Origin of the sequence: Herpetosiphon giganteus (assembly GCF_016907925.1) — a bacterium.
GTDB lineage: Bacteria > Chloroflexota > Chloroflexia > Chloroflexales > Herpetosiphonaceae > Herpetosiphon > Herpetosiphon giganteus.
The window spans coordinates 286,799-336,162 of record NZ_JAFBCZ010000002.1 but is presented as its reverse complement, the minus strand read 5'-3'; the positions used below and the strand labels follow the sequence as shown (position 1 = coordinate 336,162).

The 49,364-nt window shown below is 52.1% G+C and carries 44 protein-coding genes and 1 riboswitch (1 of these 45 cut by a window edge); of the genes, 24 read left to right on the top strand and 20 right to left on the bottom strand.

Annotated features, from left to right (window positions below; all coding sequences use genetic code 11):
* Positions 1 to 275 precede the first annotated feature (275 nt).
* Complete coding sequence (rfbC, locus tag JOD20_RS03030) at positions 276 to 842, bottom strand: dTDP-4-dehydrorhamnose 3,5-epimerase (protein ID WP_204753843.1); 567 nt, start codon at positions 840 to 842, stop codon at positions 276 to 278.
* 77 nt (positions 843 to 919) lie between these two features.
* Here rfbC and JOD20_RS03025 point away from each other — a divergent pair, with 77 nt between their 5' ends.
* Entirely contained in the window at positions 920 to 2,473 is a 1,554-nt protein-coding gene (locus JOD20_RS03025; RefSeq protein WP_204753842.1) for a tRNA nucleotidyltransferase/poly(A) polymerase-related protein, read from the top strand.
* Here JOD20_RS03025 and JOD20_RS03020 read toward each other — a convergent pair.
* The 3 genes from JOD20_RS03020 to ftcD all read right to left on the bottom strand — a co-directional run bounded on the left by JOD20_RS03020 (position 2,444) and on the right by ftcD (position 4,476).
* Positions 2,444 to 2,581 (bottom strand): hypothetical protein, encoded by a 138-nt coding sequence (locus JOD20_RS03020; protein ID WP_204753841.1) that lies wholly within the window; start codon positions 2,579 to 2,581, stop codon positions 2,444 to 2,446. The two genes, JOD20_RS03025 and JOD20_RS03020, sit on opposite strands and share 30 nt — an antisense overlap.
* A gap of 184 nt (positions 2,582 to 2,765) precedes the next feature.
* Positions 2,766 to 2,930, bottom strand: coding sequence for a hypothetical protein (locus JOD20_RS03015; RefSeq protein ID WP_164689801.1), 165 nt, complete (start codon positions 2,928 to 2,930; stop codon positions 2,766 to 2,768).
* A 61-nt stretch (positions 2,931 to 2,991) separates the two neighbouring features.
* Complete coding sequence (ftcD, locus tag JOD20_RS03010; RefSeq protein WP_204753840.1) at positions 2,992 to 4,476, bottom strand: glutamate formimidoyltransferase; 1,485 nt, start codon at positions 4,474 to 4,476, stop codon at positions 2,992 to 2,994.
* Positions 4,477 to 4,862: 386 nt separating this feature from the next.
* Between ftcD and JOD20_RS03005 the strand changes: the two genes are divergently transcribed.
* Positions 4,863 to 5,450, top strand: coding sequence for a hypothetical protein (locus tag JOD20_RS03005; protein WP_204753839.1), 588 nt, complete (start codon positions 4,863 to 4,865; stop codon positions 5,448 to 5,450).
* 65 nt (positions 5,451 to 5,515) lie between these two features.
* Here JOD20_RS03005 and JOD20_RS03000 read toward each other — a convergent pair whose 3' ends face one another.
* Positions 5,516 to 6,676, bottom strand: coding sequence for a thiamine ABC transporter substrate-binding protein (locus JOD20_RS03000; RefSeq protein WP_204753838.1), 1,161 nt, complete (start codon positions 6,674 to 6,676; stop codon positions 5,516 to 5,518).
* Between the two features lie 57 nt (positions 6,677 to 6,733).
* A riboswitch (TPP riboswitch) is annotated at positions 6,734 to 6,836 on the bottom strand.
* A 482-nt stretch (positions 6,837 to 7,318) separates the two neighbouring features.
* Here JOD20_RS03000 and JOD20_RS02995 point away from each other — a divergent pair.
* Genes JOD20_RS02995 through JOD20_RS02980 form a run of 4 tightly spaced genes read left to right on the top strand, consistent with a single transcriptional unit; the run spans position 7,319 to position 11,899 of the window.
* Positions 7,319 to 9,217, top strand: coding sequence for an ATP-binding cassette domain-containing protein (locus JOD20_RS02995; RefSeq protein WP_204753837.1), 1,899 nt, complete (start codon positions 7,319 to 7,321; stop codon positions 9,215 to 9,217).
* Positions 9,214 to 10,251 (top strand): sulfate ABC transporter substrate-binding protein, encoded by a 1,038-nt coding sequence (locus tag JOD20_RS02990; protein WP_204753836.1) that lies wholly within the window; start codon positions 9,214 to 9,216, stop codon positions 10,249 to 10,251. Before JOD20_RS02995 ends, JOD20_RS02990 begins: the two co-directional genes overlap by 4 nt.
* Positions 10,248 to 11,090 carry a sulfate ABC transporter permease subunit CysT gene (cysT, locus tag JOD20_RS02985; protein WP_204753835.1) on the top strand — a complete coding sequence of 281 codons (843 nt, stop codon included), beginning with the start codon at positions 10,248 to 10,250 and terminating at the stop codon, positions 11,088 to 11,090. Before JOD20_RS02990 ends, cysT begins: the two co-directional genes overlap by 4 nt.
* On the top strand, positions 11,087 to 11,899 hold the full coding sequence (locus JOD20_RS02980) for a sulfate ABC transporter permease (protein WP_204753834.1): 813 nt from the start codon (positions 11,087 to 11,089) through the stop codon (positions 11,897 to 11,899). Before cysT ends, JOD20_RS02980 begins: the two co-directional genes overlap by 4 nt.
* A gap of 445 nt (positions 11,900 to 12,344) precedes the next feature.
* Here the strand turns inward: JOD20_RS02980 and JOD20_RS02975 are convergent, their stop codons facing one another.
* Positions 12,345 to 12,845, bottom strand: coding sequence for an FKBP-type peptidyl-prolyl cis-trans isomerase (locus JOD20_RS02975; RefSeq protein WP_338034169.1), 501 nt, complete (start codon positions 12,843 to 12,845; stop codon positions 12,345 to 12,347).
* 340 nt (positions 12,846 to 13,185) lie between these two features.
* On the opposite strand from JOD20_RS02975, the gene JOD20_RS02970 reads away from it, so the two are divergent.
* The 10 genes from JOD20_RS02970 (at position 13,186) to JOD20_RS02925 (ending at position 24,035) form a co-directional block, all read left to right on the top strand.
* Positions 13,186 to 14,898: a coiled-coil domain-containing protein gene (locus JOD20_RS02970; RefSeq protein ID WP_204753833.1), complete on the top strand. Its 1,713-nt coding sequence runs from the start codon at positions 13,186 to 13,188 to the stop codon at positions 14,896 to 14,898.
* A gap of 9 nt (positions 14,899 to 14,907) precedes the next feature.
* The gene (locus JOD20_RS02965) at positions 14,908 to 15,102 is read left to right on the top strand and encodes a hypothetical protein (protein WP_054536849.1); all 195 of its coding nucleotides are present in this window, start codon (positions 14,908 to 14,910) and stop codon (positions 15,100 to 15,102) included.
* 94 nt (positions 15,103 to 15,196) lie between these two features.
* Positions 15,197 to 16,186, top strand: coding sequence for an AAA family ATPase (locus JOD20_RS02960; protein WP_054536848.1), 990 nt, complete (start codon positions 15,197 to 15,199; stop codon positions 16,184 to 16,186).
* On the top strand, positions 16,183 to 16,908 hold the full coding sequence (locus JOD20_RS02955) for a DsbA family protein (RefSeq protein WP_204753832.1): 726 nt from the start codon (positions 16,183 to 16,185) through the stop codon (positions 16,906 to 16,908). The genes JOD20_RS02960 and JOD20_RS02955 overlap by 4 nt, the downstream gene beginning before the upstream one ends.
* A 27-nt stretch (positions 16,909 to 16,935) precedes the next feature.
* Positions 16,936 to 17,820, top strand: coding sequence for a DUF58 domain-containing protein (locus JOD20_RS02950; protein WP_204753831.1), 885 nt, complete (start codon positions 16,936 to 16,938; stop codon positions 17,818 to 17,820).
* A 14-nt stretch (positions 17,821 to 17,834) separates the two neighbouring features.
* Positions 17,835 to 18,200: a hypothetical protein gene (locus JOD20_RS02945; RefSeq protein WP_204753830.1), complete on the top strand. Its 366-nt coding sequence runs from the start codon at positions 17,835 to 17,837 to the stop codon at positions 18,198 to 18,200.
* Position 18,201: 1 nt separating this feature from the next.
* On the top strand, positions 18,202 to 18,762 hold the full coding sequence (locus JOD20_RS02940; RefSeq protein WP_204753829.1) for a YcxB family protein: 561 nt from the start codon (positions 18,202 to 18,204) through the stop codon (positions 18,760 to 18,762).
* 10 nt (positions 18,763 to 18,772) lie between these two features.
* A complete protein-coding gene (locus JOD20_RS02935) occupies positions 18,773 to 20,677 on the top strand; it encodes a VWA domain-containing protein (RefSeq protein ID WP_204753828.1) in 1,905 nt (634 codons plus the stop codon).
* Positions 20,678 to 20,693: 16 nt separating this feature from the next.
* Positions 20,694 to 21,083, top strand: a complete 390-nt coding sequence (locus tag JOD20_RS02930) for a tautomerase family protein (protein ID WP_204753827.1) — start codon at positions 20,694 to 20,696, stop codon at positions 21,081 to 21,083.
* 99 nt (positions 21,084 to 21,182) lie between these two features.
* Complete coding sequence (locus JOD20_RS02925) at positions 21,183 to 24,035, top strand: VWA domain-containing protein (protein ID WP_204753826.1); 2,853 nt, start codon at positions 21,183 to 21,185, stop codon at positions 24,033 to 24,035.
* A 271-nt stretch (positions 24,036 to 24,306) separates the two neighbouring features.
* On the opposite strand, the gene JOD20_RS02920 is transcribed toward JOD20_RS02925, so the two are convergent.
* The 3 genes from JOD20_RS02920 to JOD20_RS02910 are packed head-to-tail and all read right to left on the bottom strand — an operon-like array spanning position 24,307 to position 25,721.
* The gene (locus JOD20_RS02920; RefSeq protein ID WP_204753825.1) at positions 24,307 to 24,480 is read right to left on the bottom strand and encodes a hypothetical protein; all 174 of its coding nucleotides are present in this window, start codon (positions 24,478 to 24,480) and stop codon (positions 24,307 to 24,309) included.
* A 3-nt stretch (positions 24,481 to 24,483) separates the two neighbouring features.
* Positions 24,484 to 24,960, bottom strand: coding sequence for a GNAT family N-acetyltransferase (locus JOD20_RS02915; protein ID WP_204753824.1), 477 nt, complete (start codon positions 24,958 to 24,960; stop codon positions 24,484 to 24,486).
* Positions 24,961 to 25,013: 53 nt separating this feature from the next.
* Positions 25,014 to 25,721, bottom strand: a complete 708-nt coding sequence (locus JOD20_RS02910; RefSeq protein ID WP_204753823.1) for a hypothetical protein — start codon at positions 25,719 to 25,721, stop codon at positions 25,014 to 25,016.
* A 105-nt stretch (positions 25,722 to 25,826) separates the two neighbouring features.
* On the opposite strand from JOD20_RS02910, the gene JOD20_RS02905 reads away from it, so the two are divergent.
* The 6 genes from JOD20_RS02905 to rpoC all read left to right on the top strand — a co-directional run bounded on the left by JOD20_RS02905 (position 25,827) and on the right by rpoC (position 38,293).
* A complete protein-coding gene (locus JOD20_RS02905; protein ID WP_204753822.1) occupies positions 25,827 to 26,678 on the top strand; it encodes a MerR family transcriptional regulator in 852 nt (283 codons plus the stop codon).
* 13 nt (positions 26,679 to 26,691) lie between these two features.
* The gene (locus tag JOD20_RS02900; protein ID WP_204753821.1) at positions 26,692 to 27,423 is read left to right on the top strand and encodes a DUF4386 domain-containing protein; all 732 of its coding nucleotides are present in this window, start codon (positions 26,692 to 26,694) and stop codon (positions 27,421 to 27,423) included.
* Positions 27,424 to 27,931: 508 nt separating this feature from the next.
* Complete coding sequence (locus JOD20_RS02895; RefSeq protein ID WP_204753820.1) at positions 27,932 to 28,858, top strand: bifunctional riboflavin kinase/FAD synthetase; 927 nt, start codon at positions 27,932 to 27,934, stop codon at positions 28,856 to 28,858.
* A 359-nt stretch (positions 28,859 to 29,217) separates the two neighbouring features.
* Positions 29,218 to 32,871 (top strand): DNA-directed RNA polymerase subunit beta, encoded by a 3,654-nt coding sequence (gene rpoB / locus JOD20_RS02890; protein WP_054536835.1) that lies wholly within the window; start codon positions 29,218 to 29,220, stop codon positions 32,869 to 32,871.
* Between the two features lie 77 nt (positions 32,872 to 32,948).
* Positions 32,949 to 33,644, top strand: a complete 696-nt coding sequence (locus tag JOD20_RS02885; protein WP_054536834.1) for an LAGLIDADG family homing endonuclease — start codon at positions 32,949 to 32,951, stop codon at positions 33,642 to 33,644.
* Between the two features lie 17 nt (positions 33,645 to 33,661).
* Positions 33,662 to 38,293 (top strand): DNA-directed RNA polymerase subunit beta', encoded by a 4,632-nt coding sequence (gene rpoC, locus JOD20_RS02880; RefSeq protein WP_204753819.1) that lies wholly within the window; start codon positions 33,662 to 33,664, stop codon positions 38,291 to 38,293.
* Between the two features lie 162 nt (positions 38,294 to 38,455).
* On the opposite strand, the gene JOD20_RS02875 is transcribed toward rpoC, so the two are convergent.
* From JOD20_RS02875 to JOD20_RS02845, 7 genes are all read right to left on the bottom strand, one after another.
* Positions 38,456 to 38,845 carry a YbjQ family protein gene (locus tag JOD20_RS02875; RefSeq protein ID WP_201783528.1) on the bottom strand — a complete coding sequence of 130 codons (390 nt, stop codon included), beginning with the start codon at positions 38,843 to 38,845 and terminating at the stop codon, positions 38,456 to 38,458.
* Positions 38,846 to 38,847: 2 nt separating this feature from the next.
* A complete protein-coding gene (gmhB, locus tag JOD20_RS02870) occupies positions 38,848 to 39,387 on the bottom strand; it encodes a D-glycero-beta-D-manno-heptose 1,7-bisphosphate 7-phosphatase (RefSeq protein WP_204753818.1) in 540 nt (179 codons plus the stop codon).
* 79 nt (positions 39,388 to 39,466) lie between these two features.
* The gene (locus JOD20_RS02865) at positions 39,467 to 39,997 is read right to left on the bottom strand and encodes a D-sedoheptulose-7-phosphate isomerase (RefSeq protein ID WP_239583699.1); all 531 of its coding nucleotides are present in this window, start codon (positions 39,995 to 39,997) and stop codon (positions 39,467 to 39,469) included.
* Between the two features lie 139 nt (positions 39,998 to 40,136).
* A complete protein-coding gene (locus JOD20_RS02860) occupies positions 40,137 to 41,207 on the bottom strand; it encodes a serine/threonine-protein kinase (protein WP_204753816.1) in 1,071 nt (356 codons plus the stop codon).
* A gap of 9 nt (positions 41,208 to 41,216) precedes the next feature.
* Positions 41,217 to 42,461, bottom strand: a complete 1,245-nt coding sequence (locus JOD20_RS02855; protein ID WP_204753815.1) for a serine/threonine protein kinase — start codon at positions 42,459 to 42,461, stop codon at positions 41,217 to 41,219.
* Between the two features lie 9 nt (positions 42,462 to 42,470).
* The gene (locus JOD20_RS02850) at positions 42,471 to 43,700 is read right to left on the bottom strand and encodes a serine/threonine protein kinase (RefSeq protein ID WP_204753814.1); all 1,230 of its coding nucleotides are present in this window, start codon (positions 43,698 to 43,700) and stop codon (positions 42,471 to 42,473) included.
* A 2-nt stretch (positions 43,701 to 43,702) separates the two neighbouring features.
* Positions 43,703 to 44,809 (bottom strand): glycosyltransferase, encoded by a 1,107-nt coding sequence (locus JOD20_RS02845; protein WP_204753813.1) that lies wholly within the window; start codon positions 44,807 to 44,809, stop codon positions 43,703 to 43,705.
* 84 nt (positions 44,810 to 44,893) lie between these two features.
* On the opposite strand from JOD20_RS02845, the gene JOD20_RS02840 reads away from it, so the two are divergent.
* Positions 44,894 to 45,052: a hypothetical protein gene (locus tag JOD20_RS02840; protein ID WP_204753812.1), complete on the top strand. Its 159-nt coding sequence runs from the start codon at positions 44,894 to 44,896 to the stop codon at positions 45,050 to 45,052.
* Positions 45,053 to 45,213: 161 nt separating this feature from the next.
* On the opposite strand, the gene JOD20_RS02835 is transcribed toward JOD20_RS02840, so the two are convergent.
* A complete protein-coding gene (locus JOD20_RS02835; protein WP_204753811.1) occupies positions 45,214 to 45,978 on the bottom strand; it encodes a LysM peptidoglycan-binding domain-containing protein in 765 nt (254 codons plus the stop codon).
* 175 nt (positions 45,979 to 46,153) lie between these two features.
* On the opposite strand from JOD20_RS02835, the gene JOD20_RS02830 reads away from it, so the two are divergent.
* Positions 46,154 to 46,813: a PspA/IM30 family protein gene (locus tag JOD20_RS02830; RefSeq protein WP_204753810.1), complete on the top strand. Its 660-nt coding sequence runs from the start codon at positions 46,154 to 46,156 to the stop codon at positions 46,811 to 46,813.
* 46 nt (positions 46,814 to 46,859) lie between these two features.
* Here JOD20_RS02830 and JOD20_RS26835 read toward each other — a convergent pair whose 3' ends face one another.
* From JOD20_RS26835 to JOD20_RS02815, 3 genes are all read right to left on the bottom strand, one after another.
* Positions 46,860 to 48,458, bottom strand: a complete 1,599-nt coding sequence (locus JOD20_RS26835) for an energy-coupling factor transporter ATPase (protein ID WP_204753809.1) — start codon at positions 48,456 to 48,458, stop codon at positions 46,860 to 46,862.
* A gap of 17 nt (positions 48,459 to 48,475) precedes the next feature.
* Positions 48,476 to 48,727: a hypothetical protein gene (locus JOD20_RS02820; protein ID WP_054536823.1), complete on the bottom strand. Its 252-nt coding sequence runs from the start codon at positions 48,725 to 48,727 to the stop codon at positions 48,476 to 48,478.
* A gap of 329 nt (positions 48,728 to 49,056) precedes the next feature.
* Positions 49,057 to 49,364: the end of an alpha-hydroxy acid oxidase gene (locus JOD20_RS02815; RefSeq protein ID WP_204753808.1), read on the bottom strand. It continues 787 nt past the right edge of the window; 308 of the gene's 1,095 nt are visible here — the last part of the coding sequence; the start codon falls outside the window, past its right edge; the stop codon is at positions 49,057 to 49,059.

The following is a 49,364-nucleotide window of genomic DNA, read 5'->3' as shown; positions in this document are numbered from 1 at the left end:
GGTGCTTGATTGGTTCTTGACACCCCGATCATACCGCAGGTTCGCTGATGCGTCATTCCTTAATGCTTAAAAACCTACCCCCGAAAGGGCTGAAACCCCCCTGCGTTTCCCGCCTTGAGGCGGGACGGAAGGGTGGTGATAACACATGATAGATAACAACATACCCTTAGTAAGGAGGCTTCCTTGCATTTTCCGCCTTGAGGCAGGATGGAAGGATGGTGATCAGACGGTATCTATATCTGATCACCACCAAATAGCTCGAGAAACAGGGAAAACTAACCGCGATAGCGAAACGCCGGATTCTCCAAATAGGCTTCGAGGCCCATTGCAGCTTGGTCGCGACCAGAGAGCGTTGGTTCGCTCATTGGCCACTCGATGCCAATGAGCGGATCGTTCCAGCGCACCGCGCCCTCGGTTTCGGGAGCATATAAGCCTGTACAGCGATATTGCACTTCGGCAAACTCCGAGAGCACCACAAAGCCATGGCCAAAGCCCGAAGGAATCAGAAATTGTAAAAAGTTATCGGCGCTGAGTTCCACCCCAACCCACTGGCCAAAGGTCGGCGAACCCACCCGCAAATCCACTGCCACATCGAAAATTTTGCCAACGCTACAACGCACCAATTTATCCATTGGCTGGCGCTCATCTTGATAATGTAAGCCGCGCAGCACGCCTTGCTTGGAACGTGAGTGATTATCCTGCACAAAATCAGTAGGCAGACCGAGTTCAGCAAACTTAGTCTGGTGGTATGTTTCAAGGAAGAAGCCGCGTTCATCGGCAAACACGCTTGGTTTAATAATGACAACGCCATCAAGCGCCGTTTGCGTTACGGTCAAACTCATTGCCTTTATTCCTTTCGCCATTCTGTGGTTCGATTATCCAACAATTATAGAGCATAGCTGCCTAAAGTGAGTTTTATATGCAGATCAGTCAGATTCAGTTTCCCCAAACTGCGGATTATTTAAGTTTACGCCAAGCCTTGAGCGTGCTCAAACAATTGCTCGGCGCGCGACCAGCCTGGGTCGTTGGCGGCACGCTGCGCGATCTGGTGATTGGGCGGGCCTTGCAGGATGTTGATTTAGTTGTCGATCAACCAGCAATTGCCTTAGCCCAAACCCTTGCCAACCAGCTCAACGCCAGTTTGGTGGTGCTTGATGCAGCGCGCGATATTGGCCGCGTCGTGTTGCACGATGGCAACTATCTCGATCTGGCGCATTTGCGGGCCGCCGATTTGGCTGGCGATTTGGCTGATCGTGATTTTACGATTAATGCCATGGCCGCACCGCTCTTCGAGCAGGCTCAACTTGGCCAGATGATCGATCCCCACGCTGGCTTAGCCGATATTCAAAGCGCAACCGTGCGCATGGTGCAAGCCAACGCCTTGGCCAACGACCCCTTGCGCATGCTGCGGGCCGTGCGCATCGCCGCCCAACTTGGCTGGCAGCTTGATCCAGCAACCGATCAGGCGATTCGGGCGCACGCCGAAACAATCACCCAAGTCGCCGTTGAACGAGTGCGCGTTGAACTATTGGCAATTTTGGCTACTCGCTGGAGCGCTAGTTGGCTACGCTATTTAGATCGAGCTAATCTTTTACCAAGCATTATTCCTGAGATTCGCCCGATGTACCACCACACCCAGCCCAATATTCACTTTTTGGATGTGTGGGAACATTCGCTCGAAACAATTACGGCAGGCGAATGGCTGCTCGCCCAGTTGGAGCACGATCAACAGCCAGCCCCACCAGCGCCGCCAGCCCTTGCCGATGATTGGCATCCACCAGCCTTTTTTCAACAGCCAGCAACTTTGCGCATGCTGCCAAATTTAAGCTTGCAACTGCAATGGGCCGCTCAGGTTGTGGCTCAAATTCAGCAGCCCATCGGCAACACCGCCAGTCATCGGGCACTCTGGAAAATGGCCATCCTCTTGCACGATTGTGCCAAGCCTGCAACCCGTGTCGATAAGCCCGATGGTAGCGTCTCGTTTCATGAACATCAAACAGTTGGGGCCGAAATTGCCCGCGGCGTGTATCAACGCTTGCGCTTTAGCAACCAAGAAATTGAATATATGGGTAAGGTGATTGCGGGGCATATGCGGCCAGGCCAGCTCTATTCGCAGCCAGAAACCAGCGCCAAAGCGGCCTATCGCTTCTTTCGCGATTTAAAGGAAAGCGCGGTTGATACCCTATTACACGCCTTGGCCGACCATATGGCCACGCGCGGGCCGTTACTACAAGAACATCATTGGGCCTACCAAGCCGCTTGGACAGACGCAATGCTTGGGTTTCACTGGGATGCCGAGGCCCAACAAAAACGTGCACCCTTGGTTGATGGGCACACGTTGATGCAAGAGCTAGGTTTGCCAGCTGGCCCGCAAATTGGAGCGTTGCTTGAGGCAATTCGTGAGGCTCAAGCAGCTGGCGAAGTGACCGATCGTGAAAGCGCCTTAGCGCTGGCGCGTCGGCTTCATGCGTAATTGTGGCTCATCGCTGTCGTCCTCGACCACAGGTGTTGAGCGCGAAACATAGGGCAATGCGGCTAATGCCACAAGCAGGAGCGCAACAAAAAATAATGTCGTCAGCATGGCGACCTCCATGGGCTTGTGTTTCCAGAGGCAGCGTACTCAATAACTTCATGCTACGCCAGTATGCCGATCTGATGAGCGCCTGATGGCCGACTGATACTCCGCCGCAAGACCGATTAAATGCCAAGCCGATCAATAACCATGCATTGGTTGATTGATCGGCTCGTTTAATTGCCTAAGAGTTTTAGGCTTTAGCTTGCTTTTGCAAGTCCGCCAATTGACGATCAAGGCGGGCTGAGATGTCGCGGTACATATCGCCACGGGATCGGGCGGCATCAAGTTTACGTTGTAAGTCGATGACGCGCACCAAAGCAGCCAAGCCAACGACAATCAGAAGCCAACGAGCCATTGAAAAATCTCCTCGCGATACGCAGAAGTTGATCTATGTGCTCATTGTAGCATAACCCTGCTTAGAGTGTCACCAATTGTTGCAAGCCTTGTTCAGCCTGTTGGCGCAAGGTGGCAACCTTAGCACTGAACACGTCGCGTTGTTGGCTATCGCTCAAATCGCCAAGATTAACCAGCACATTTAGGCAAGCACCATTCACCGCCGCATAGGCCAAATAGCCGCCAACTTGGGCATCGGTGCGTGCATTGACGTTGCCTTGGGTCGCCAAAAGCTGCAAATCAGCAAACAAACTAGCAGCTTGTTGGGCAACTTGCAAGGGAATTTCGCAGGCATGCACAATCGCGGCAGCCATTTGTTGCTCCCGATCAGCTTGATCGTCGGGCAATTTACGGGCAACGCTGATCGCATTAAATGCTGCGCTATCAGCCAAAGCCAATTTGCCCAAATTTGTTGTTGCTTCGCTCACGCGCTCCAAGGCGGCGGCGATAATTGGCTTAACGGCTGCATATTTTTTGCGACTAACCGTTAAATTGGCCACCATTTGGCCCAACGAGCCAGCCAAAGCCCCAGCCAACGCTGCCGCCGAGCCGCCACCAGGCGTTGGCGTACCAGCAGCAAAGGCTTGCAAGGTGCTATTTGGCAGCCAATTATCGCCACTTGGCGCGGCCAATTTGGCCTCAAGCACTTGGTCGCGGCGAAAATTGTTGAGTTGCAGATAGTGCTCGGCGGCATCAAACAGCGCATCTTGCGGCACCAGCCCAATCACTTCGCCCTCGGTAATCGTCACGCCATAGCGCATAGCCTCGGCCCGCACCAATTCTTGCACCCGATGAATTGGCGTGCCACGGAAATTCACCAAGTTCATCGAGATTTGAGCGCGGCCATCGACCAGCAAGCCCAAAGCTTTGACATAGCGCAAACCACCGCCAAGATAGCGAATCGATTTGGCGATTTTTTTGGCAATCTCAACATCGGTTGTATTTAAATAGATATTGTAGGCAATTAATGGTTGGCGTGCGCCGACGACGGTTGCTCCAGCGGGGGTGGCTACGGCTGGGCCAAAATCTGGCTCGCGAGCAGCATCAACCCCAACTGCTTTGCGCCAAGCTTCGTATTCGCCTTTGCGTACATCGGCCAAATTCTGGCGTTCGGGGCGGGTGGCAGCCTCTTCATAAAGATAGACCGCAATCCCCAGCTCTTCGCCAATCCGCTTGCCAACTTTGCGCGCCAAGGCTACACATTGCTTCATGCTGGTTTGGCCCAACGGCACAAACGGCACAACATCGGTCGCGCCGATGCGTGGATGCTCGCCGCGATGCGTATCCAGATCAATCAAGCCTTGGGCAGTGCGCGTGGCTTGGAAGGCAGCTTCGCCAACCGCCTCGGCTTCGCCTGCAAAGCTAATCACCGTGCGATTATGATCAGCGTCAGATTGAACATCGAGCAATTGCACTCCAGCAACTGCCGTAATTGCATCACGAATGGCGTGCACAACCTCCGTGCGACGGCCTTCGCTAAAATTCATAATACTTTCGACCAAGCCCATTGCTGTCTCCTTTGACGAACCACAACGGCCCAAGTATAGATCAGATGCTGAGAATTTGGTTAAGCAACCGGTCAAGAATCTTAATCGCCCATTGACATCATCCTCACCTAATACTCATCTGTTGGCGGCATACTACAGGTGCGTTTCCTCTCAATCCGAAAAGGTCAGCCGTGCTCTTGGGTGGAACGGCACGGCTGGCTCAACGGAACTGATTTTTCCTCACCAAATAGCTGCACCAAGACCAACCAAGCATGATACAATACAGCGCGAGTTGGAAGCCTTAACTCAATGAGTTGAGGATTACTGGCTTGTTTGCGATTGAAAATAACGTGCTATCGTAACAACACTTGTCGATCAATTTAATCTTTGCTATCTGAGGGACGCACATGGCTGATACAAGCGATGAAAAAAAGGCGCGGCTCGATGCGATTCGCGCAGCCAATGCCGCTAAAAAAGCTGCTGAAGGCGAAGCGCCTGCGGCTGCACCTGCACCTGCTGCGCCGGTCGTAGCGGCAACCACCGAGGCTCCCGCAACTGCTGCGGTTGGTGCCAATATGTCGGATGATAAAAAAGCACGCTTGGAAGCAATTCGGGCTGCGAAAAAAGCTGCTGCCGCTGATGCACCTGCTGCGCCAGTTGTCGCCGCTACGCCAGCGCCTGCCGCCGCTGCACCTGTGGTTGCCGCCACACCTGCCGCCGCGCCAGCAACTGCTGCCGCTCCTGTCGCAGCAAAACCAGCCGCACCAGCCAGCACTGGCAACGATTCAATCAGCGCCAATTCGATTATCTCGCTGACTATGCTTGGTCGGCTTAAACGGATTCTCGTTGGCGTTGCCTTCTGTGTCTTGATCGGCTTGGGCTTGGCAAGCGTTACCGGCCAATATTTGCTCGGTGGTGGCTTCGGCGCATTGATCGGCGCTGTCGGCGGCTTGATGGTTGGCGATTGGCCAGCAGTCAAAACCACTGGCGACTAAAAAAGCCTGTTAAACCAAAAACATCCCCTGCAACCAGCTTGGAATTGCAGGGGATGTTTGTTTTTTTAGCGCAGCACAGTTTCTTGCCATTCGTTGAGCCAGCGCTCGCGGTTGGCCGAAATATCGGCTGGCGCAAGCGTCACAACTTCGCTTGGCACTTGGGCATATTGGTCGAATTCAGCAGGCACTTTGGCGCTTGGCAAAGCAGGATACACAAACATCTGGCCGCCAATATCGCTTTGGAATGCGTCGCTGAGCATATAGTCGATCCATGCTTTGCCCAATTCTGGGTTTTTGGCATCTTTCAACAAGCCCACAAATTCAATTTGTTGGAACGAAGCACCAGGCAACAACAAATTACCAGTTGGCGCATCGGTCAAAGGCGTTGTGGCAAACATCACTTCGGCGGCAGGGCTGGTGGCATAACTCACGGCCAACGGATATTGGCCATCGCTAGCTCCGCTAAAATCGCCATAGTAGGCTTCTTCCCAGCCACTGGCGACTTTAATTTCGTTGGCGCGCAAGTCGCTCCAGAAGTTGCGCCACGTATATTCGCCGCTCTCGCCAAAGTGGCCAATCGTGGCCAACATAAATGATAAACCAGGTGATGATGTGGCTGGATTTTCAACCACCAACTTGCCTTTCCACTCAGGCTTGGTCAAATCGCGCAAATCGGTTGGCAAGCTCAGGCCAGCTTCGGCCACAGCAGCTTTATCATAATTAATTGTGACATAGCCAACATCAACTGGCGAAACCCGATTTTGAGCATCAAGCTTTAATTCAGCAGGAATTTGCTCAAGATTTTTGGATGCATAGGCTTCGAAAATATCTGCATCAAGCGCGCGGCTCAAAAAGGTATTATCAACGCCATACAACACATCGCCCAAGGGTGCGCCTTTGGCCAAAATGCTCTTGTTCAGCGCCTCGCCAGCATCGCCCGATTCGAGAATCTGCACGGTCGCGCCGGTCATTTCTTCAAAGCCCGAAATAACTTCGCTGCTAATCGCAAAGCTATCGTGCGAAACCACGACCAAGGTTTGGCCAGCAAATTGGCCGCTATCGGTGGGCGCTTGGGTGGCTTGGGTGGCTGCTGGCGTAACCTCAGCCGCAGCGGTTGTGGCTGGCGTAGGTTCGACCGCCGTTTCAGCAGTTGGCGTAGCCGCCGCACCACAGCCAGCTAAAACCAATGAACTGATTGTTAAAAAACTAAGTAACCAACGTTTCACGAATAAACTCCTTGAACATTGGCTAGAGACCACATGCAAAAATCCCGCGCACGGCGGGATTAAACCACGCCGCTTTCCTTCGCTCGTGCTAACGAGATCAGGTTCAGAGGGTCTTTCGCCGTTGCGAAATCTCAGCCATGTGGCACCCCTAGCGGTTGTTATCTGTAATTGCTCACACAATAGCACAAAATTTTTGAATCAGCAAAACATGCCCTCACCCCAACCCCTCTCCCGTGGCGCGGGCGAGGGGGAGCCGACTATTGTTTATGGAAAACCACAGGGTTAAAGCCCCTCGCCCCTGAATCCCGACCCCTCTTTTTGGTTTCGACAGTTCTCCATCCTTCGTGCTCTTCGTGTTCTTCGCGGTTCCCGCAAACTGGCCCCTCGCCCCTGAATCCTGACCCCTCTTTTGGAACAAGCTTTGGAATTGGCAGGTGTGATGATAAGAGTAGCTAGAAACACCACACGTTTGATTGAATTGGAACGCCTATGCGGTATGGCCAACCCGCCTAGCAGCATCACCCACGGATGCGCTCGGTTGATCGATCAAACAGGCAACTAGCCCAACGACGCGCCAGTTAGCCAATTTGGAACCGAATTGGAACATAGCTGGAACATGCTTGGAACCATAAGGAGGGTGCGATGTCGATTGTGCTTGATCAACTGACCAAACGCTACGAGCAACATGCGGTGGTCAATAAAGTGGCATTACAAATTCATGATGCTGAATTTTTTGTGTTGCTAGGCCCGAGCGGAAGTGGCAAAAGCACGATTTTGCGCATGATCGCAGGCTTGGCTCCAGTCGATACTGGCCGGATTGTGCTCCATGGCCGCGATGTTACCGATTTGAATCCTCAGGCCCGCGATGTGGGCTTTGTTTTCCAAAATTATGCGCTGTTTGAACATATGACAGTCGCCGAAAATGTTGAATTTGCCTTACGCATTCGCAAGGTCGAGCGCAAGCAACGCAGCGAACGCCGCGACCAATTATTAGAACTCGTCGGCTTGGCAGGCTTGGGCAAGCGTTTGCCACGCCAACTTTCTGGCGGCCAACAACAACGGGTAGCCTTAGCCCGCGCCTTGGCCCACAACCCAGCAGTTTTGCTGCTCGACGAGCCATTTGGCGCACTCGATGCCAAAATTCGCACCGATTTGCGCCGCAATTTGCGCAGCATTCAACGCGAACTGGGCATTACGACGATTTTCGTGACCCACGATCAAGAAGAAGCCTTTGAATTGGCCGACCGACTTGGCGTGATGAATATGGGCCGTTTGCTCGAAGTTGGCACGCCCAATGAACTCTATCAACGCCCACAAACTGAATTTGTCGCCACCTTCCTTGGCAGCGCCAATGTGCTGCTTGGCCAGTGCAACGATGTTGGGGTACAAGTTGGGTCGATGACCTTCCCGCTGCAAACATCAAGCACCGCCGAGCATCATCCTGCCGTGCAAGTCGTCATTCGCCCAGAAGATGTGGTTTTGGCCAAAACCGAAGCTGCCTTGCGCTCGCCATCGCTAGGCCAAGCCACCGTCGAAACCCAAACCTTTGTTGGTGCATTTGAACGGATTCGCCTGCGTTTGCCAGCGTTGCCCGACGTGCACTCGATTGCGCCAGTGCGGCCTTTTGGCGAGCACGCAATTTTGATCGATGCCCTGCGTAACCCAGATGAAGCCCGTAATTTGCCAATTCACAGCGGCGATCAATTGTGGATCGGCGTGCGCCGTTTGCATGCCCTCAGCCAACGTGGCCTGAATGTCTTAATGATTTCCGATAGCCAGCCAGTCGCCGAAACAGCCTTGAATATCGGTGGCAACTTGGCACGTTTGGCTCATGCCCGCGCGACGGTCGTAGCCCGCGATGGTAACGAAGCTGGGTTGCGCACTCGCATCCAAGCAGTGCGTGAGCAGCTTGGCGCTGGCTTGCCGCATCTACAAACCCGTTTATCAACCACCAGTTTGAGCGAAACTGTGCGCCGCGAAACCGAACACGAACCCTGCGATATTGTGGTGCTCGGCACGGAAGCACGCAATGCAGAACGTGATGCAACCCAATTATTGAGCGTGGCCCAACAGCATGTACTGCTCGTGCCACCAACCGCCAAAGCATGCAGCAAAGCCCTTATTTGCCTAAGCGATGGCGAGCCAAGCAAAGAAGATGTAGCGTTTGCCGGACGCTTACTGGGATCGGTGGGCGCAAGCGCAACCCTGATTTCGGTAGCAACCCAAACCAACGATATTGACCGCCTCGAGCGATTTTTACAAAGCAGCGCCGCTAGTTTACGTCGCCATGAAGTTGTGACCGACAGCAAAGTGCTGGTTGGCAACATCGCGCAAACCATCAATGCCGAGATCAAACGCGGGGGCTATGATCTGGTAATTGTTGGCGCGCCACTGGGAGCCTACAGCAGCAATTACGACCTTGGCAGCGTGGTTGGCCCACTCTTGAGCCAACTTAGCGTACCAGTTTTGATTATTCGTTCAAGTTATCTTCAGCCAATGCCTGAACGGCTGGCTTTGAATGTTTTGGAGACAGTGGCATGAAACGTTTGCATTTTAGCTTATTGAGCTTGTTAATCGTCGCATTGTTGGCAGCATGTGGCGAAGCCAGCCCAACCACCACCAGCGGCAATGGCGCAGTTACCACCATCACCTTGGGCGCATATACCACGCCGCGCGAAGCCTATGCCAAATTAATTCCACTGTTCCAAGCAAAATGGAAGGCCGATACTGGCGGCGAGGTCAAGTTTGAAGAATCTTACCAAGGTTCGGGCGCGCAATCACGGGCGATTGTCGAAGGTTTTGAGGCCGATTTAGCAGCGCTTTCGCTCGAAGCCGATATTAACCGCATCAGCGATGCAGGCCTGATTACTCACGATTGGAAAGCTGGCACGCACTCGGGCATGGTCAGCACCTCGGTTGTGGTCTTTGCAGTGCGCGAAGGCAACCCCAAAGGCATCCAAGATTGGGCCGATTTGGCCAAGCCTGGCGTGCAAATTTTGACTCCCGACCCACGCACCAGCGGCGGCGCACAATGGAATATTTTGGCCTTGTATGGCGCAGCCAAGCGTGGCCATGTCACTGGTGTGCCAGCCAACGACGAAGCAGCCCAAGCCTTCTTGGCCAGCGTGCTCAAAAATGTCGTCGTGTTCGACAAAGGCGCACGCGAAAGCATCACCAACTTTGAAAAAGGTGTTGGCGATGTGGCAATTACCTATGAAAATGAAGTGCTGGTTGGCCAAAAAGGCGGCCAAAAATATGAAATGGTCATTCCATCGTCAACCATTTTGATCGAAAACCCGATTGCCTTGATCGACAAATCGGTTGAAAAACATGGCAATCGCCAAGCAGTCGAAGCCTTTATCAATTTCTTACACAGCCGCGAAGCCCAAGAAGTGTTTGCTGAATTTGGCTTGCGCTCGGTCGATGCCGATGTTGCCAAGGCCACTGCTGAGCGCTATCCCGCCATTACTGATCAATTTACAATCAATGAATTTGGCGGCTGGAGCAAAGCCACGCCTGAATACTTTGGCGATAACGGCGTTTATGCCAAAGTGCTAGCGCAGGTACAGCAATGACAACCCAAACAATTGAACGCACGACCCCACGTTTACCGTGGGGTCGTTGGAGTATCCGCGGCGCTGCCTTAACCTATTTGGCAGTATTTTTGGTATTGCCATTAATTGTTGTGGTTGTCGATGGGCTGGGTGCTGGCGTTGAATCAATCACCAGCATCATTAGCTCGCCAATTGCCCGCCATGCGATTTGGCTCACCATTTGGACTGGCCTTGTGATGGCGTTGATTAATGCCGTCATGGGCTTATTAACCGCCTTCGTGCTGGTGCGCTATGAATTTCCCGGCAAAACGCTGCTCAATGCTGTAGTGGATTTGCCATTTGCCATCCCCACCTTGGTCACTGGCGTGATGCTGGTGATTTTGTATGGGCCGCAAGCAGCGATTGGCAGCTGGCTCGATCAGCAGCTTGGCTGGAAAGTGATTTTCGCCCCCTCAGGCATTATTCTGGCGCTACTGTTTACCTCATTTCCCTTTGTGGTGCGCTCGGTTCAGCCAGTCTTGATCAACCTTGATCGGTCAAGTGAAGAGGCTGCGGCTACTTTAGGCGCGCCAGCTTGGCAAATTTTTTGGCGCGTCACCTTGCCTGCGCTGCTGCCAGCCTTGGTTTCGGGCACATTGCTGAGTTTTGCCCGTGCGATTGGCGAATTTGGCGCGATTGTGGTGGTTGCTGGCAATATTCCCTTGCGCTCGCAAACTGCCGCCATTTACGTCTATGGCGAAATCGAATCGGGCAGCCAACGCGATGCAAGCGCCATGTCATTGGTGATGTTGGCGATTGCGCTTGGCACGATGACCTTGGTTGATTGGCTCAGTCGCCGCCGGCAGGAGGTACAGCCATGAACTGGCGCAAATGGCTATTAATTAGCATTGTCGTGGGCTATATGGGCATGTTGATCATTGCCCCGTTAGGTGCGATTGTGTTTGGTGCGTTTCGCGAAGGTCTGCCTGCAATGCTTGAAGCCTTGCAGCACCCGCATGTGCTACGCTCGTTTGGCCTGACCATCATCATTTGTTTGGTGGTAGTGGCGATTCATGGCATCTTTGGCACGCTGGTGGCGTGGGTGTTGGTGCGCCATCAATTTATGGGCAAAGCACTGATCAATCGCTTGCTCGATTTGCCATTTGCCATGTCGCCAGTGATTGTGGGCTTCACGTTGATTGTGCTTTTTGGCCGCAACGGCGTGCTTAAGCCGCTGACCGAGGCCATGGGCTGGCAAATTGCCTTTGCCCTGCCAGGCATGATTTTGGCAACCCTGTTTGTGACCTTGCCGTTCATGATACGCGAATTGATGCCGGTGCTCGAAGCCTTTGGGCGCAAGCAAGAAGAGGCCGCCGCAACCTTGGGCGCAAGTGGCTGGCAAACCTTCCGCTTAGTGACCTTTCCGGCATTGCGTTGGGCCTTTTTGTATGGCTTAGGACTCACGTGTGCGCGCGCCTTGGGCGAATTCGGAGCGGTGTTGGTGATTAGCGGCGGGATTCAAGGCCGCACCGAAACCGCAACCGTCTATATTTTCCGCGCCCTCGACGACCGCCAATACGCGGGAGCCTATAGCGCTGCCTTGCTGCTTGGCGCAATCTCGTTGGTCTTAGTCTTAGTGATCGATGTGTTTCATCGGCGTTCACAAAAGAGCATAGAACATAGAGCATAGAGCATAGAACATAGATGTACTGGTGCATTGCGTTAGCAACCGCAGCATTCCCGCATCGCAACCCTATCCCAAGGGTTGGTTTCGACGGAACACCACCCATCCGCAGGTTCATCAACAGATGCGGTTCGGTCACGAATTGTCCTTGAGAGGGTGCAGGGGGATTAAAGCCCCCTGCGTCTCCCGCTGGCGGGACGGAAGGGTGGAAAAGAAATATGGTGGTTAATGTGATGAACCATTACACTTTTGGCTATGGGAACATAATTTGTAGCTACAAACTCAGTATTCGGGCACTTTGTGGATCAAGTCTTTACCGCAGAAGCGCAGAGAATGTATGGCTATAGGCTATGGGCTATCGGAGTTTTAGTTGAAATACCCCAAACTCGATAGCCCATCTTTGTGTTCTTCGTGCTCTTCGTGGTTAAAAATGCTAGAACTGATTGTTGTCCTAACGAACGACAGTTACCTCAACATCAAACACCAAATCGGCGTTGCCAGGAATTGTCCCTTGCCCTTGTGCGCCATAGGCCAAGGCTGAAGGAATGATCAAGCGGCGCTTGCCACCTTGTTTCATGCCAATCAAGCCTTCATTCCAACCAGTGATAACCATCGCACTACCGACGTTTTCGACCGCAAATGCTTGGCTACCAACGTTTGAATCGAATTGTGAGCCATCTGATTTAAGGTAGCCAGTGTAATAGACTTCAGCAGTTGAGCCAGCGATTACTTCAGGGCCAGTGCCAACCACAATATCGACATAGCGCAAGCCACTTGCGGTTTGCTTGGCTTCTAAGCCAGCAGGCAAGGCAGGAATAACTGCCGAAACATCTGAAATATCAACACCTGCGGTGGCTGAGGTTGGCACAACAGTCGGGTTTTCAGGCCGCGTAATCTCGCCACAGCCAACTAAGCTCACCGCAACCAGCATCGAAAGCAAAATCCGTTTCACGTAAAACCCTTTCATTGCAAATTGAAACCAAACGTCGCTATTATACCTTGCTTCACATATTCATCAGCTTTGCATCATTTTCAAGCACGCCAAAATCTTCTAGGATAGGGCGTGGAACAATCTGTGCATGGTTGACGTTCTATTGATAGGCAAACACAAAGGGGGTTCCCAATGGAACGATTGTCAGACAAAATTTCAGCCGCATTATTTGTCGTTATGCTTCTGTCGATACCCTTTTTATATGCAATTGTTAGCGGCAGCTAAAGTAAAAGTGACTGTCGCCAAATATTAATCTCGCTCAGCACATGAGTCGTGTATAATGCGGCGAAGGAGATTAGGTATGGCACAACCAACCGAGATTGTTCATCTGCTACGCCCATTCGGGCGGCGCTTACGCCTTGCCGATACATTGCAATGGCTGAGTCGCACATTTTGGCTCCCTGCTCTTGGCTTTGCTTTAATTCAAGGCGCAGGTCGGCTCTTCCCGATTCCCAACTGGACATTGTGGTCATTAGTTCCCTTCGCAATTTGGCTGGTTGCCTTATTGGTGGTAGCCCTGCGCCCACAATCGAGCAGCCGCATCGCCCAACGCAGCGATCTTGAGCTTGATTTGCGCGAACGACTATCGACCGCGCTCGAATTGCACAAACGCGATGATCGCGGGCCACTCGATGACGTGCAATATAACGATGCGCTCGATAAAGCCCGCAATGCCAATGCCAAGGATATTCGGGTTGCACCACCGCGCAAACATCGCTTGTGGTGGGGCTTGGCAGCATTATTTTTAATGCTGGGCATCACCTCTGCCGTATTACCGAATATTCAAAGCAATGTCTTAGCTGAACGCGAAGCCGTCAAAACCGATCTCGAACGGATCGCTGACCGCATCGATGAAACGCGCCAAGAAATTGCCAAAGACGAAAAACTTTCGCCAGAAGAACGCGCCGAATTGGATCGCCAATTGGCTGAATTATCCAAGGATTTGCGCGAAAATACTGGCTCACGCGAAGATGCGCTCGCGAAAATCTCGCGCACCGAGCAACAACTGCAAAAGCGTTTGGATTCACGGGCCAGCGCACGTCAAGCCTCGTTGCAAGAGCTAGCCCAAGCGCTCAAAAACCAGCGTGGTGCCAGCCAAGAGCAACGCCCAGAGGCCAGCGACGCAGCCAAAGAGCTTGAGCAAGCAGCCCAGGATGCAGAAAAGATGACTCCTGAGCAGCGCGAGCAATTGGCCAATGCGCTTGAGCAACAAGCCAACCAAACCGCTGCAACCAATCCAGAAATGGCCCAATCGTTGCGCGATGCTGCGAGCGCCTTACGCAGTGGCAATCTTGCCGATGCCCGCTCAGCCTTGCAACGCGCCAGCAATCAAGCCAGCCAAAGCGCTGAACAATTGCAGGACCAAGAAGGCGTTGAACAAGCCTTGAGCGAAGTCCAAAATAGCCGCGATCAAGCAGCCCAAGCTGGCCAACCAGGCCAACAAAATCAGCAAGCTGGCCAGCAAGGCCAACAAGGTCAACAAGGCCAACAAGGTCAGCAAGGCCAACAAGGTCAACAAGGTCAAGGCCAAGGTCAAGGTCAAGGCCAAGGTCAGGGTCAGGGCCAAGGTCAAGGTCAGGGTCAGGGCCAAGGTCAAGGTCAAGGTCAGGGCCAAGGTCAGGGTCAAGGCCAGGGCAATGGTGCTGGTGGCGGCGGTGGCAGCCAAGCAGGGAATCTTGGCAGCGGCAACAGCAACGGCAGCGGCAATGGCACAGGCCGCAACGACCGCACCTTCCCGGGCACTGGCAACGACAAAGGTATGGTCTACCAACCTTGGAAACCAGGCGACCCCAATAACCCAAGCAATGTGACTGGTCAGCCCAATGGCAGCGGCAGCGCCCCAAGCCAACCAAGCGGCAGCACAGGGCCTGGCATCGCCAATGGCTCGCAAGTACCTTATAATCAAGCCAACCCGGACTACCAAGAATCGGCAGGTCGGGCTGTGGATAGCGGATACATCCCACCACAACTGAAGAACTTTATCCGTGACTACTTTAACCAATTGGAACAGTAAGAGGATTCTATGTTTCTAGCCCTTGAGTTCGTGTTTCTAAGCCTGCTTGCAGGCGGTATGTGGACCCTGTTGGTCGCGACGCGACGCTTCAACATCAGCCAACGTGCAATGACGATTTCGTTTGCTGCTACTGCGCTCGGCTGGATGGGCTTTTTGCTCACCACAATTGCTCTGTTGGTTTATGCCACAACACAACTCACGTAGCGAAGAGCAAGAGTTTTAGGTTCGAGGCTATAGGTTTTTGCTTGAATCAGGTATGATTCAGAGACCTATAGCCTTTTGTTGATAAGGAGTTTGGATGCAATACACTGAACGCGATGCTGAGATGTTTCGGCGCACTGCCGCTGCCATTGAGGCTGAAATAGGCAAAGTGATTGTAGGGCAACGTGCCTTGATCCGCCAAACATTAATTACCTTGCTGGCAGGCGGCAATGCCTTGCTCGAAGGTGTGCCTGGCTTGGCCAAAACCACCCTAATTCGGACGCTTTCTGATGCTGTCGATTGCCAATTCAGTCGGATTCAGTTTACCCCCGACTTGATGCCTGCTGACATCATCGGTACCACGATCATCGCCGAAGATGAACAAGGTCAAAAAGAGTTCCGCTTCCAACGCGGGCCGATTTTTTCCAACCTTGTGCTGGCCGATGAAATTAACCGCGCAACGCCAAAAACCCAATCGGCACTGCTTGAGGCCATGCAAGAACATACGGTCAGTGTGGCCCGCACCAGCTACAAGCTCGAAGAGCCATTCTTTGTGCTCGCAACCCAAAACCCACTCGAAATGGAAGGAACTTACCCGCTGCCAGAAGCGCAGCTCGACCGTTTCTTCTTCAAAATTAATGTGCCATTTCCATCACCGCAAGAGTTGGTAGAAATTGCCCAACGCACCACTGGCACGGATCAAGCCAAGCCGCAAAAAGTGATTAATGGCGCGACCTTGATTCAGCTGCAACAGATGGCGCGTTCGGTGCCCGTTGCGACCCATGTGTTGAGCTATGCCGCCCGCATTATTAGCGCAACCCATCCAGACAGTGCGCTCGCACCAGAGCAAGTCAAACGCTATGTTAGCTATGGCTCCAGCCCTCGGGGCATGCAAGCCTTGATTTTGGCTGGCAAAATTAGCGCCTTGCTTGATGGCCGCACCAATGTGGCCTACCGCGATTTGCGCGATATGGCAACCCCAACCTTGCGCCACCGGATTATCTTGTCGTTTGAGGGTCAAGCTGAGGGAGTTAATAGCGAAAGCATCGTTAATAGCATTTTGGAATCAATTAAGGAAGAAGCATGACCCGCCGTATTGCCCTAATCATCTTGGCTCTCGTTTTGGCCAGCTGTGGCAGCTACGAAGCTGATACAGGCCGTCAAGTCAGTATTCGCCCAACGATTGTGCCATCAACGCCTGCGCCGCCGCCAACCAAAGATACGTTGGGCATTGCCAGCGAATTTATTCCGTTGGCCAAGCCAGCCCAAATTCCTGCCGACGACCAACGCTCACTTGGCGATCCGAACGCGCCAGTGACGATTGTTGAATATAGCGATTTCCAATGCCCATTCTGCCAGCGCCATCATGTCTCGGTTTTTCCTGACCTGAAGGCCAAATATATCGACACTGGCAAAGTGCGCTATGTATTCCGCAACTATATCGCCGTCGAAAGCCATACCTCAGCGCCAGCAGCCGGTGTTGCCAGCTTCTGCGCCATGGATCAAGGCAAATTTTGGGAGATGTACGACATCTTGTTTGTGCGCGCCAGCGAGTGGGGCATTGATCCTAGCCTTGCACCCAAAACAATGCTCAAGTATGCAGAAGAATTGGGCTTGAACCCAACAACCTTTGCCCAATGCCAAGCAGACCCAGCAGTCTTAGCCCAAGTTAACGCTGAAACCGCCGAGGCCGTCGCTGCTCAAGCAACTGGCACGCCAGCCTTTTTCATTGGCAACTACATCATTCCTGGTGCCTACCCAATGGAAGGCTTCGATGCAGCAATCACCTTGGCAAGCCAAAATCAATAATCCTTGGTTGAGTGTGGAGATGTTGACATGAGCGAACAAGCAGCGCTATTTGAACCACAATTCTTAAAACAATTGGATCGTTTGGCGCTGCTGACGCGCCGCAATATTGCAGGCCAGATGCAAGGCGAACGTCGCTCGCCACGCCGTGGCTCGTCGGTTGAATACGCCGATTTCAAGCCTTACACGCCCGGCGACGACTTTCGCCAAATCGACTGGAATTTATATGCCCGCTTGGAGAAGTTCTTCCTCAAGCTGTTTGTGGCCGAAGAAGAAATTACGCTCCACTTGTTGATTGACACCAGCGCTTCGATGGATTGGGGTGAGCCAAACAAGCTGCGCTATGCAGCGCAAGCAGCGGGAGCCTTGGGCTACATCGCCTTAGCCAGCCTTGATCGCGCCCAAGTAACCAGTTTTGGTGGCGGCAACGAGCAACGGATTCCTGCTGGGCGTGGGCGGGCAGGCGTGCCACCCTTATTCAACTTGCTCAGCCAACTTAAAGGCAACGGCAATACCAGTTTGTTGCAAGCCAGCCGCCGCTATGTGCAAACTGCACGGGTTGCTGGGCCGCTCTTGTTGTGTAGCGATTTGCTCACACCCGATTGGGAAGAAGCCTTGCGCACGCTTGGCCGCCGCCCATTTGAGATAACGGTGCTGCATGTGCTCTCACCAGATGAGCTAAACCCACCATTCGAGGGCGATTTAAAATTGCTCGACGCTGAAGGTGGCGAGGCACTCGATATTAGTGCTGATCTCGATTTATTGCAACGTTATGTTGAGCGCTTGCAAGCATGGCGCGAAGAAGTTGAGCATTTTTGCACAACCCGCGGCATCAACTATATCTTTGTTGATACCAGCTTGCCACTAGAATCATTGTTAGTTTCAGTCTTACGTGAACGCCAAATTGTGCGCTAGAGTTTGAGGGACAAATGGAGAAGGATAAATTTAAACGCTTACGGCGTTTTGTCTATGGCTTAACGATTGTTTTGTTGATTGCAGGAATATATGTTGCAACCCAATTAAATAGACCGTTTATCGGCGCTATCTTGATTATTGCCAGCCTGCTTTCTTGTTATCGTGGCATTCGCTACATTGGCTATTTAGAACGTGATGAAATCATCGACGATCCACGAATTACGCGCCATCGCCAAGAATCAGCCAATGTTATCTATGTGTCGATTGTTGATGATGCAGGTAATCTGTTGCCAGATGCAGAAGCCAAAGCCAAAGTTCGGCGAGCTGAAGCCCAAGCAGGCCCACGCGATACAGTTGTTGCAGTAAAGCATAAGGTTTAATATGCAACCAATTGAATTAGAGTATCAGCTTGATTTTAATGATTATCAAGCAGCACATTTAGCAATCTTTAAGCATGTACCAAAATATCAAGAAGCACTTAATTTAAATCGCTATTATGTGCTATTACTGTACGTTTTAGGCATAGGAATGATTGCATTTTTTATCGCTTCGCTGATTCAAGTTGATCAATTATCAGTATGGTTAATTGTAGTCGGCTTGATGCTAATTAGTGGCTGGGTCGTTTATAGCAATCGCGATATGCGTGAATTTACTTTAGATTATTTCAAAAAAAACTATCAAACTGAGCATATCAGCTTTGAAACACCATTAACAGTAAATATCTATCCAACCTATATTCAACAAACAAATGTTTATTGGAATATTGAATTTAAATGGATTTTCATTCAAACAATCTTGGATGAAGCAGAACATATTATTTTGATGTCCAAGAATAATCGTTTGGTGGTTATTCCCAAGCGAGCCTTTAAATCGCCAGCCGATCAGCAGATGGCGTTGCAACAATTTGCGCAATATCATGCCGATGCGCAGCTAGCAGAGTGAGTAGATAGTTATGGGATTCATTGCACCATTAATGTTTATCGCAGGCGGTACGGTTTTGGCTGGGATTGTAGCCATGTACATTTTGCGCCTGCGTCGCGAGGAACGAACGGTTTCTTCAACCTTTTTGTGGAATCAATTGGTACGCGATGTTGAGGCCAACGCGCCGTGGCAACGCCTACGCCACAATTGGTTGCTCTGGCTGCAATTGCTGATTGCCTTGCTGTTAGCGTTTGCAATCGCGCGACCGTTTCGCGAAACCGTTGGGGTTAGTGGGCAAAATCTCATTGTAATTATTGATCGCTCGGCTTCGATGGGCGCAACCGATGTTGAGGCCAATCGGCTTGAAGCAGCCAAAAACGAGGCGATTCGCTTGGTCGACCAGCTGCCCGATGGCGCACGCGCTACGATTATGGCAATCGGCGGCGAGCTTGATGTGCCTGCTGCCGCCACCACCGACCGCCGCGAAATTCGCGACGCGATCGAAGGCATCGAATTGCGCTTGGGCGGCGGCTCGGATATGTCGCAAGCCTTGAGTTTGGCTGGAGCTTTGGCCGCCCGCGAAGAAGAATCAGAAGTGGCAATTTTGACCGATGGCCAAGTGACTGTGCCAATGAGCGCAACCTTGCCAGCCAAAATTCGCTATTTTCCGGTTGGCAGCAGCAACAACAACCAAGCAATTGCCGCAATTGCCTTGAACGAGCTAGCGCCTGGCACGCTGACCTTTTTTGCCCGCGTCACCAACCAAGGCCAAGAACGGGTCACGCGCCGCTTGTTGGTGACCCTCGATGACACGTTGTTCAACGCCTACGACTTGGAAATTCTGCCCGGCCAAGATCAAACCGTCAATATCGATGTGCCGTCAACCGCCAGCACCGTCGAGGCGCGGCTTGATGGCAGCGATAGCTTGCCCAGCGATGATGTGGCGTGGGCGATTCGGCCCTCAAGCGATGCAATTCCAGTGCGCTTTGTCACGCCGGGCAATCGCTTTTTGGCCACGGCTTTAGGCTTGATGCCACGGGTGCAAGTTTCGGCCTATCTGACGGAAACTGCGACCTTTACCGACACGGCCTTGTTGACGATTCTTGATGCGAGCTTGCCAGAGCCACTGCCACCAGGCAACTTGCTGTTTATCGCGCCCTATCGCTCAACCGAATATTTTTCGGTCACAGGCAGCTTGGATCGGCCAGTGCCACGGCCAGCCCCAACCGATGACCCATTGTTGCGCAACGTCGAACTTGGCGAGGTCAACATCTTGAAATCGGCACGGATTGAAAATGCGCCGTGGGCACATACCGTCATCGATAGCGCTGCTGGGCCGTTGTTGATTGCTGGCGAAGTTGATGGGCGGCGGATTGCAGTGCTTGGCTTTGACACCCACGATTCCGATTTGCCGTTGAATATTTCGTTTCCCTTGTTGATTGCCAATTTGGTTGGCTACTTGGCCCCGGGCACTGGTGGCGATTCAGCGATTTTGCCGCCCGACCAAGAATTTGCCTTTGCAGTAACCAACGATATTAGCGGCGTGCGGCTGATTCAGCCTGACGGCAAAACCCACGAAGCAGCGCCAAGCAATGGCTTAATCAGCTTCGATGGCAGCCTCATGAACCAAGCAGGCATTTATAGCGTCGAATTGCTGAATGATGGCGTAGTTGCTCGCAGCCAACGCTATGTCGTCAATGCCTATCGCGAAAGCGAAGCCAAAATCACGCCAGTGCAGGTGCTTGATGTAGCCCAAATTGGCGGTGGCCAAGTTGGCTCAAGCGAAACCACCCAAGCCAAAGCTGGCCGCGAAGAATGGTGGCGTTGGTTAGCCTTGGCAGCATTAATTTTCGTTTTGATTGAATGGGTTTTTGCCCAACGCAGCGCCTTGACACGGCTCAAACTTTGGTGGAATGCCCGCCGCAGTGCAGCCTAAAAAACAGCGAGGATTTATGGCGCAAATCGAAATCTATGGCTTAGCCAGTAGCCTCAATCCAATCAAGGCAGCCTTAGCCGAAACCATTCATAGCTGTATGGTTGAGCATTTTCAATTGCCAGCCAATAAGCGCTTTCAACGCTTTTTTCCAATGGCAGCTGATGATTGGTTGATGCCAGCTGATCGCTCAAGCAACTATCTGATTATTGAAATTAGCTGTTTTGCTGGGCGCAGCATTGCCGCCAAAAAAGCTTTAATTCAAGGGTTGTTTGGCCAAATTGCCAAAGTGCATGGCATTCAACCGCAGGATGTAGAAATTACGCTGATCGAAACGCCAGCTCACAATTGGGGCATTCGCGGCGTTGCTGGTGACGAGCTCCAACTGCCGTATCCAGTTGAAATCTAATTGAACCGTAACATTCAACCGCCCTGCGTTTTTGCTGGGCAGGCTGTTCATGGAGAGGCTCCCGATGCCGTTGGCATTTGGCCTTGCTAGGGTGAAGTTATGCTCTCGTTTGTTCGACCAGAATATCTATGGTTTTTGCTGGCGCTACCGTTGGTATGGCTGTTGGGCTGGTTCAACAGCCGTGGCCGTAGCGGCCAACGCCGCTGGTGGGCGCTCGGCTTGCGCACGCTGTTGCTGCTGTGCTTGATCGGCAGCCTCGCCGGAACCCAAGTGCGCCAACCAGTTCAAAACTTGACCACAGTGTTTTTGCTCGATAGCTCCGATTCGATCGCCCCTAGCCAACGCTCCACCAACGAGCAGTTTATTGCTGAAGCGCTCCAAAGCATGCAAGAGGGCGATAAAGCGGCAGTTGTGGTCTTTGGCGAGAACGCCTTGGTTGAGCGCGTGCCATCGGATATTCAGCGCTTAGGCACGATTCAATCGGTGCCAATCGCGGCGCGCACCGACATTAGCGAGGCGCTGCAACTTGGTTTGGCGCTCTTTCCCGCCGACACCCAAAAACGGCTTGTGTTGCTCTCCGATGGTGGCGAGAACAGTGGCCGCGCCTTGGAAATGGTTCCGCTTGCTCAACGCCGCAATGTGCCAATCGATATTGTGCCAACCGGCATCGAGCAAGGCAACCCTGAAGTGGCGATTAGCGCGTTTCGCGCTCCCTCAGCAGCCCGCACAGGCCAAGAGATTCAGCTGATCGCCACAATCGAAAGCAACACGGTGCAATCAGCTCAATTGCGTTGGCGTGCCGATGAGCAAATCGTGTTCGAAGAAGCGATTAGTTTACCAGTTGGCACGACGAGCTTCACCACTAGCTTGGTTGTCAACGATCAAGGCTTTCATCGCTACAGCGCCCAAGTTGTGCCAACCAACGATACCCGCGCTCAAAATAATGTGGCGGCTTCGTTGGTGCAAATTGGCGGCCCGCCCAAAGTGTTGCTTGTTGAAGGCGAAGTTGGCGATGCTAGCGCGCTACGGCCAGCGCTCGAAGCAGCCAATCTAGTGCCTGTAGTGGTGCCAGCAACTGGCTTGCCGACCGATTTAGCAGCGCTGAGCGATTATGAAGCGATTTTGTTGCTGAATGTGCCTTCGCGGGATATTGATCAAGATACCCAAAAATTGCTGCGCTCGTATGTTGGCGATCTTGGACGAGGCTTGGCAATGATCGGCGGTCGCCAAAGTTTTGGGGTTGGTGGCTACACCGCCACGCCAATCGAAGAAGCCCTGCCAGTCAGTATGGACGTGCGCAATCGGCAGCAACGCCCAGACATTGCCTTGGTGTTTATCATCGACAAATCGGGCAGTATGGATGCTTGTCACTGTAACGGTGGCGATATGTCAGCCCGCGCTGGTGGTGGCACGCGCAAGATCGACATTGCCAAAGAAGCTGTGGCCCAAGCAGCAGCTGTGTTGGGCAAAGACGATAAATTGGGCGTTGTAACCTTTGATGATGCAGCCCACTGGACGATTGAACTCAACAAAGTTCCCAGCCAAGATGATGTTGTTGCGGCGTTATCGCCGGTAGCACCCAATGGCCAAACCAACGTGGTTAGCGGCATGAACGCTGCCTACGAGCAATTGCGCCAAAGCGATGCCAAAATCAAACATGCGATTCTGTTGACCGATGGCTGGGGCCATGCCACCGATATTGGCAACATTGCCGAAAATATGAACAAAGATGGCATCACGCTCTCGGTCGTTGCCGCTGGCAATGGCTCGGATAACGCCTTGCAACGCTACGCAGAGCTTGGCGGCGGACGCTATTATCCAGCCCGCGCCATGGAAGAAGTGCCCCAAATCTTCTTGCAAGAAACAATTCAAGCAGTTGGCACCTACATCGTTGAGGAGCAATTTACTCCAGCCTACGCTGGCGATAGCCCAGTGCTGGCCGATTTGCAAGAGGGATTGCCAAGCCTGTTGGGCTACAACGGCACAGTTGAAAAAGACAACGCCCAAGTGATTTTGACCGCAACTGATGGCTCGCCAATCTTGGCCCAATGGCAATATGGGCTAGGCCGGAGCATCGCTTGGACGAGCGATCTTAAGGGCAAGTGGGCCAGCAATTGGGTTACGTGGGATCAATTTCCGCGCTTCACCGCCCAATTGGTTGGCTGGCTCTTGCCGCGCATCAGCAACGATAGCGTGAGCGGCGAAGCTTCATTGATTGGCAGCGATGTGCAAATTGAGATTGTGGCCACCGATGAGCAGGGCGCTCCCCAAACTGCAATGAATGTCAATGCGCGTATGGTTGGGCCAACTGGCGAGGCTATCGACGCAACCTTGGTCGAAGTTGGGCCTGGCCAATATCGAGCACGGGTTGCCAGCCCCATTGCAGGCACCTATTTGATTCAGGTTGTTGGCAATGATGCCAATGGCAAGCCAGCATTTGCCCGCACGTTGGGCTTGATCGTGCCCTACTCGCCTGAATATCGCCAAGGCCAAGCCAACCCTGAATTGCTCAGCACCTTGGCAAAAGCAACTGCTGGCCGCAGCCTGAGCCAACCAATCCAAGCCTTTGATCATACGCTCGATGCAGTACGCCGCGCTACGCCAATTGATTTGGGATTATTGTTTGCAGCGCTAGTTTTGCTGCTCCTTGATATTGCAGCCCGTCGGCTTAATTTGCGGCGCAAAGATTTTACGGCCTTGCAAACAGCCCGCAAAGAACGCCAAACCGCTGCTGCTGCGCCAACCGCCACCATGAGCAGCCTGCAAGGGGCCAAGGGCCGTGCGCGTCAGCAAATGTTCAGTGATAAGAGCGAGCGCGAAGTCAAGCCCAAAGACAACCCGCCAACCGCGCCATTGACGGGCAAACCGGAACATTCCACCAAAGCCGTTGACGAAGCAGAAGATCCAATCGAACGCTTGCGGGCCGCCAAAAACCGTGCCCGTCGGCAGTAAGCGAGGGGTCAGGGGCTATAGGCTATTGGAACCAGTGTCATACCATCACATGTTCCGCTAGCCCATAGCCCATAGCCATATCTTCTCTGCGCCTCTGCGTTAAAGCTGATCTACGAAGGACACGAAGGGCTGAAACCGCGAAGAACACAAAGGACGCGAAGGCTGTTTTTGTTTTTAGCCACGAATTGCACCAATAATCTTCCGCTAGCTAAAAGCCTATAGCCCACAGCCATGAATGTTTTTAGCCCCAGATTGGCACAGATTTTTGAGATTATGTTGTTGCTGACCCAAAGCCAACAGCCACAATTGTTGAACCACGAATTTCACCAATAATCTTCCGATAGCCATGAATGTTTTTTGCCACCGATTTTCTTAATTGCTGTTCCCATAGCCCATAGCCTACAGCCAATAGCCTCATCTTTGATTTTTGACTTTGGCATTTCATCCTTCATCCCTCATCCTTCATACTTTCTAGGTTCTTAACCAAATACGTTGGTTGTTCTTCCTCAATCGCAAAGCCACAGGCCTGATAAAACGTGGTAGCAGCAGGATTATCGGCTAGCACCCAGACTGCGATCATTGCATGCACCGCCATCCATGCTTCCATTGTTTGCAACAGGGCTTGGCCAATGCCGTTGCGTCGCCACTGGTGATGTACGCCAATCTCATAGAGCAAAACTTCGCTGCCTGCGCCTGAACGCAGCGGCACGACCACACAATACAAAAAGCCAGTAATCACTTCGGCTTCGCGCGCGACCCAATAGAGCACCGCCGGATTGGCCAAAAACTGGCGGGCCGCTTGATCGTCAAGCGCAATTAATGGCTCATCATCATCAGGTTCAAGCCCAAATAACGCATCATCAAGTGCCAACTGCTGAATAATCGCCTCGTCGCCAACCTCAAGCCGCTGAATTGTGATCGCCATAATCAATCCCTTTCTTGCTGTTTATACACGTTAAGCAGCATGTTCAAGCCTCGCTAGCGCTCAGGATTTTTGAGGAAACGCAGTGGTCCAAGCATTCTGCCCCGCCCATAGACATCGGCGAAGTAATAGCCACTACTATCTGGCTCCCACGCATTACTACAAATTTCAGGATATATATTGGAAAATTCCACAATTAAATCACCCACTGGCGGGTATCCACGAGCTGATCGATAAATCTTTCCATTATCAGCAACATACTGCTGATCAGGCGATTTTACATATGTTCCATAATCATCGGGGATTAACATTGGCTCCCACCAATCTGTTGATTGTTGCTTAGCCGATAGCTCAACTTTTGTCACCTCTCCTGTCGTTAAGTTAACGAGCCAGTATGGATCTACTAAAACAATATCTTGGGTTGGGTCATTAATCCAGCCTAATGGGTCGCCATAGCTGTTATTTCCATAAGGATCAGCTTCAGGATTATCAGGATAAGCAATTTCGTCACCAGTTTTTAAATTATAGATTTTCTGTGATCCAACCCCGTCTTTAAATGTCGTTGCTAAAACAAAGTTACGTGCTGGCGAAATACTACACTCATCTATTGATTCATCAATAATAATTGGCGCAATTCGAGCATTCTCAGCAGTATCGCGATCAAAAAAAATATTAATTGCACACATTGCAATGCCGATTAACGCGAAACAGCTGGCAATAACGCCCAATACTGTCCAGAGCATAACTCGAAACCAATACGTCATGATCTACTCCTCTCGGTTGGTGAAATGCTGCGATTAATTGGCGCTTGACTCTACCACTGTGCTAGGGTGTAGCATCAACAGCAGCGTTACACAAGGATGGTTGCAATGTTCAAGATTGGTGAATTCTCACGCTTAGCGCAAGTTTCGGTGCGGATGTTACGCCATTACGACAAGTTGGGCTTGCTCATTCCAAGCCAGGTCGATCAGTGGACGGGCTATCGCTATTACACGGTCGAGCAATTGCCACGGCTGCATCGAATTGTTGCGCTCAACGGCTTGGGCCTCAGTCTACAACAAATTAGCGAATTATTGAACCATGACGATCTTTCGGCAGATCAATTGCGCGGTATGTTGCGCCTTCAAGAAGCCCGTTTAACAGCTGATTTGGCCAAAAAACAAGCCCAGTTGGCCGAAGTCAGCGCTCGCTTAGCCCAAATCGACCATGAGCAGCAGCCATGGCCCTACGCCATGATGCTCAAATCGACCAAGGCCCAGCCAATCGCCAGTATCCAAGCGGTTGTGCCGAGCATCGATCAAATGGGCTACTACTGCCATCAACTCTATACAGCGCTCTACCAAGAATTGCACATGCAGCGCATTCCAATCCTAGAGCAAGAAATTACCACCTACCACAATCAGGAGTTTGCCGAAACCAATGTTTCAATCGAGGTAGCCGTCACCTTGGCCGAGGACAAATTGCCCCAAATCAGTGCTAGCAACATCACATTTCAAACGCTGCCCAGCTTCGAACTAGCGGCAACGCTAGCCTTTGAAGGCAGTTTTCGCGAGATTCACGCGGCTGTTTTGGCGCTACTTGGCTGGGTTGGCTTGCACAACTATCAAATTATTGGGCCGCTGCGCGAGTTTCATCGCTCTGGGCCTGCTCACGATTCAGAAGGCGGCATTCGCGAGCCTGCGATTATCGAACTGCAATTGCCAATCGCCCAACCAACTTAAGAAAGGAACGACTATGATAGCCAGCAACAGCTACGCATCCATCAACCAACCCGAGCGCAGCATAACCAGCACCTATCGCTGGGCAGCAGGCCTGCTCTTTAGCCAATTTTTGATCTTTATGCTGACATTTTTGGTGCTCGGTAGCGCCATCGATTGGCCCGCCAGCCTTGATAACCCTGCCGCCCAAGCCTTGCCCTTGATGCTGCAAGAACGCTCGGCAGTTGCCTTGGGCTATACAGCCTACTTTGTCTCGGCGACCATGCTGATTCCAATTGCCTTGTTGCTTTGGCAGATTTTGGGCAGCGAAAGCAGCTTGCTGCGGGTAAGCGCAGGCTTTGGCATCTTGGCAGGCTTCGCCAAATTGCTAGGGATTGGGCGCTGGCTTTTGTTGATGCCCAGTTTGGCCGAACAATACAGTACAACCAGCGATCCCAGCCTGCGCGCAAGTATCGAGTTGCTGTATACCAGTTTCAACAACTACGCTGGCGGAGTTGGCGAACAAATCGGCGTAGCCTTGTTTGCTGGCTTGTGGACCGCAGGTGTAGCGTTGAGCATCCTTCGGCAAGGCCAATTGCCGCGCTGGCTTGGCTATAGTGGGCTGGTAGTCGCGCTCAGCGTGCTCATTCCGCTGATCGAGGTCTACAATCTCAGCGCTGGGCCAATGTTGATGATCAGTGGGAGTTTATGGCAGCTTTGGTTGGTTACGCTTGGTGGCTTGCTGTTGCGCTCTCGAGCGAAGGCATAAATCTAGGGGTCGGGGTTCGGGCGCTAGGGATCAGTTGCTTGTTGCTTCCTCAGCGCCCTACCCAAACTCACCTATGCTACCTATAGCAAATAGCCTCACTTTCTCTGCGCCTCTGCGTTGAATTATTGATCCACGAAGAGCGCGAAGGGCTGAAACCGCGAAGAACACAAAGGAGGCGAAGGCTGTTTTTGTTTTTAGCCACGAATTGCACGAATTGCACGAATAATCTTCCGCTAGCCCACAGCCTATAGCCTATCGCCATGAATATTTTTCGCCACAGATTGACACAGATTTGCTTGATTATCCTGCTGTGCTCATAGTCGGGTCGATTACCTGATCATTGTGATTTCTGCCTTCTGCCTTTTGACTTTTGATTTCTGCCTTCATCCCTCATCCTTCATCCTTCATCCCTCATCCTTCATCCTTCATCGCAAATCCTTTGCTATTTACCAGTGACAATGGTATCTTTTGAGGCGATATTGGCAACTTTATGAATTGGAACTAGGCCATGCATTTTGCTGAACTTGCCAGCGTGCAGTATAAAACTCCGACGCTCTTAACGATTGGAAAGTTTGATGGTGTGCATCAAGCTCATCAACACATTCTGCGCCGTTTGGTTGAACGCGCTCGCCAGCTCGATTGCCATAGTGCGGTGCTGACGTTTGATCCGCATCCCGATGAGATTCTGCGGCCTGAGCGTGAGATTCGCTATTTGACCACCATCAACGAGCGCGCAGCATTAATGCAAGATATTGGCATCGATCTCTTGGCCGTTCTGCCGTTTAATCAGGCCACCTCGCAACTCAGCCCTAAGGCATTTTTACAACTATTGTTAAATCACGTTCCAGTGCGCGAATTGTGGGTTGGGCCAGATTTTAAGCTTGGTCACCGTGGCGCTGGCACAATGCCTGTGTTGCAGGATTTAGGGCAAGAGCTGGGCTTTACAATTGAGCCAATTCCCTATTGGACGCTTGATGATGAGATTGTTAGCTCGACCGCGATTCGCACCTGCTTGGCCGCTGGCGATGTGCAAACCGCCAATCACTACCTTGGGCGACCGTTTAGCTTGCAAGGCACGGTTGTGCCAGGCGACCAGCGCGGGCGCAAAATTGGCTTTCCCACCGCCAATGTGCAAATCGCCAGCAACCACATGTTGCCAGCAGATGGCGTATATGTCTGCAAGGTGCAATTGCTTGATGATCGGCGCAGTTTTGGCGCAGTGACCAACATTGGCGTTCGGCCAACCTTTGGCGTGCTTGGGCGGGCGGTTGAGGCCCATCTTTTCGATTTCAACGAAGATATTTATGGCCGCCCGTTGCGAATCAGCTTTTTGCAGCATATTCGCGGCGAACAAAAATTTGCTGGCATCGAACAGCTGGTAGCCCAAATTGGCCGCGATGCCCAATTTGCCCGTGAATGGCTCGAACAACACTAACTAAACAACCCCTTTTCTTAGCATTCAAAACATATGTGCGAATTTCTAAAAAAAGGGGTTGACTTCTCTCGGGCGCAAGAGTATAATGCCCGCAAGTTTAAACCTCGTATTGTCTCTTGACACCTCTCGACCTTGCTGTTATAATCTCCTTTTGCAAAAATAGCTTTTCGTAGTGTTTGGACGAGGCTTTCGATCCACGCCAAGAATGTATATCAATACCACGCCGTTGGGCGTATTTTTCGTTGCGCTGCCGCCAAAAGCAGTCAAACTCGCAGCCGGACAACCACAAGTCGCATTTTTGACTACGGGTGTTTGGAGGTGAGCATTTTGTGCTTTTGCGGGGCTAGGGAGCGAAGCTGATGCCGCAAGTTCAGTCAACTGTTATCCTGCCACCGCTGATCACGTCCAGTATCTTCCGCGATGACCAAGGTCGTGCGATGATCGCATCACGTCGGAGTTTTGCTCGCATTACCGATGCGATTGAATTACCGAAGTTGATCGAAACCCAGATCGATTCGTTTCGCTGGTTTCAACGTGAGGGGCTTCGTGAGTTGTTCGATGAAATTAATCCCATCGACGACTTCACAGGCAAAAACCTAGAGCTTTCGTTTAGCGATTACGAGTTCGGCGAACCCCGCTATAACGAATTTGAGTGCCGTGAACGCGATATGACCTACGCCGCGCCACTCCGTGTCCGCGTGCGGTTGAAGGTCAAAACGACTGGCGAAATCAAGGAAAGCGATATTTTCCTTGGTGACTTCCCATTGATGACCAATAATGGGACGTTTGTGATCAACGGCGCAGAACGGGTTGTTGTGTCGCAGTTGATTCGCTCGCCTGGCGTGTATTTCAAAGAAGAAAAAGAGCCAACCAGCGGTCGTTCGCTCCATAGCGCCAAGTTGATCCCCAATCGTGGTGCTTGGCTGGAGTTCGAAACCAATAAGCGCGATGTGCTTTCGGTCAAGGTCGACCGCAAACGTAAGTTGCCAGTCACCATCTTGATCCGCGCTGTGCTGGGCTTGTTCGGCGAGAAACCACTCGATCAATGTGGCCTCAACGAAGAAGTTATGGCCTTGTTCGCGAATGTCGATGTTAACCGCGACCACCAATATATCGCTTCGACCTTGGATAAAGATCCATCAACCAATGCCAAAGAAGCGATTATGGAATTGTACAAGCGCTTGCGCCCAGGTGACCCAGCAACCGTCGATAACGCTCGCTCGTTATTGGAAACCTTGCTGTTCAACTCGCGCCGCTACGACTTGGGCAAAGTCGGTCGCTATAAATTAAATCGCAATCTCTGGGAAAAAAGCCGCCTCTTCGAAGGCCAAGAAATTCCCAGCCTCAGCATGCGCGTGCTGAGCAAAGCCGATTTGTTCAAAATCGTCGAGCGCTTGATCGATCTCAATAATGGGATTGGCAACCCAGACGATATTGACCACCTTGGCAACCGCCGTGTGCGGACCGTCGGCGAATTGATTCAAACCCAATTCCGCGTCGGTTTGTTGCGCATGGAACGGGTCATCAAAGAACGCATGTCGTTGCAAGAACCAGAAGCAGCAACGCCCAATGGCTTGATCAATATCCGGCCTGTGGTCGCTGCAATGCGCGAGTTCTTCGGCGGTTCGCAACTTTCACAGTTCATGGATCAAACCAATCCATTGGCTGAGTTGACCCACAAACGCCGGCTTTCAGCGCTTGGGCCTGGTGGTCTGAGCCGCGATCGCGCAGGCTTTGAGGTTCGCGACGTTCACCACTCGCACTATGGCCGGATCTGCCCAGTCGAAACGCCTGAAGGGCCAAACATCGGTCTGATTGGCACGATGTCGACCTTTGCCCGCGTCAACGAAATGGGCTTCCTCGAAACGCCATATCGCCGCGTGTACCGTGAAGTCGATAACACGCCACTTTGGCTTGAACGCGGCATGACCACACGCGATGTCCGCCACCTGAGCACTGGCGAGTTGATCGCCCGCGCTGGCGCTCGCGTTGACGAGGAATTAGCCAAGATCATTGCGATTGGTGTGCTGAATGGCCAGTTGCTGCGCGAAGATATTGTCAACCCAGCGACCGGCGATTTGATCGCTGAAACTGGCACCGAAATTGATCGGGCCTTGGCAACCAAAATTGCCGATTTGCCCTTGCGCGCAATCAAAATTCACCCAGTTGTCACCAATGAAACCGACTACTTGCCAGCCGACGAAGAAGATAAGTTCATTATTGCCCAAGCCAACGCTTTGCTCGACGAACGCTTCCGCTTTATCGACCCAACGGTTTCATGCCGCCACGCTGAAGATTTCGTCCAATCACCAATCGCTTCTGTCGATTATATGGACGTTTCGCCCAAGCAGGTGGTCAGCGTTTCAACCGCGTTGATTCCGTTCTTGGAACACGACGATGCAAACCGTGCCTTGATGGGTTCGAACATGCAGCGCCAAGCAGTGCCGTTGTTGCGCCCAGACGCGCCAATTATCGGCACTGGCATGGAACACAAAGCCGCCCGCGACTCAGGTCAGGTGGTTGTGGCTCGTGCCGATGCTGTGGTGCTTTCATCAAATAGCGAACGCATTTTGGTGCGCGAAAACGATGGCACCGAACGCACCTATCCATTGCTCAAGTTCTTGCGCTCGAACCAAGATACCTGTATCAACCAACGCCCAAGCGTCTTTATTGGCGATAAAATTCGGGCTGGCGAGGTCATCGCCGATAGTTCTTCGACCCAAAATGGCGAGCTTGCGCTTGGCCAAAACATTCTCGTGGCCTATATGCCTTGGGAAGGTGGGAACTTCGAAGACGCTATTTTGGTGAGCGAACGCTTGGTCCGCGAAGATATTTTCACCTCGATTCACATTGAAAAATATGAAGTCGAAGCCCGCGATACCAAACTTGGCCCCGAAGAAATTACCCGCGATATTCCAAACGTCGGCCAAGATAGCCTTAAAAACTTGGACGAACGCGGGATTATCTACGTTGGTGCTGATGTTCAGCCAAACGATATTTTGGTTGGCAAAATCACACCCAAGGGCGAAACTGACCTGACCGCTGAAGAACGCCTCTTGCGGGCGATCTTCGGTGAAAAGGCTCGCGAAGTTAAAGATAGTAGCTTGCGCGTTCCCAACGGGGTCAAAGGTAAAGTCATTGATGTCAAGGTCTTTACCCGCGATGAAACGACTGAAATGCCAGTCGGGGTCAACCAAACCGTGCGCGTTATGCTCTGCCAAAAACGCAAAATCAGCCCCGGCGATAAAATGGCTGGTCGCCACGGCAACAAAGGCGTGGTCAGCCGTGTGCTGCCAATCGAAGATATGCCATTCTTACCAGATGGCACGCCTGTCGATATCGTCTTGAATCCGTTGGCTGTGCCAAGCCGGATGAACATCGGCCAGATTTTGGAAACCCACTTGGGTTGGGCTGCTTCACGCTTGGGCTTCCGCATTGCCACGCCAGTCTTCGACGGCGCACGCGATGAGGATATTGTCAAAGCACTCGCTGAATCAGGCTTACCATCCGATGCTAAGATCGATCTCTACGATGGCCGTACTGGCGAGAAATTCGATAATCCAGTGACCGTCGGTTACAAATATATGCTCAAGTTGGCGCACTTAGTGGAAGATAAGATCCACGCTCGCTCAACTGGCCCCTACAGCTTGGTGACTCAACAACCACTCGGCGGTAAGGCACAGTTCGGCGGTCAGCGCTTTGGGGAAATGGAAGTCTGGGCGCTCGAAGCCTATGGCGCAGCCTATATTCTCCAAGAAATGCTCACGGTCAAGTCCGACGACGTGGTTGGTCGGGTCAAAACGTATGAGGCGATCGTCAAGGGCGATCCGATCAACGAAGCCGGCGTACCAGAATCGTTCAAGGTCTTGATCAAAGAGTTGCAATCGCTTGGTCTGTCGGTCGATGTGTTGACCGCTGATGAACGCCCGGTTGAGCTAACCGATAGCGAAGCCGATGACTTAATCTCACTCGACGGCATCAACCTGTCGGGGATGGAAAAAGGCGAACTCTAAACTTCGGTTGCGATCCATTGCTCTCGCGGTAGTTCCCAATGACGTGAACTACCGCCTCGTTATCGCACGGTGCTACCATGGCTCGACCTGCTGCTAGCAACCCTTTCTTTCGCACATGGTCACCAACCATGGCCTATGTTCTAGGTTATTGGTGGGCCGATGGATATATGCGAATTCATTCCAGAAATGGTGGTCACCTTGTTCAGATCGCCAGCATTGATATAGAACACTTACAAACTATTGCTAATACTATGGGTGCAACAGCAGCTTTACGCCAAGTACGTAAAGAATCAAGCTGTCACGAAATGGTCATTTGCAATCAAGGCTTGTATCATGATCTACTCAACCTTGGAGGAATTCCAAACAAATCGCATGTTATAGGCTTTCCTAATGTACCAACCGAATATCTCGTGGATTTTATTCGTGGGTTTATTGATGGTGATGGTACCTTAGTTTGGAATGGTGATCGGCCTGTTATTCAAATTTATTCTGGCTCTCAGCAATTACTGCTTGAAACAGGTAGATATATTGAATTAATGACCGGAATACCAGCACCAAATATTAGCCATAATCGCAATAATTATTACATCAAGTGGAGCACAATTCGTGCTAAGTGTTTAGCAATTTGGCTATATCGTAATAATAATGGCCTGATGCTAGCACGTAAAGCTGCTATCGCGCAGCAATTTGAGCAATGGCAACCGAAGAAGTCGCCTGAGCGGGGAACAATTACCGAGAAGATGCGCTTGCATTTTGCAAACTATCTTCCTTAACCGAGGAGCGTTCAACCATGCTCGAAATCAATGAATTCAATGCAATTCGCATCAGTCTCGCTTCACCAGAAGACATCCTGAGCTGGTCACACGGTGAAGTAACAAAACCAGAGACGATTAATTATAGAACCCTGCGTCCTGAACGCGATGGCTTGTTCTGTGAAAAAATCTTCGGACCCACGCGCGATTGGGAATGTTACTGTGGCAAGTACAAACGTGTGCGTTATAAAGGCATTGTGTGCGATAAATGTGGCGTAGAAGTCACGCGATCTAAAGTGCGACGCGATCGCATGGGTCATATCAAACTTGCCTCACCTGTATCGCATATTTGGTTTGTTAAAGGCACACCATCGCGTTTGGGTTTACTTTTAGATATATCGCCGCGTAATCTTGAGCGGGTACTTTATTTTGCTTCATACATTATTACCGATGTCGATGATCTGGCATTGGGCAATGTACGTGAGCAAATGAAGACCGACTTTGGCGTGCGGCGCAAAGATCTGGAAGAAAAAATCCTTGAACAACGTGGCGAAAAGGCAACCCGTTTAAGCAAAGACCTTGCGGCGATGGATAATGCCATGGAAGGCACGTTGGAGCGCACGCATGAACAATTTGCCCGTCAACGTCAAGAAATCGAAGACGAAGCCAACGCATTGCGCGAACACCTCGAAGAACTGATCGGCATCGACGCATTAGCCGATGAAGATATTGTTTATCGTGGTACGGTGCTGCTCGAAGAAAACGAGCCAGTACGCGAGCGCAGCTTGGAACAACTCGAACAGTTGATCGATCAAGAGCGCGAAAAGCTTGAACAACGCCGCGAATACGAAATCGAAAACGTGCGTTTGTTGGCCGACGGCGAGCGTGATCAACGCCAATCGGTGGCAGATGCTGAACAAGAGCGTTTGACCACGGCCCTGATCAAGCAGCTTGAAGATCTCAACAAAGAAGAAAAAGACAAGCTTGATCGCTTGGATGATATTCAGTTACACCGAATCATTTCGGAAAACGAATATCGGATTCTGCGTGATTTAGCGCCCTACACCTTCAAGGCCGATATGGGTGCTGGCGCGGTGCGCGACATTGTGTCGATGGTTGACCTCGACGAATTGTCGAATCAAACCCAAGCCGAAGTTCAAAGCTCATCGGGCCAACGCCGCAAGAAAGCCACCAAACGGCTGCGCGTGGTTGAAGCATTCCGCAAGAGCGGCAATCGTCCTGAATGGATGATTATGACCGTGTTGCCAGTGATTCCACCAGATTTGCGCCCGATGGTGCAGCTTGATGGTGGTCGGTTTGCGACCTCCGACTTGAACGACCTGTATCGGCGGGTGATCAACCGCAACAACCGCCTCAAGCGCTTGATGGAGCTAAACGCACCTGAAATCATCGTGCGCAACGAAAAACGGATGTTGCAAGAAGCAGTTGATGCCTTGATCGACAACGGTCGCCGTGGCCGCCCAGTCAGTGGCAAGGGCAAGCATCGCCTGAAGAGCTTGAGCGATATGCTCAAGGGCAAGCAAGGTCGCTTCCGCCAAAACCTTTTGGGTAAGCGGGTCGACTACTCTGGCCGTTCGGTGATTGTGGTTGGGCCAACCCTGCAATTGCACCAATGTGGTTTGCCTAAGAAAATGGCCTTGGAATTGTTCAAGCCATTCGTCATGCGCCGCTTGGTCGATAAAGGCTTTGCCCACAACATCAAATCAGCCAAGCGCTTCGTCGAGCGGGTACGGCCTGAAGTGTGGGATGTGCTCGAAGAAGTCATCAAAGACTACTTGGTATTGCTCAACCGTGCGCCTTCGCTGCACCGTTTGTCAATTCAAGCCTTTGAAGCCAAGCTGATCGAAGGCTCGGCGATTCAATTGCACCCCTTGGTGTGTGCTGCGTTCAACGCCGACTTTGACGGCGACCAAATGGCTGTGCACGTTCCATTGTCGCGCAAGGCTCAAGAAGAAGCGCGTCGCCGGATGATCTCGACCTACAACCTGTTGTCACCTGCAACTGGCGATCCCATTATTACGCCATCACAAGACATCGTGTTGGGTTGTTTCTATCTGACCCAAGTTCGGCCTGGAGCCAAGGGTGGCGGCAAGCGCTTTGGTTCAATTGACGAAGCCTTGTTGGCCTACACCAACGGCATCGTGCATATTCAAGCGCCAGTTTGGATTGTGATCGAAGATTACATTCTGCCAGGCAGCGATTTGCGCGATAAAGAACTGCCATCGTTGGATGGTGTAACCCCACGGGTCTTAATTGAGACCAGCGTTGGGCGGATCATCTTCAACAATGCGTTGCGCTACCAAGGCGAGCCAAAAGCTGGCGAAAACGGCTATCGCTCGCCATTGCACTATCGCAACTTCTTGGTTGGTAAATCGGGCTTGAAGGCCTTGATTGCCGATTGTTATCGCTTCCACTCACAACGCGAGAACATCATTGCCGACGTGTATCAAGAATTAATTGAACGCTTTGGCCCTGAGACCTCGGAAGAATCGTTGTTGCGCTTCTATGCCTCAGAACGAACGGCTCGCTTGGCCGACCGGATCAAGGCCTTGGGCTTCAAACACGCCACCTTGGGCGGGATGACCTTCTCGGCTTCGGACGTAGAAGTTCCCGATACCAAAAATGCGATTGTGGAAGAAACCTACAAGAAGGTGCAAGACATCGAAAAGATGCAGCGCCGTGGTCTGATTACCGACGACGAACGCTATCGCGAAGTGGTTTCGGCATGGCTTGATGCAACCAACCAAATCAAGGTTGAAGTTCAACGCTCGTTGAATCCATTTGGGCCAGTCTCGATGATGTCAACCTCTGGGGCGCGTGGTAACGTCGAGCAAATTCGCCAGATGGCTGGGATGCGGGGCTTGACCACCGACCCAACCGGACGGATTATCGAATTGCCGATTACCGCCAACTTCCGCGAAGGCTTGAGCGTTATCGAATACTTCATTTCGACCCACGGTGGCCGGAAAGGTTTGGCTGATACCGCCTTGCGGACAGCAGACGCTGGCTATTTGACCCGCCGTTTGGTGGACGTTGCCCAAGATGTGATTGTGACAATCGAAGATTGTGGCACCACCGAAGGCATGTGGATTCGCGTCAGCCGCGATATTTTGGCCTCGGTCGAAGATCGCATCATTGGGCGCGTGACGGTGGCTCCGGTCACCAATCCAGTAACTGGCGAAGTCGTTTTCCCAACTGATAGCGAAATCTTAGAAGATGATGGCAAACACATCGCCAACGTCCTGAAATCGCTCGACAAAGAGGCCCAAGCTGAATTCGGCATCTATGTCCGTTCAGTGTTGACCTGTAACGCCGATTATGGCATTTGTCGCAAGTGCTATGGCCGTAACCTTGCCACTGGCAAGATGGTCGAAATTGGCGAAGCTGTCGGGATTATCGCAGCCCAATCAATCGGTGAGCCAGGGACGCAGCTGACGTTGCGGACGTTCCACACCGGTGGTGTTGCAACCGATACAGACATCACCCAAGGTTTGCCACGGGTGCAAGAAATCTTCGAAGCGCGGATTCCTAAGGGTAAAGCCGTGCTGGCGCAAATTGCTGGCCGCGTCCAGATTGTGCGCGAAGAAGAAGGCATTCGGCGCTTGCGCATCGTCTCTGAGGAAGTGTATACCGACGAGCAAATGTTGCCCAAAGACTATCGCGTGGTCGTCAAAAATGGCGATGCGGTTGAAATTGGCAACCTCTTGGCCGAAAGCAATATTGACGGCGACAGCCGCCCACCATTGGTCGCAGGCTTGGCAGGTAATGTCTATGTCGACGATGATCGCTTGGTGATTCAAGCCAAAGACATCGAAGAACATGAAGAAGTCATTGCCCACGCCGCTCGCTTGCGGGTCAAAGATGGCGATTTAGTCCAAGTTGGCCAGCAAATGACCGAAGGCTCGTCGGACCCACAAGAAATGCTGCAATTGCGTGGCCGCGAAGCAGTCCAAGAATACCTGACCAACGAAGCCCAAAAGGTCTATCGTTCGCAAGGTGTGGGGATCAACGATAAACACATTGAAGTGATTGTGCGCCAAATGTTGCGGCGGGTCCGCATCGAGGAGCCAGGCGATACTGAACTGTTGCCAGGCGAATTGGTCGAACTGCACGAACTCAATCGCATCAATGCTTCGATTGTGAGCCAAGGTGGCGATCCAGCGTTGGCAGTGCCAGTGTTGTTGGGGATTACCAAGGCCTCGTTGTCGACCGACTCATTCTTGTCGGCGGCCTCGTTCCAAGAAACCACCCGCGTATTGACCGAAGCAGCCGTCAACGGCAAAATCGACTACCTGCGTGGTTTGAAGGAAAACGTGGTTATTGGCAAGCTCATTCCAGCAGGCACGGGCATGGAGCAACGCCGCAAATTGGCCGAAGAAGCCGCCTTGCGCGTTGCCCAAATCACCAGCGCGCCAGCCGATCGCGAAACGCCAGCAGCAACGCCAGCGCCAGCAATCGCCAGCGAACCCAAGCCAGTGCCACCACGTTCATTCGACGAAGCCTTAACTGCTGTCACCAACATTGATAGCGGCAACGGGCCGAAGGATGATCTCTTTGCACAAGCGATGGCTCGCTTGCAAGCAGAAGAAGGTCGCAAACCAACCTTGAACGAGCTGCTCGGCACCGACGAAGACGACGAAAACGTCTAAATCATAGCCAAATAATCAAAATAAACCCCCGTTGGAGCTATTCCAACGGGGGTTTTGCTTAAACCTGATCTCTCACCCCAACTCCTCTCCCGTCCAACGGGCGAGGAGTTGGGGTGAGGGCATGTTTGTGGTTATTACTCGAATCGATCAGTATAGTCAATTTTAGCGAACTGGCTCGACGATCACGGCGCTACCATATGCCAACACTTCAGTCACGCCAGCGCTAATTTCGGTGGCATCGTAGCGCATAGCAATAATGGCGTTTGCGCCTAATTCAGCGGCATGCAACGACATAATTTCAAACGCTTCGAGCCGCGCTTGCTCACACAGCTTCGACCAAATGGTAATATTTCCGCCGACTAACGTTTGAAATGATGCGCCAATCGTGCCAAAAACTGAACGCGAGCGGACCACAATGCCCCGCACAATCCCCCGATTTTGCACAACCCGAAAGCCTGGCAAATCGAAGGTAGCCGAAATCATCCATGGCGGCACGATTTGAACGGTTGGTTGTTGTTGAAGGTGTGGTGGTTGGGGTGATTGAGGTTGCATACTTACTCCTGCACAATCAGGTCGACCGCAGCATTAAGATTTGCTACCAGCATAGCATGGGCTGGCAAATCGTGTTGATGCTGTGCGCCATACCCGGTTTGCACCATAATCGCTGGCACGCCTAAATTGATGCCTGCTTGCACATCGAGCAGTTTATCGCCAATCATCCACGAACGGCTGAGATCGATCGTGAATTCGGCTTGGGCTTGCGCGAACATGCCCAAGTTGGGCTTGCGACAGGCACATTCGCCAGTTACCTCAGGATGATGTGGGCAGTAATACCAAGCATCAATATGCCCACCATATAGCTCTAGCAGTTCGCTAATCCGCCGATGCACCGCCTGCATATCCTCAGCGCTATAGTAGCCGCGAGCAATGCCCGATTGATTTGTCACCACTAAAACCAAAAAACCAGCTTGGTTCAAGCGGGCAATTGCTTGGCCAACCGTTTGCTCAAGTTGCACCAGTTCTGGCTGATGCAAATAATTCACTTCAACATTGATTGTGCCATCACGATCAATAAATACAGCTGCTTGGCTCATCGTTAAATCTCACCTAAAAAACTTAATTAAAAAACGCAGCGATCATTCAATCGCTGCGTCGTTGCGTCGATCACGCCAGTTATTTGGCAAACAAGGCTTGTTCGGTCAGGTCGCATAACAAGTGGCCAACGACCATCGAAATTTCTTGCACCAGATAGGGCAATTTGAATGGCACAACCAAGGCATGGTCGCATAATGGCAGAATCTTGCCGCCATCGCCACCAAGCAAGGCTAGCACTGGGTTGCCCAACTCGCGAGCCACTTCAGCAGCTTTGATCACATTGAGCGAGTTGCCGCTAGTAGTCAAACAAACCAGTACATCGCCTGGATTCATATGTGCTTGAACTTGGCGCGAAAAAACTTGATCGTAGCCATAGTCGTTGCCGACGGCGGTCAAGGTCGAGGTATCGGTGTGCAACGCTAGCGCCGGAATTGGGCGGCGATCGATCAAATAGCGCCCGACAAATTCGGCGGCAAGGTGCTGGGCATCGGCGGCACTGCCACCATTGCCACAAAAAATAGCCTTATGGCCTTGTTGATAGCATGCGATCAACACATTGGCCATGGCATTAATCGTTGCTGATTGTTCGGCCAAGACCTGCTCGGCCATCGCAATATGTTCACGAAAACTTTTTTCAATATAGGCGCTGTAATCAGCCACGGATGCGACTCCTTTGATTTTAAAGCTCAAATACGCCAAGCATACCACAAAACCTTGCCCAGCGCAGATCAGCCAAAGCAGAGGATTGTTAGAATGATTGTCCGTAGAAGCAAAGTGCGATTAAGGCTAGCACAATGAAAACCGCAGCAAAAACAATAAAGCGCGTGAATGGATCTTCCATGTCGGTCGTTTCTTGGTAGGTCATCTGTTGTGGTGCTCTTTGCGGTTGCAAGATTTGCTGGGCTGAAACTGCGGGCTTGGTGGCAGTTGACAAGGCAATCGTTTGCACTGCTTGGCGCTGCACAATTGTTGGTTGGCCTGCGCTACTCAGCAGCGCTTGATTCTGATAACCCTGTTGCAATTGGCGCATTAATTGATCGATGCTAGCAGGCCGTTCGTGCGCAGCTAAAGCCAAACCATTATGTAATGCTGCTGCTAAGCTCGGCGAAACTGCGGAATTCAATAAATCAGCGCTGAGTAAGGGATCAGGCTGACCATTAATCAAGCTACTGGCGCGGGTAAGCGCATCTGCTGGCTCGCAATTGGTGGGCAAATGATAGAGCGTGGCGGCAAAACTATAGACATCGCTACGCTGATTGACCGGGCTAGTCGCTTGAATTTGCTCCAAGGCAGCGTAGGCTAAGGTGTAAGCAACGACGCTTTGGGTTGAAGAAGCCCATTGTTTGGCCAAGCCAAAATCGACCAACATCAATTGGCCTTCTGGCGTGCGCAAAATGTTTTGCGGCTTAATATCACGGTGAATCACGGGCGGCGTTTGATGATGCAAATAGCTGATTGCCGGAGCGAGTGCATTGGCCCACGCCAGCACCACATCTGGCTCGAACGCAGCACCACGTTGGGCCAAAAGCGTACCAAGATTCTCGCCCTCGATCAGCTCCATAATCAAAAAGGCAGCATCGCCAACCCGCTGCAAATCGTAGACGCGGGGCAAGGCTGGGTGGCGCAAGCGAGCCAATAATTGGGCTTCACGCTCCAAATTGCTTTGAAAAACCGCATCCTGGCCGCGAAAATATTTAATTGCCAGTTGATGTTTGAGCTGTTGATCAAAAGCAGCATAGACCGTGCCCATGCCACCTTGGCCAATTAAGCGCAAAATTTGGTAGCGCCCAAGCAATGTTGAACCAACGCCTAAACTCATAACTGCTCCCTAGCCCAAAAATGGACACGATCCGATAACAATAATAATTAAAAGAAAGAAGATAACATTCACAACTTGACTTGGACTAATCCCATCGTCGTCATCATCAAGTGCCGATTTAATGCGGCGATTGCTTACATCGCGGGCAATCAGCCAGTGGGGATCATTCAGCTGGCTCAATGAATTTAGATCTTCGCGCAGCTCATAGGGTTGCTCAAAACGTGGAACCATCCACTGACCATAATTCAGCTGTTCCAGTACATTGCGCCGAAAAATTGAGCGCCGCTGTGGTGGTGGAAGTGGGGTTGCGGCTGGCGCAGACCGTGGCTCGAAACGGCGTGGTGGCGCATAACTCACGCCATCTGGCAATTGGGCATCAACCCGAAGCGTTGGTTGGCCAGCGCTATTGGCCGCCACCATGGGCACACTGACCGTGGCGGTTTGCGCCGCTTGCAACAACGTCACCACAGCACGAATGCTCGCTGGCCGTTCGTGGGCACGCAACGCCAAACAATCCAGCAGCACGCGATCCAGCGCTGAGTTGACCGCGCTGTTCAGGCTACTCGGCACGGGCAAGGGATCGGGGTTGGCATAAATTTGCGCGCTGGCCCGCGTCAAGGCATCGACTGGCTCGCGATTGGTCAGCAAATGATAGAGCGTCGCACCAAAGCCATACACGTCGCTGCGCTGATCGAGCGTGGTCGTGCCTTGAATTTGCTCCAACGAGGCATACGGCAGGGTGTAGGCAATCACGCTTTGCTGGCCAGTTGACCATTGCTTGGCCAAACCAAAATCCAGCAAAATCAACTTGCCAGCGGGCGTGCGCATCACATTATGCGGCTTGATGTCGCGGTGAATCACCGGCGGCGTTTGCTGATGCAAATAGCTGAGTGGCTCGGCCAAGGTTGCCGCCCACGCCACCACCGTTGCCGGCTCAAAGCCGCTGCCGCGCTGGGTCAGCAACGTGCCAAGGGTGTCGCCCTCGATCAAATCCATAATCAAGTAAGCATCATCATGCTCGCGGCGAATATCATAGACGCGGGGCAAGGCGGGGTGTTGCAAACGGGCCAAAATCTGCGCTTCGCGGTCGAGATTAGCATGCAACGCAGGATCGGAATTGCGAAAGTGTTTGATCGCCACGGCGGTATTTAATTGGCGATCAAAGGCCGCATAGACCGCGCTCATACCGCCTTGGCCGATGGCCCGCACGATATGGTAGCGCCCAAGCAAGATTGAACCAACTCCTAAACTCATAACCGCTCCCTAAGCGTAGATACCAAATGCCGCTAATACAATCAAGATAATCAGGATAAACACAACATTCATCACTTTGGTTGGATTTTCAAGCTCCTCATCATCCAAGATTGCATTCATCCGGTTGTTATTTTCTTGTTGGGTAACCATCCATTGCTGATTATTGATGGGGCTAAATGAGCGAGATTCTGCACGATCATCATATAATTGTTCGTAGCTAGGCATATTCCACTGCGCACGATTCATTTGCTCGGCGGCGCTCCAGCGCCGCTGGCGGGGCGGAGCAGGCGTTGCGGCTGGAGCAGGCCGAGGATCAATCCGCCGTGGTGGCGCATAACTCACGCCATCTGGCAGTTGGGCATCAACCCGAAGCGTTGGTTGGCCAGCACTATTCGCCGCCACCATGGGCACGCTGACCGTGGCGGTTTGCGCCGCTTGCAACAACGTCACCACATCACGAATGCTCGCTGGCCGTTCGTGAGCACGCAACGCCAAACAATCCAGCAGCACGCGATCCAGCGCTGAGTTGACCGCGCTGTTCAGGCTACTCGGCACGGGCAAGGGATCGGGGTTGGCATAAATTTGCGCGCTGGCCCGCGTCAAGGCATCGACTGGCTCGCGATTGGTCAGCAAATGATAGAGCGTCGCACCAAAGCCATACACGTCGCTGCGCTGATCGAGCGTGGTCGTGCCTTGAATTTGCTCCAACGAGGCATACGGTAGGGTATAGGCAATCACGCTTTGCTGGCCAGTTGACCATTGCTTGGCCAAACCAAAATCCAGCAAAATCAACTTGCCAGCGGGCGTGCGCATCACATTATGCGGCTTGATGTCGCGGTGAATCACCGGCGGCGTTTGTTGATGCAAATAGCTGAGTGGCTCGGCCAAGGTTGCCGCCCACGCCACCACCGTTGCCGGCTCAAAGCCGCTACCACGGTGGGTCAGCAATGTGCCAAGGGTGTCGCCCTCGATCAAATCCATAATCAAATAGGCATCATCGTGCTCGCGGCGAATATCATAGACGCGGGGCAAGGCGGGGTGTTGCAAACGGGCCAAAATCTGGGCTTCGCGGTCGAGATTGGCATGCAACGCAGGATCGGAATTGCGAAAGTGTTTGATCGCCACCGGCGTATTTAATTGGCGATCAAAGGCCGCATAGACCGCGCTCATACCGCCTTGGCCGATGGCCCGCACGATATGGTAGCGCCCCAACAATTCCGTCCCTGCTTGTAACAACATACCTAACTCACAATCTCGTTATAGAGTGCTTCAATCTGATCGAGCATACGCTGCGGACTGAAGGTGCTGCTTGCTCGTTGGCGACCATTGGCCCCAAATTGCGCGCGCAAGGCTGGATTTTCCAACAGCACATTGATCGCGCGGGCAAGCGCCGCAGGATCGGCTGGCGGCACGACAAAGCCCGTTTCGCCGTGGGCGTTGACAAAGCTTGTGCCAGTGCCCAATTCTGTGCTGACGATTGGAATGCCCGCTGCCAACGCCTCAAGTTGCACAATTCCAAATGCTTCTGCTCGTAAATGGGATGGTAGCACAAATACATCGGCAGCGGCATAGTAATTTGGTAAGGCTTCATCCGGGACTTCGCCAGCCCATACAATACGTTCGCCAATCCCCAAGCGTTGCGCCAAATCGCGCAGCCGTGGCTCCTCGGGGCCAATGCCCACCAAAACCAACGTGGCATGCGGAATTTTTGGTAAGGCCTCAAGCAGATAGTGCAAGCCTTTGTAATGGCGAAAACGCCCAACAAACAACAACATGGGAGCGTCAACCTGCGCACGCAAAGCTTGAATTGCCGCGTGATCAAGTTGATTAAAGCGCTCGGTATCGACGCTCAACGGAATAACCCGACATTTGGCAGCGTGCGGTGCCAGCCATGGCGAAGTCTGAATATATTGCGGGCTGGCCGCAATAATCCGATCAGCAGCGTTCAAGGTGCGGGTCAGCAATGGCCGATAGAGTTGCAATAAACGGCGTTGGCGCACAATATCGCTCTGATAGGTAATGACCAATTTGGCCTTGCCCCGCCGCAGCCAATAGAGCAAATCGCCAGGCGGGAAGGGATGGTGCAAATGAATAATATCGGCGGGCACGCGCCAGCTCAGCGGCAGGCTCATTGGGCTAATCGGGGTTGAGGCTTTGCGCAACCATTGAGCCGCTTTGATCACCGCCACACCATTGCGGCGCTCAATCTCGGTTTTAGGATACGTGTTGCTAACCGCCACCGTAACTTGATGGCCGCGCTCAGCCAAGCCTTCAGCAACCACCCGAATATGGTTTTCCATCCCACCGAGCACCGGAAAATAATCTTTATACACATGAAGAATATGCATGAATGTTTGTATGCTCTCACTGAAAGAATCGCTATGAGCATTATAGAACATTGGGAAAAGGATGAAGGATGAAGGAAGAAGGCTATGGGCTATGGGCTTTTGGCTATCGGAGCATTCTTCGGAGAATTCATACAATTTGTGGCGAAAAAACTTAACCTTTGTGCGCTTCGTGTTCTTTGTGGATCAGTATTTAACGCAGAGGCGCAGAGAAATGATGGCTATTGGCTGGTGGCTCTGGGCTAGCACGATCATAATCCCAATAATCTGTGCCAATCTGTGGCTAAAAGATCTTCATTCGTACAATTCGGGCAATTCGTGGCGAAAAAACTTCTATGTTCTTTGCTCTATGCTCTTTTACTGCGTGGATGCCAGCAAAAACCAACATCCACGCAGCAGATTATGGTTTATTCGGGGATGATAAATTCTTGGCCAACGTGAATCACATCGGGGTTGGGAATACGGTCGCGATTGGCTTGATAAATCCGTTTCCACTGCATTTCATCGCCATAGAAGCGTTGGGCAATGGCACGCATGGTATCGCCAGAGCGCACTGTATAAGTTCGTTGGGCTGGCAGAGGCGTGCTAGCATCGGGAATCACAAACTCTTGGCCGACGCTGATCACATCGGGGTTATTGCCAATGATTGCCTTGTTGGCCTCATAAATACGTCGCCATTGGGCTGGATCGCCATAGAAGCGGCCTGAGATTTTGCCCAGCGTATCGCCACCTTGAACGGTATAGCGTTGTTCGGCCTTGGCGGCTTCAGCTTTGGCAGCCTCTGCTTTAGCTACTTCTTCGGCCTTGGCGGCTTCAGCTTTAGCAGCCTCGGCTTTGGCGGCTTCTTCGGCTTTGGCAGTTTCTTGGGCTTTGCGCACGGCCTCGGCAAGTGCGTTACTAGTGGCCGCGGTTTGAGCATCGGCCTTTTCACGGGCCTCTTGCGCTTCTTTAATTGCATTCATCGCACTGGAGACTGACGATGAAGCTGCATCTTCTTGCTTCTCGTGCAGATCATTCAAACGCTCACGGATTTGACCAATTACATTTCCTGGCGCAGGTGCAGCGGGTTTGGCTTCCGCTTCGGCTTCAGCACGTTCGCGACTTTGGTCAATCGCATCCTTCATCTGATCAGCCAAATTACCAAAAAAACCCTTTTTTTCCTTGTCGGCCATAGTTCAACTCCTTTAGCAAGCGATTGTAACCGAGGCATGTATAAGCATTATAGATGCCAACGAGCACAATGCAATGGTGCATCCTTGCATTTGCTCTTGCAGATACGGTATGCTTAAGCAACATTCCGAGCAGTGACACGTACTATGCAATAGTAGTCAGTAGGAGCATTACACAATGTGGACACGCATCAAAACAATTGTACGCGCTTGGTTGCACGCCTTGTTTGATCGGGCCGAAAACCCGGTGACCATGGCCGATGAATATATTCGCCAGCTTGAAGCTCAATATGGCGAAGCCAAACGAGCAACAGCCATGGCCATGGCTCAAGCAACCCGCATGGAGCAAAAGCGCGACGAGAATCGCAAACAAGCTGATGATTGGGAACGCAAAGCCACCAATGCCCTCGAACGCAACGACGAACAGTTGGCTCGTGCAGCATTGGAACGCAAGCGCCACTTTAGCGCCGCTGCCAGCGAATATGCGACCCAATCGGAAACCCAAAGCGCGCAAGTTAAAGATTTTCGCAATGCAATTGCCCGCTTGGAACAGCAAATTGGCGAGGCTCGCGCCAAACGCGATTTGATCAAAGCCAAAACCAGCCGCGCCACATCGCAAGAAGCCGCCACCAGAGCACTGCAAAATATACAAGGCTCAGGCGAATTAGGCGATCGCTTAGGCGCGATGGAAGAACGAATTGACGATCGCTTGTACAAAGCTGAGGCAATGGCCAAATTGGAGAGCAATTCGCTGGAAAATAAATTCCGCGATTTGGAGCAAGAAACCTCGCTCGAAGCCGAATTGGCTGCGCTCAAGGCCAAAGTGAATCAAAGCTAATTGTGTTTGTAGCAAGCCCGCTATTTGATAAAGCTAGCGGGCTTTCTTATTGCGTGCCAGCCAGCACATCGGCAACGCTCAGCCAGCCAAATTTGGGAAATAATTTGCCCACTTGGGTTGAAAATAGCAGCGAATCGCCCAACACCACTTGCGGCGTGCCCTCCACCACAACCTCGCCCTCGCCCAATAAAACTACCCGCTGCGCACACAACGCCACAAATTCCACATCATGAGTTACAACGATAATGCCATGCTGTTCGCTGGCCAAGGCTTGCAGAAAAGTAGCAAGCTGCTGCTTGGCGGCGTAATCCAAGCCTCTGGTTGGCTCATCGAGCAAGAGAATTTGCGGTTTAGCAACCACAATTGCAGCAAACGCTGCGCGTTGAGCCTCGCCACCAGAAAGATCACGCGGATGGCGCTCGCGCAGATGCAGCAAATTTAAGCGTTGCAAGGTTTGTTCAATCTGGCTTTGCTCGATTGCCTGACCATGATTTTTGAGCGTCCACGCCAGCTCTTGCTCTAAACTGGGGTGAAACAAGATGTCGCTGGGATTTTGCGGCACAAAGCCAATCTGCTGGGCCAATTGCTCAACCGCACGATTGGCAATTGGTTGTTGCAGCAACAACACGCGACCTTTGGTTGGTTGTTGCAAGCCGACCAAATGGCGCAACAAGGTGGTTTTACCCGAGCCATTGCGGCCCATTATTGCCAGAATTTCGCCAGCATGCAGGCGCAGATCGACATCCCGCAAGGCTGGTTGCTCAGCATAACGAGCATCCAAGGCTTCGGCACGCAGTAATTCAGCACCAAGCGTTGGGGTTATTGGCAGTTTCGGTTGGGCGCTGATTGGCTGTTGGCGCACGGCAGCGCGGCCTTGTTTGATGGTCAATGGCAACGGTTGCCAGTTGAAATGACGAGCAACTTCGACCAACGGCGGGGCAAATGGCATCTGAGCGAGAACCGTGCGCGGCACGTCAGCCAGCGCAATCTTGCCAGCATGCATCCACACAATCCGATCGACATATTGCACAACGCGCTCTAAGCGATGCTCGGAAAGCAGGATCGTCAGGCCCAAATCGGCGTTAAGCTTTTGCAAGGCGGTCAGCACTTCTTCGGCAGTGTGGGGGTCAAGCTGCGAGGTTGGTTCATCGAGAACTAAGATCTGCGGCTGCACGGTTAATGCGGCGGCAATCGCGACCCGTTGGCGCTCGCCACCAGAGAGGCTGGCCAAGGAGCGATGGCGCAAATGAGCAATTTCAAGTTGATCGAGGGCTTCTTCAATTCGGCGGCGCATGGTTGCTTGGGGCAAGCCAGCATTTTCCATGGCAAACGCCAATTCATCCTCGACAATATCGACCACAAATTGGGCATCGGGATCTTGAAAGACAAAGCCAACGTATTCAGCCAAATCGCGTGGCGTATAGTGGCGGGTATCGCGGCCACAAACGGTTAATTGGCCTTGCCATGTGCCACCATGAAAATGTGGAATCAGGCCATTAATTGCCCGCAGCAAACTTGATTTGCCGCTGCCCGACGCACCACAGACCAGCACAAATTCGCCTTCGGCGATCTGCAAGGTACAACGATCAAGCGCTGCACTTGTGGCTTGGGGATAAAAATAGCGTACCTGTTGAAAATCAATCACGCAGCGCTCAATCCAGCTTAATCTTTATCACGATAGCGATCAACCACGGTTGGCGTTTCGCGACCACTCAGCACATTCACAATATCGTAATCGCGCTGGCGATTGGCAATATCGTCGTTATAGCGCTTGACCTTGCGATCGAATTCGTCGTGCTCCCAATTGCGCTGGGTCTCGTTATCCCAACGGCGGCGCAAATAAATTGGCCCGACAATCAAGATTAAGCCACCAACGATCATTGTGAGGGTCAAGCCAATCATAAATCCATTCATGGGTACGACCTCCTAGCTTGAATTATACCATTGTGATCGAGGGGTCAGGCTTTGATCCACGAAGGACACGAAGGAACACGAAGCGAATTGGCTATAGGCTATGGACTATCGGAACATGGGGTGGTGTTTCAAGAACATATAGCCGATTAGGCAATTCATAAATCCATTTATGTCGACCATTGAGACGACATTTGTTGAAAGAACCATCCCCAAAAGCCCATAGCCAAAAGCCCATAGCCATAACAACTCTGCGCCTCTGAGTTAAATTTACTCCTTTTGCCTTTTGTCTTTCTGTTCTTCATCCCTCATCCTTCATCCTTCATCCTTTATTAGAACAGCATGCCGCTTGGGCGCACGAGGCTGCGATCGATGCTGGCCAAATTGGGTCGGCCACAGAGCGCCATCGAGCGTTGCAATTCGCGCTGCATAATCGTCAGCACATCGGCAACTCCTGCACAGCCAGCAACCGCCAAGCCCCACAAGACAGGCCGTCCAAGCATAATTGCCTGCGCGCCGAGCGCCAAGGCTTTGAGCGCATCGCTGCCGCGCCGAATGCCGCCATCAATATAAATTTCACACGCACTGTCAGCTAAAGCAGTAGCAACTTCGGGCAAGGCTTCGAGTGTGGTCACCGTAC

Bases quoted from the DNA above. Each gene is read 5' to 3' on its own strand.
- rfbC (WP_204753843.1), bottom strand. From the start codon at position 842: ATGAGTTTGACCGTAACGCAAACGGCGCTTGATGGCGTTGTCATTATT.
- JOD20_RS03025 (WP_204753842.1), top strand. From the start codon at position 920: ATGCAGATCAGTCAGATTCAGTTTCCCCAAACTGCGGATTATTTAAGT.
- JOD20_RS03020 (WP_204753841.1), bottom strand. From the start codon at position 2,581: ATGCTGACGACATTATTTTTTGTTGCGCTCCTGCTTGTGGCATTAGCC.
- JOD20_RS03015 (WP_164689801.1), bottom strand. From the start codon at position 2,930: ATGGCTCGTTGGCTTCTGATTGTCGTTGGCTTGGCTGCTTTGGTGCGC.
- ftcD (WP_204753840.1), bottom strand. From the start codon at position 4,476: ATGGGCTTGGTCGAAAGTATTATGAATTTTAGCGAAGGCCGTCGCACG.
- JOD20_RS03005 (WP_204753839.1), top strand. From the start codon at position 4,863: ATGGCTGATACAAGCGATGAAAAAAAGGCGCGGCTCGATGCGATTCGC.
- JOD20_RS02995 (WP_204753837.1), top strand. From the start codon at position 7,319: ATGTCGATTGTGCTTGATCAACTGACCAAACGCTACGAGCAACATGCG.
- JOD20_RS02990 (WP_204753836.1), top strand. From the start codon at position 9,214: ATGAAACGTTTGCATTTTAGCTTATTGAGCTTGTTAATCGTCGCATTG.
- cysT (WP_204753835.1), top strand. From the start codon at position 10,248: ATGACAACCCAAACAATTGAACGCACGACCCCACGTTTACCGTGGGGT.
- JOD20_RS02980 (WP_204753834.1), top strand. From the start codon at position 11,087: ATGAACTGGCGCAAATGGCTATTAATTAGCATTGTCGTGGGCTATATG.
- JOD20_RS02970 (WP_204753833.1), top strand. From the start codon at position 13,186: ATGGCACAACCAACCGAGATTGTTCATCTGCTACGCCCATTCGGGCGG.
- JOD20_RS02965 (WP_054536849.1), top strand. From the start codon at position 14,908: ATGTTTCTAGCCCTTGAGTTCGTGTTTCTAAGCCTGCTTGCAGGCGGT.
- JOD20_RS02960 (WP_054536848.1), top strand. From the start codon at position 15,197: ATGCAATACACTGAACGCGATGCTGAGATGTTTCGGCGCACTGCCGCT.
- JOD20_RS02955 (WP_204753832.1), top strand. From the start codon at position 16,183: ATGACCCGCCGTATTGCCCTAATCATCTTGGCTCTCGTTTTGGCCAGC.
- JOD20_RS02950 (WP_204753831.1), top strand. From the start codon at position 16,936: ATGAGCGAACAAGCAGCGCTATTTGAACCACAATTCTTAAAACAATTG.
- JOD20_RS02945 (WP_204753830.1), top strand. From the start codon at position 17,835: ATGGAGAAGGATAAATTTAAACGCTTACGGCGTTTTGTCTATGGCTTA.
- JOD20_RS02940 (WP_204753829.1), top strand. From the start codon at position 18,202: ATGCAACCAATTGAATTAGAGTATCAGCTTGATTTTAATGATTATCAA.
- JOD20_RS02935 (WP_204753828.1), top strand. From the start codon at position 18,773: ATGGGATTCATTGCACCATTAATGTTTATCGCAGGCGGTACGGTTTTG.
- JOD20_RS02930 (WP_204753827.1), top strand. From the start codon at position 20,694: ATGGCGCAAATCGAAATCTATGGCTTAGCCAGTAGCCTCAATCCAATC.
- JOD20_RS02925 (WP_204753826.1), top strand. From the start codon at position 21,183: ATGCTCTCGTTTGTTCGACCAGAATATCTATGGTTTTTGCTGGCGCTA.
- JOD20_RS02920 (WP_204753825.1), bottom strand. From the start codon at position 24,480: ATGAAATGCCAAAGTCAAAAATCAAAGATGAGGCTATTGGCTGTAGGC.
- JOD20_RS02915 (WP_204753824.1), bottom strand. From the start codon at position 24,960: ATGGCGATCACAATTCAGCGGCTTGAGGTTGGCGACGAGGCGATTATT.
- JOD20_RS02910 (WP_204753823.1), bottom strand. From the start codon at position 25,721: ATGACGTATTGGTTTCGAGTTATGCTCTGGACAGTATTGGGCGTTATT.
- JOD20_RS02905 (WP_204753822.1), top strand. From the start codon at position 25,827: ATGTTCAAGATTGGTGAATTCTCACGCTTAGCGCAAGTTTCGGTGCGG.
- JOD20_RS02900 (WP_204753821.1), top strand. From the start codon at position 26,692: ATGATAGCCAGCAACAGCTACGCATCCATCAACCAACCCGAGCGCAGC.
- JOD20_RS02895 (WP_204753820.1), top strand. From the start codon at position 27,932: ATGCATTTTGCTGAACTTGCCAGCGTGCAGTATAAAACTCCGACGCTC.
- rpoB (WP_054536835.1), top strand. From the start codon at position 29,218: ATGCCGCAAGTTCAGTCAACTGTTATCCTGCCACCGCTGATCACGTCC.
- JOD20_RS02885 (WP_054536834.1), top strand. From the start codon at position 32,949: ATGGCTCGACCTGCTGCTAGCAACCCTTTCTTTCGCACATGGTCACCA.
- rpoC (WP_204753819.1), top strand. From the start codon at position 33,662: ATGCTCGAAATCAATGAATTCAATGCAATTCGCATCAGTCTCGCTTCA.
- JOD20_RS02875 (WP_201783528.1), bottom strand. From the start codon at position 38,845: ATGCAACCTCAATCACCCCAACCACCACACCTTCAACAACAACCAACC.
- gmhB (WP_204753818.1), bottom strand. From the start codon at position 39,387: ATGAGCCAAGCAGCTGTATTTATTGATCGTGATGGCACAATCAATGTT.
- JOD20_RS02865 (WP_239583699.1), bottom strand. From the start codon at position 39,997: ATGGCCGAGCAGGTCTTGGCCGAACAATCAGCAACGATTAATGCCATG.
- JOD20_RS02860 (WP_204753816.1), bottom strand. From the start codon at position 41,207: ATGAGTTTAGGCGTTGGTTCAACATTGCTTGGGCGCTACCAAATTTTG.
- JOD20_RS02855 (WP_204753815.1), bottom strand. From the start codon at position 42,461: ATGAGTTTAGGAGTTGGTTCAATCTTGCTTGGGCGCTACCATATCGTG.
- JOD20_RS02850 (WP_204753814.1), bottom strand. From the start codon at position 43,700: ATGTTGTTACAAGCAGGGACGGAATTGTTGGGGCGCTACCATATCGTG.
- JOD20_RS02845 (WP_204753813.1), bottom strand. From the start codon at position 44,809: ATGCATATTCTTCATGTGTATAAAGATTATTTTCCGGTGCTCGGTGGG.
- JOD20_RS02840 (WP_204753812.1), top strand. From the start codon at position 44,894: ATGGGCTATGGGCTTTTGGCTATCGGAGCATTCTTCGGAGAATTCATA.
- JOD20_RS02835 (WP_204753811.1), bottom strand. From the start codon at position 45,978: ATGGCCGACAAGGAAAAAAAGGGTTTTTTTGGTAATTTGGCTGATCAG.
- JOD20_RS02830 (WP_204753810.1), top strand. From the start codon at position 46,154: ATGTGGACACGCATCAAAACAATTGTACGCGCTTGGTTGCACGCCTTG.
- JOD20_RS02820 (WP_054536823.1), bottom strand. From the start codon at position 48,727: ATGAATGGATTTATGATTGGCTTGACCCTCACAATGATCGTTGGTGGC.